Annotated in this window: 55 protein-coding genes and 1 tRNA gene (2 of these 56 cut by a window edge); 21 read left to right on the top strand and 35 right to left on the bottom strand. The window is 71.6% G+C overall.

The features are described 5' to 3' along the window. Positions 1–293 carry the end of a glutamine amidotransferase gene (locus IFU40_RS09035; RefSeq protein WP_191926113.1) on the top strand. The gene continues 463 nt to the left of window position 1, outside the view, so 293 of the gene's 756 nt are visible here — the last part of the coding sequence; the start codon falls outside the window, past its left edge; its stop codon occupies positions 291–293. Positions 294–438: 145 nt separating this feature from the next. On the opposite strand, the gene IFU40_RS09040 is transcribed toward IFU40_RS09035, so the two are convergent. The 6 genes from IFU40_RS09040 to IFU40_RS09065 all read right to left on the bottom strand — a co-directional run bounded on the left by IFU40_RS09040 (position 439) and on the right by IFU40_RS09065 (position 4,167). Further along, complete coding sequence (locus IFU40_RS09040) at positions 439–1,173, bottom strand: NAD(P)H-hydrate epimerase (RefSeq protein ID WP_191926114.1); 735 nt, start codon at positions 1,171–1,173, stop codon at positions 439–441. Further along, on the bottom strand, positions 1,166–2,251 hold the full coding sequence (locus IFU40_RS09045; protein WP_191926115.1) for a YhjD/YihY/BrkB family envelope integrity protein: 1,086 nt from the start codon (positions 2,249–2,251) through the stop codon (positions 1,166–1,168). The genes IFU40_RS09040 and IFU40_RS09045 overlap by 8 nt, the downstream gene beginning before the upstream one ends. A gap of 138 nt (positions 2,252–2,389) precedes the next feature. Then, positions 2,390–2,851 (bottom strand): prepilin peptidase, encoded by a 462-nt coding sequence (locus tag IFU40_RS09050; protein WP_191926116.1) that lies wholly within the window; start codon positions 2,849–2,851, stop codon positions 2,390–2,392. Between the two features lie 8 nt (positions 2,852–2,859). Further along, positions 2,860–3,156, bottom strand: a complete 297-nt coding sequence (locus IFU40_RS09055; RefSeq protein ID WP_055937323.1) for a DUF1905 domain-containing protein — start codon at positions 3,154–3,156, stop codon at positions 2,860–2,862. 25 nt (positions 3,157–3,181) lie between these two features. After that, on the bottom strand, positions 3,182–3,604 hold the full coding sequence (locus IFU40_RS09060; protein ID WP_191926117.1) for a DUF2809 domain-containing protein: 423 nt from the start codon (positions 3,602–3,604) through the stop codon (positions 3,182–3,184). After that, positions 3,601–4,167 carry a mismatch-specific DNA-glycosylase gene (locus IFU40_RS09065; RefSeq protein WP_191926118.1) on the bottom strand — a complete coding sequence of 189 codons (567 nt, stop codon included), beginning with the start codon at positions 4,165–4,167 and terminating at the stop codon, positions 3,601–3,603. The genes IFU40_RS09060 and IFU40_RS09065 overlap by 4 nt, the downstream gene beginning before the upstream one ends. A gap of 56 nt (positions 4,168–4,223) precedes the next feature. On the opposite strand from IFU40_RS09065, the gene IFU40_RS09070 reads away from it, so the two are divergent. After that, positions 4,224–5,021, top strand: a complete 798-nt coding sequence (locus IFU40_RS09070; RefSeq protein WP_055835433.1) for an alpha/beta fold hydrolase — start codon at positions 4,224–4,226, stop codon at positions 5,019–5,021. A gap of 44 nt (positions 5,022–5,065) precedes the next feature. Here IFU40_RS09070 and IFU40_RS09075 read toward each other — a convergent pair whose 3' ends face one another. Further along, positions 5,066–6,745, bottom strand: coding sequence for a cellulase family glycosylhydrolase (locus IFU40_RS09075; protein WP_191926445.1), 1,680 nt, complete (start codon positions 6,743–6,745; stop codon positions 5,066–5,068). A gap of 179 nt (positions 6,746–6,924) precedes the next feature. Between IFU40_RS09075 and IFU40_RS09080 the strand changes: the two genes are divergently transcribed. The 3 genes from IFU40_RS09080 (at position 6,925) to IFU40_RS09090 (ending at position 10,347) form a co-directional block, all read left to right on the top strand. Beyond that, on the top strand, positions 6,925–7,395 hold the full coding sequence (locus tag IFU40_RS09080) for an Lrp/AsnC family transcriptional regulator (RefSeq protein ID WP_055835427.1): 471 nt from the start codon (positions 6,925–6,927) through the stop codon (positions 7,393–7,395). Beyond that, positions 7,392–8,786 carry an aspartate aminotransferase family protein gene (locus IFU40_RS09085; RefSeq protein ID WP_191926119.1) on the top strand — a complete coding sequence of 465 codons (1,395 nt, stop codon included), beginning with the start codon at positions 7,392–7,394 and terminating at the stop codon, positions 8,784–8,786. Before IFU40_RS09080 ends, IFU40_RS09085 begins: the two co-directional genes overlap by 4 nt. A 133-nt stretch (positions 8,787–8,919) precedes the next feature. Next, a complete protein-coding gene (locus tag IFU40_RS09090; protein WP_191926120.1) occupies positions 8,920–10,347 on the top strand; it encodes an APC family permease in 1,428 nt (475 codons plus the stop codon). A gap of 195 nt (positions 10,348–10,542) precedes the next feature. Here the strand turns inward: IFU40_RS09090 and IFU40_RS09095 are convergent, their stop codons facing one another. Genes IFU40_RS09095 through IFU40_RS09115 form a run of 5 tightly spaced genes read right to left on the bottom strand, consistent with a single transcriptional unit; the run spans position 10,543 to position 16,315 of the window. Further along, positions 10,543–11,136 (bottom strand): helix-turn-helix domain-containing protein, encoded by a 594-nt coding sequence (locus tag IFU40_RS09095; protein WP_055835421.1) that lies wholly within the window; start codon positions 11,134–11,136, stop codon positions 10,543–10,545. Between the two features lie 21 nt (positions 11,137–11,157). Then, positions 11,158–12,783 (bottom strand): dipeptide ABC transporter ATP-binding protein, encoded by a 1,626-nt coding sequence (locus IFU40_RS09100; RefSeq protein ID WP_191926121.1) that lies wholly within the window; start codon positions 12,781–12,783, stop codon positions 11,158–11,160. Next, entirely contained in the window at positions 12,780–13,766 is a 987-nt protein-coding gene (locus IFU40_RS09105) for an ABC transporter permease (RefSeq protein WP_082509347.1), read from the bottom strand. Before IFU40_RS09105 ends, IFU40_RS09100 begins: the two co-directional genes overlap by 4 nt. Continuing rightward, positions 13,763–14,728, bottom strand: a complete 966-nt coding sequence (locus IFU40_RS09110) for an ABC transporter permease (protein WP_191926122.1) — start codon at positions 14,726–14,728, stop codon at positions 13,763–13,765. Before IFU40_RS09110 ends, IFU40_RS09105 begins: the two co-directional genes overlap by 4 nt. A gap of 57 nt (positions 14,729–14,785) precedes the next feature. Beyond that, positions 14,786–16,315 (bottom strand): ABC transporter substrate-binding protein, encoded by a 1,530-nt coding sequence (locus tag IFU40_RS09115; RefSeq protein WP_191926123.1) that lies wholly within the window; start codon positions 16,313–16,315, stop codon positions 14,786–14,788. Positions 16,316–16,475: 160 nt separating this feature from the next. Here IFU40_RS09115 and IFU40_RS09120 point away from each other — a divergent pair, with 160 nt between their 5' ends. Continuing rightward, on the top strand, positions 16,476–17,105 hold the full coding sequence (locus tag IFU40_RS09120) for a DUF1028 domain-containing protein (protein WP_191926124.1): 630 nt from the start codon (positions 16,476–16,478) through the stop codon (positions 17,103–17,105). A 6-nt stretch (positions 17,106–17,111) separates the two neighbouring features. On the opposite strand, the gene IFU40_RS09125 is transcribed toward IFU40_RS09120, so the two are convergent. Both IFU40_RS09125 and IFU40_RS09130 read right to left on the bottom strand, forming a co-directional pair. Further along, a complete protein-coding gene (locus IFU40_RS09125) occupies positions 17,112–18,674 on the bottom strand; it encodes a S8 family serine peptidase (RefSeq protein ID WP_191926125.1) in 1,563 nt (520 codons plus the stop codon). Positions 18,675–18,697: 23 nt separating this feature from the next. Then, positions 18,698–20,062, bottom strand: coding sequence for a hypothetical protein (locus IFU40_RS09130; protein WP_191926126.1), 1,365 nt, complete (start codon positions 20,060–20,062; stop codon positions 18,698–18,700). 267 nt (positions 20,063–20,329) lie between these two features. On the opposite strand from IFU40_RS09130, the gene IFU40_RS09135 reads away from it, so the two are divergent. The 3 genes from IFU40_RS09135 to IFU40_RS09145 are packed head-to-tail and all read left to right on the top strand — an operon-like array spanning position 20,330 to position 26,062. Next, a complete protein-coding gene (locus IFU40_RS09135; RefSeq protein WP_191926127.1) occupies positions 20,330–21,805 on the top strand; it encodes a DUF3375 family protein in 1,476 nt (491 codons plus the stop codon). After that, positions 21,798–22,712 (top strand): DUF4194 domain-containing protein, encoded by a 915-nt coding sequence (locus IFU40_RS09140; protein WP_446724823.1) that lies wholly within the window; start codon positions 21,798–21,800, stop codon positions 22,710–22,712. Before IFU40_RS09135 ends, IFU40_RS09140 begins: the two co-directional genes overlap by 8 nt. Further along, the gene (locus tag IFU40_RS09145; RefSeq protein WP_191926128.1) at positions 22,709–26,062 is read left to right on the top strand and encodes an ATP-binding protein; all 3,354 of its coding nucleotides are present in this window, start codon (positions 22,709–22,711) and stop codon (positions 26,060–26,062) included. The genes IFU40_RS09140 and IFU40_RS09145 overlap by 4 nt, the downstream gene beginning before the upstream one ends. A gap of 222 nt (positions 26,063–26,284) precedes the next feature. Here IFU40_RS09145 and IFU40_RS09150 read toward each other — a convergent pair whose 3' ends face one another. The 3 genes from IFU40_RS09150 to IFU40_RS09160 all read right to left on the bottom strand — a co-directional run bounded on the left by IFU40_RS09150 (position 26,285) and on the right by IFU40_RS09160 (position 29,240). Continuing rightward, a complete protein-coding gene (locus tag IFU40_RS09150) occupies positions 26,285–26,734 on the bottom strand; it encodes an SMI1/KNR4 family protein (protein ID WP_191926129.1) in 450 nt (149 codons plus the stop codon). A gap of 107 nt (positions 26,735–26,841) precedes the next feature. Continuing rightward, positions 26,842–28,707, bottom strand: coding sequence for an HNH endonuclease signature motif containing protein (locus tag IFU40_RS09155; protein WP_342343508.1), 1,866 nt, complete (start codon positions 28,705–28,707; stop codon positions 26,842–26,844). 182 nt (positions 28,708–28,889) lie between these two features. After that, complete coding sequence (locus IFU40_RS09160) at positions 28,890–29,240, bottom strand: hypothetical protein (protein ID WP_191926131.1); 351 nt, start codon at positions 29,238–29,240, stop codon at positions 28,890–28,892. 19 nt (positions 29,241–29,259) lie between these two features. Here IFU40_RS09160 and IFU40_RS09165 point away from each other — a divergent pair, with 19 nt between their 5' ends. The 4 genes from IFU40_RS09165 to IFU40_RS09180 all read left to right on the top strand — a co-directional run bounded on the left by IFU40_RS09165 (position 29,260) and on the right by IFU40_RS09180 (position 34,729). Beyond that, entirely contained in the window at positions 29,260–30,708 is a 1,449-nt protein-coding gene (locus IFU40_RS09165) for an aminotransferase-like domain-containing protein (RefSeq protein ID WP_191926132.1), read from the top strand. A gap of 107 nt (positions 30,709–30,815) precedes the next feature. Further along, a complete protein-coding gene (locus IFU40_RS09170; protein WP_191926133.1) occupies positions 30,816–31,571 on the top strand; it encodes a helix-turn-helix domain-containing protein in 756 nt (251 codons plus the stop codon). Continuing rightward, positions 31,568–32,830 carry an MFS transporter gene (locus tag IFU40_RS09175; RefSeq protein ID WP_191926134.1) on the top strand — a complete coding sequence of 421 codons (1,263 nt, stop codon included), beginning with the start codon at positions 31,568–31,570 and terminating at the stop codon, positions 32,828–32,830. The genes IFU40_RS09170 and IFU40_RS09175 overlap by 4 nt, the downstream gene beginning before the upstream one ends. 63 nt (positions 32,831–32,893) lie before the next feature. Beyond that, positions 32,894–34,729: a Na+/H+ antiporter gene (locus tag IFU40_RS09180; RefSeq protein ID WP_191926135.1), complete on the top strand. Its 1,836-nt coding sequence runs from the start codon at positions 32,894–32,896 to the stop codon at positions 34,727–34,729. Between the two features lie 128 nt (positions 34,730–34,857). Here the strand turns inward: IFU40_RS09180 and IFU40_RS09185 are convergent, their stop codons facing one another. Next, positions 34,858–35,253 carry a hypothetical protein gene (locus tag IFU40_RS09185; RefSeq protein ID WP_055835373.1) on the bottom strand — a complete coding sequence of 132 codons (396 nt, stop codon included), beginning with the start codon at positions 35,251–35,253 and terminating at the stop codon, positions 34,858–34,860. A gap of 298 nt (positions 35,254–35,551) precedes the next feature. Then, the gene (locus IFU40_RS09190) at positions 35,552–35,896 is read right to left on the bottom strand and encodes a YnfA family protein (RefSeq protein WP_191926136.1); all 345 of its coding nucleotides are present in this window, start codon (positions 35,894–35,896) and stop codon (positions 35,552–35,554) included. Between the two features lie 142 nt (positions 35,897–36,038). Here IFU40_RS09190 and IFU40_RS09195 point away from each other — a divergent pair, with 142 nt between their 5' ends. Continuing rightward, on the top strand, positions 36,039–36,251 hold the full coding sequence (locus tag IFU40_RS09195; protein WP_083285677.1) for a hypothetical protein: 213 nt from the start codon (positions 36,039–36,041) through the stop codon (positions 36,249–36,251). A 17-nt stretch (positions 36,252–36,268) separates the two neighbouring features. Here IFU40_RS09195 and IFU40_RS09200 read toward each other — a convergent pair whose 3' ends face one another. Further along, complete coding sequence (locus IFU40_RS09200; RefSeq protein ID WP_191926137.1) at positions 36,269–36,934, bottom strand: response regulator; 666 nt, start codon at positions 36,932–36,934, stop codon at positions 36,269–36,271. Beyond that, complete coding sequence (locus IFU40_RS09205; protein ID WP_191926138.1) at positions 36,931–38,139, bottom strand: histidine kinase; 1,209 nt, start codon at positions 38,137–38,139, stop codon at positions 36,931–36,933. Before IFU40_RS09205 ends, IFU40_RS09200 begins: the two co-directional genes overlap by 4 nt. Before the next feature lie 131 nt (positions 38,140–38,270). Between IFU40_RS09205 and IFU40_RS09210 the strand changes: the two genes are divergently transcribed. The 3 genes from IFU40_RS09210 (at position 38,271) to IFU40_RS09220 (ending at position 41,411) form a co-directional block, all read left to right on the top strand. Further along, positions 38,271–38,978 (top strand): ABC transporter ATP-binding protein, encoded by a 708-nt coding sequence (locus IFU40_RS09210; RefSeq protein WP_191926139.1) that lies wholly within the window; start codon positions 38,271–38,273, stop codon positions 38,976–38,978. Continuing rightward, on the top strand, positions 38,975–40,273 hold the full coding sequence (locus IFU40_RS09215; protein ID WP_191926140.1) for an ABC transporter permease: 1,299 nt from the start codon (positions 38,975–38,977) through the stop codon (positions 40,271–40,273). Before IFU40_RS09210 ends, IFU40_RS09215 begins: the two co-directional genes overlap by 4 nt. Before the next feature lie 148 nt (positions 40,274–40,421). Next, positions 40,422–41,411 (top strand): putative zinc-binding metallopeptidase, encoded by a 990-nt coding sequence (locus IFU40_RS09220; protein WP_191926141.1) that lies wholly within the window; start codon positions 40,422–40,424, stop codon positions 41,409–41,411. A gap of 13 nt (positions 41,412–41,424) precedes the next feature. On the opposite strand, the gene IFU40_RS09225 is transcribed toward IFU40_RS09220, so the two are convergent. Then, the gene (locus tag IFU40_RS09225) at positions 41,425–42,204 is read right to left on the bottom strand and encodes a helix-turn-helix transcriptional regulator (RefSeq protein WP_191916801.1); all 780 of its coding nucleotides are present in this window, start codon (positions 42,202–42,204) and stop codon (positions 41,425–41,427) included. Positions 42,205–42,252: 48 nt separating this feature from the next. Here IFU40_RS09225 and IFU40_RS09230 point away from each other — a divergent pair, with 48 nt between their 5' ends. Then, on the top strand, positions 42,253–42,693 hold the full coding sequence (locus IFU40_RS09230) for a DUF2000 domain-containing protein (RefSeq protein ID WP_191926142.1): 441 nt from the start codon (positions 42,253–42,255) through the stop codon (positions 42,691–42,693). 70 nt (positions 42,694–42,763) lie between these two features. Here the strand turns inward: IFU40_RS09230 and IFU40_RS09235 are convergent, their stop codons facing one another. Together IFU40_RS09235 and IFU40_RS09240 are read right to left on the bottom strand one after the other, a co-directional pair. Further along, on the bottom strand, positions 42,764–43,192 hold the full coding sequence (locus IFU40_RS09235; RefSeq protein WP_191926143.1) for a MarR family winged helix-turn-helix transcriptional regulator: 429 nt from the start codon (positions 43,190–43,192) through the stop codon (positions 42,764–42,766). A 213-nt stretch (positions 43,193–43,405) separates the two neighbouring features. Beyond that, on the bottom strand, positions 43,406–44,356 hold the full coding sequence (locus IFU40_RS09240; protein ID WP_191926144.1) for a manganese catalase family protein: 951 nt from the start codon (positions 44,354–44,356) through the stop codon (positions 43,406–43,408). Positions 44,357–44,581: 225 nt separating this feature from the next. On the opposite strand from IFU40_RS09240, the gene IFU40_RS17190 reads away from it, so the two are divergent. Next, positions 44,582–45,133 carry an AAA family ATPase gene (locus tag IFU40_RS17190; RefSeq protein WP_191926145.1) on the top strand — a complete coding sequence of 184 codons (552 nt, stop codon included), beginning with the start codon at positions 44,582–44,584 and terminating at the stop codon, positions 45,131–45,133. Positions 45,134–45,375: 242 nt separating this feature from the next. On the opposite strand, the gene IFU40_RS09250 is transcribed toward IFU40_RS17190, so the two are convergent. Then, a tRNA-Pro gene (locus IFU40_RS09250) sits at positions 45,376–45,449 on the bottom strand. 145 nt (positions 45,450–45,594) lie between these two features. Here IFU40_RS09250 and IFU40_RS09255 point away from each other — a divergent pair. Together IFU40_RS09255 and IFU40_RS09260 are read left to right on the top strand one after the other, a co-directional pair. Continuing rightward, a complete protein-coding gene (locus IFU40_RS09255; protein WP_191915375.1) occupies positions 45,595–46,173 on the top strand; it encodes a GNAT family N-acetyltransferase in 579 nt (192 codons plus the stop codon). A gap of 176 nt (positions 46,174–46,349) precedes the next feature. Further along, positions 46,350–46,733, top strand: coding sequence for an RNA-binding S4 domain-containing protein (locus IFU40_RS09260; protein WP_070408197.1), 384 nt, complete (start codon positions 46,350–46,352; stop codon positions 46,731–46,733). Between the two features lie 181 nt (positions 46,734–46,914). Here IFU40_RS09260 and IFU40_RS09265 read toward each other — a convergent pair whose 3' ends face one another. The 10 genes from IFU40_RS09265 to IFU40_RS09310 form a co-directional block, all read right to left on the bottom strand. Further along, the gene (locus IFU40_RS09265; protein WP_191926146.1) at positions 46,915–47,817 is read right to left on the bottom strand and encodes an NUDIX domain-containing protein; all 903 of its coding nucleotides are present in this window, start codon (positions 47,815–47,817) and stop codon (positions 46,915–46,917) included. 134 nt (positions 47,818–47,951) lie between these two features. After that, positions 47,952–48,398, bottom strand: coding sequence for a DUF805 domain-containing protein (locus IFU40_RS09270; protein WP_055937187.1), 447 nt, complete (start codon positions 48,396–48,398; stop codon positions 47,952–47,954). Between the two features lie 196 nt (positions 48,399–48,594). Beyond that, a complete protein-coding gene (gene der / locus IFU40_RS09275) occupies positions 48,595–50,118 on the bottom strand; it encodes a ribosome biogenesis GTPase Der (protein ID WP_055835296.1) in 1,524 nt (507 codons plus the stop codon). Next, positions 50,108–50,833, bottom strand: a complete 726-nt coding sequence (gene cmk, locus IFU40_RS09280) for a (d)CMP kinase (RefSeq protein ID WP_055937184.1) — start codon at positions 50,831–50,833, stop codon at positions 50,108–50,110. Before cmk ends, der begins: the two co-directional genes overlap by 11 nt. Continuing rightward, a complete protein-coding gene (locus IFU40_RS09285; RefSeq protein ID WP_191926147.1) occupies positions 50,826–51,959 on the bottom strand; it encodes a prephenate dehydrogenase in 1,134 nt (377 codons plus the stop codon). The genes cmk and IFU40_RS09285 overlap by 8 nt, the downstream gene beginning before the upstream one ends. A gap of 55 nt (positions 51,960–52,014) precedes the next feature. Next, entirely contained in the window at positions 52,015–52,821 is an 807-nt protein-coding gene (locus IFU40_RS09290) for a pseudouridine synthase (protein ID WP_191926148.1), read from the bottom strand. Continuing rightward, positions 52,818–53,483 (bottom strand): SMC-Scp complex subunit ScpB, encoded by a 666-nt coding sequence (scpB, locus tag IFU40_RS09295; RefSeq protein ID WP_249404161.1) that lies wholly within the window; start codon positions 53,481–53,483, stop codon positions 52,818–52,820. The genes IFU40_RS09290 and scpB overlap by 4 nt, the downstream gene beginning before the upstream one ends. Next, positions 53,473–54,330 carry a segregation/condensation protein A gene (locus IFU40_RS09300; RefSeq protein WP_191926447.1) on the bottom strand — a complete coding sequence of 286 codons (858 nt, stop codon included), beginning with the start codon at positions 54,328–54,330 and terminating at the stop codon, positions 53,473–53,475. Before IFU40_RS09300 ends, scpB begins: the two co-directional genes overlap by 11 nt. A gap of 112 nt (positions 54,331–54,442) precedes the next feature. Then, positions 54,443–55,345 (bottom strand): ParA family protein, encoded by a 903-nt coding sequence (locus tag IFU40_RS09305; protein ID WP_082509317.1) that lies wholly within the window; start codon positions 55,343–55,345, stop codon positions 54,443–54,445. A 272-nt stretch (positions 55,346–55,617) separates the two neighbouring features. After that, a protein-coding gene (locus IFU40_RS09310) for a DUF4184 family protein (protein WP_191926149.1) crosses the window boundary here: on the bottom strand, positions 55,618–55,778 show its end. Its footprint extends 628 nt past the window's final position; 161 of the gene's 789 nt are visible here — the last part of the coding sequence; the start codon falls outside the window, past its right edge; the stop codon is at positions 55,618–55,620.

Genomic DNA, 55,778 nt, shown 5'->3' on the forward strand with positions numbered 1-55,778 from the left:
CCGCCTTCGTCGGCCACAAAGAAGCGATCAGCGAGCTCCCCTCGGGCGCCGTACTGCTGGCCTCGTCTCCCACGTGCCCGGTGCAGATGTTCCGGCTGGGGCAGAACGTCTACGCGACGCAGTTCCACCCCGAGCTCGACCTCGACGGGATCGTCACGCGGATCCACGCCTATGCGGCCTTCGGTTACTTCGCCGCCGACGAGCTCGACCTCACGCTCGCCGCGGTGCGACGAGCGCCCGTCGAGGCACCCTCGCTCCTGCTGCGGACGTTCGTCGAGCGCTACGCGCGCTGACGCCGCACGCGCCTTTCGGGGCCGTGCGCGTCCGCGAGCGCTCCCCCGCGGCGCCTCTGCGGAGCCCTCGTGCGAATCGCGAGGGGCTCGGCGTGCCCGGGGACGCGACTGTCGCTCCGGAGCGAGACCGCGACGCCGCGACCGCTCAGGCGCGCTGCGGCGGCGTGACCCGCACGACGTCGAGCGCCGCGGTGACGGCCGGGTGCGCGCGGCGCAGGAACGGGTCGAGGCCGAGATCGACGAGGTGCACGCGTCCGGCGAGCTCGGGTCCGCGCCCGCGGACGAGTCCCGCCTTGAGCGCACCGAACGTGACAGTGAGGTCGGCGGGGAGGACGGCGACATCCGCGGTGCCGTCGTCGGGGTCGAGCCCGCTCGGTACATCGACGGCGATCACCCGCGGTCGCCCCGAGGGGAGCGCGAGGATGCACTCGACGATCGCCCGGGACCCCCCGCGCAACCGCCGGTCGGTCAGGCGCCCGATCCCCAGGATGCCGTCGAGCACCAGCGCGTAGTCGCCGACCCGCGCGCAGACCTCCGACGCCGGCAGCACGCGCGCGCCCGCGGCGACGGCCGCGTCGAAGGCGGCGCGGTGCACGCGGTCGCGCACCAGCACGACGTCGACGCGCTCGGGCCCCCGGGCCAGCTCGGCCGCGGCGTAGAGCGCATCGCCGCCGTTGTCGCCGGCGCCGACGAGCACGAGCACGGGGCCGGGCGCCCGCGCCGACTCGGCCGCGGCGATCTCGGCGAGGGCCGACGCCGCCCAACGCATGAGCGGGTGCCCCTCGGCCAGCCGCGGGGCTTCGGCGGCCCGCACCGCGTCGGCCGTGTAGGCGGCGACGCGTTCGCCGGTGGCCAGCACGGCCGATCGCGGGTCAGACATCGGTCCGGGAGCCGGCCTTCGCCCCGGCGTTCGACTCGGCCTCGCTCTCGCGCGCGGCGGCGGTGGGATCGGCGGTGGCGAGCGTCTCGCGTTCCTTCGTTTCGGCCTCGCGCGCGGCCGTCAACTCGCCGGTCGCCGCCTGGACGGCCTTCTCGGCGCGGCGGACGCGGAACTGGATCATCGTCGACGCGCCGAACTTGGCGCGGACGCGGTCATGGTCTTCTTCGGTCGCCACGGTGATGTACGCCCCGGCGATCAGGATCACCTGGCTCGACAGGTTGAGCCAGAGCAGAAGGGCGATCAGCGAGGCGAACGTCGCCAGCAGCGGGTTGTTGCTCGCGCCGCCGATGAACAGTCCCGACAGCTGCTGGAGCACCACCAGGCCGAAGCCGCCGAGGAGGGCCCCGCGCAGGAGAGTGCTGCGGCGGGTGCGCACCCCGGACAGCGCCGCGAACGCCACCGCGATGGCGGCCGAGTCGAGCGCCAGCACGATGATGGTCGACACGAGCCACGTGAAGAACGCGGTCACCCACGAGTCGGCGGACACGCCGATGAGCTCGCGCACGAAGGTCAGTCCGGCGGTGGCGACGAACGTCACGAGCGCGGCGGCGACGAGCGCGACGCCGATGCCGAGGGCCACGCCGAGGTTGCGCAGCAGCACCCACACGATCAGCGTGTCGTCGGTGGTCACCCCGGCGATCTGACGGAGCGCGGAGCGCAGCGAGCCGATGGCGCCGATCGCGGCGCCCAGAAGACCGAGGGTTCCGAGGATGCCGCCCAGCGTGAAGCCCGCCGGGGCATCGATGCTGCTCACGTCGAGCAGCCCGTCGGGGCCGACGAGACCGGGGACCACGCTGTTCACCGAGCTCGTGAGGGCGCTCAACCCGGCGGGGTTCCCCGCGAGCCAGAGCGCGGCGAACGAGAAGCCCAGCAGCACCGCGGCGAACAGGCTGAACAGGGTGCGGTAGGTCACGCTGTCGGCCAGCATGGGGCCACGCGCCCCCGAGTAGACGAGGAAGGCGCGCACGACACGGAGCGACAGGGCCCACGCGGTGACACGACGAATGAGGGCGGGCATGGGGTCAGCGTATCCACGCCGAGACGACCGGCCAGCGGGGTTGACCGATCGGACCGCGCGCGACAGCCGAACGGGCCGCGCGCCTCTCGACGCTCTCGCACCCGAGGCGTGACGTTCCGGGGGCGCCGGCCGCTGAACTCACCACGGGCCGGAGAGCACCCGCCACCACGTTCCGGCGAGAAGGAAGGGTCCGAAGGCGAGCGCGGCGCCGCGCTCCCCCGCCGCGATCGTTCCCGCCGCCGCGACGCCTCCGGCGACGAAGCCGGCCGCCAGACCCGACACCGCGGCCTCGACGCCGCACCATCCGAGGACCGCGCCGCAGACCGCGGCGAGCTTGACGTCGCCCCCGCCGAACGCCGCCGGGCGGGCGAGATGCACCGCGAGGCAGCCGACGAACGCCAGCGCCGCTCCCCCGACGACGCCACCCACGCGTTCGGGTTCACCGATGTTCAGCGCCGAGCCGACCAGCAGCACCAGGATCGTCGCCCCGCCCGGCAGCACGAGCGCATCGGGGAGGCGGTGCGTTCGCACGTCGATGACCGCCAGCGCGAGGCCCAGCACCGCGAACACCGCCAGAGCGGGGGCGAGAGCCCATGGCATCCGGAACCTCAGGCGTCGAGAACGGCGAGGTCGACCAGCACCACCGCATCGGGGGCGATGCCCTCGGCGTCGCGCACCGCGCGCTTCAGCGGCAGCACGTACACGCCACCGGTCTGCGGGAAGATCGACGTGCGCCAGGTCGACCCGCCGATGGTCGCCTCGACGCGCACGCCGCCGAACCCGCGACGATACGTCTGCACCTCGCGGATCTCGGTGCTGAGCTCGACCGGGACCGCCACGAAATACCAGTCGCTGTCGCTGCGGGCCTCCCACCGGAAGACCTCGCCCTCGAACCGTACGAACATGGGTCCTCCTGTCATCGCGGTCACCCTACTCGGAGGCTCCGACGTCGGTGCGCGCCCGTCGCCTGGGGAGAAACCGTGCCGACACGACGGCGTCGACGCCGAGGGCGACCGCCACCGCCGACGCGTACACGACGAGGTCACGGGCGTCGAAGCCGGTGCCGAGCACGAGCGCGAGCGGGGGGAACCCCTCGGCCAGCACCAGCGGGATCCCCGTCAGCTGCAGCAGCTCGACGCCCACGCACCACAGCGCGGCGCCGAGCGCGAGCAGCGCGCGCGACGCGCGCGGGAAGAGCATCACGAGACCGGTGTACGCGGCGACGGCGTACAGCGCGTCGCCCGCGACGTCGGTGGCCTCCGAGCCGGGCAGCCCGCGGGCGACGACGAGGCCGGCCCCCACGACGACGATCAGCGCCCCCAGTGCGGCCACGCGACGACGACCGGCGGTCACGCGAGCACTCCCGCCGCCCGCGCGGGGTCCGCGTACGCGCGGGCGAGAGTCGCGACGGTGTCGTGGGCGTTCAGACCGCTGGGGTTGGGGAGCACCCACGTGGGAACACCGGCGATCGCCTCGTCCTGCCGCCCCGCGGCGGCTCTCGAACGCGCGAAGCCCTGGCGGTAGGCGGTGAGCCCCACCACCGCGACCGCGCGGGGCCGCAGCGCGTCGACGCGCTCGACGAGCGCCGCCGCACCGGCGCGCAGCTCGTCGCGCGAGAGCTCGTCGGCCCGCGCCGTCGCCCGCGCGACGAGGTTGGTGACCCCGATCCCCGCGTCGAAGATCATGCGGCGATCCTCGTCGCCGAGGGGCGCCGCATGGGCGGGCAGCCGCGGGAGGATCCCCGCCTGCACGAGCGCGGGCCAGAAGCGGTTGCCGGGGCGGGCGAAGGGAGTGCCGGTCGCCGCCGTCCACAGCCCCGGGTTGATGCCGACGAAGAGCAATCGCACACCGGTCTCGACGAGGTCGGGCCGCGTGGCATCCCGGTACGACTCGAGCTCGGCGCGCGTGTATCCCATGAGACCACTATGACCACTACCCGGACGCACCCCGCGCGTCTGCCAGGATCGGAGGAATGGATGCCGTACCCGCGCTCACCGAGATACCCACGCCGCAGTTCGTCATCGTCGGCGACAACGTGCGCCTGGCGACCTACACGTGGGGCGACCCCGACGCCGATCCGGTGCTGTGCGTGCACGGGTTCGGGTCGAGCACGCGCGACAACTGGGTGAACACCGGGTGGGTGCGCGACCTGCTGCGGGCGGGCTTCCGCGTCGTCGCCGTCGACCAGCGCGGCCACGGGGCGAGCGACAAGCCGCACGAGGCCTCGGCGTACACGATGCCGACGCTCGTGGGCGACCTCGTCGCCGTGCTCGACACCTACCTGCTCGACCAGGTGCGCTACCTCGGGTACTCCCTCGGCGGACGCGTGGGATGGCAGCTCGCCGTCGACGCCCCCGAGCACGTCGAGCGCGCAGTGCTCGGCGGCATCCCCGACGGGCGCCCCCTCGCGCGGCTGCAGGTGGACCAGGCGCGGGCGTTCCTCGACCACGGCACCCCGGTCGAAGACGCCACCACCCAGCGCTACGTCTCGCTCGCCGAGCGCGTGCCCGGCAACGACCTGCGGGCCCTGGTCGCGATCGCCGAGGGGATGCGCCTGGGCGAGACCGACCCCGACCCGGCGTCGCCGCCGCAGCAACCCGTGCTCATCGCGACGGGCACCGAGGATCCGATCCACGACCAGTCGCAGCACCTGGCGGGGCTCCTCCCCCGCGGCGAGTTCGCCGATATCCCCGGGCGCCACCACGTGAACGCCCCCGGCGCGCGGACGTTCCGCGAGGCGGGCCTGGAGTTCCTCTCGCGCGACGCCTGACGCACCGGCAGCAACGGCCCGCCCGACGACGAGCCCAGGTCGGGTCAGGATGCCGCGACGGTGAGTTTCGGAGACGTCGGCGCGCGCGTGGCCGCCGCTTGCAGCCCCACGCGCACGGTCTGGCCGGGGCTGAGCACGGCGCCGTACCCGTCGCCGTGACAGGTGACTCTCGAGCCCGTCACGCTGCACGTCATGCCCCAGGCGCTGGTGATGGCCGTGGTTCCGGGGGCGTCGAAGGTCACGGTCCAGGCTTTCACCGACCCGGTGGCTGTCAGCGCCAGCTCGGCGACGTAGCCCTCGCCCCACGCGCTCTGCGGAATCCACTCCGCGCGGAGGGCCGCCGACGAGGAGGGCTTCGGCGACGACGACGGGCTCGACGTGGGCTTCGGGCTCGACGTGGGCTTCGGGCTCGACGTGGGCTTCGGGCTCGATGACGGCTTCGGGCTCGACGTGGGCTTGGGGCTGGTCGACGGCAGCGGAACCGTCGTCGGCTTGACGCTCACCGAGGGCTTCGGCGACGAGGACGGCTTCGGGCTCGTCGTGGGCTTGGGCGTCGCCACCGGCGTGAGGATGGGCGCGAGGGCCGCGAGCTTCGCCTTCTGCGGGGTCCTCCAGTCGTCGGCGACGAGGCCGCCGGTGTCACCGCTGTTGGGGTTGAACGACCAGTACGCGTAGCTCGTCTTCGTCTTGGCGAGATAGGCGACGAGCGTCTTCAGCCAGGCCCGATCGCTGTCGGTCTCGAGCTTGGTGCCGAACTCGCCGAGCAGCACGGGGGCGATGTTCTGGCGCACCAGGTAGCCCCAGTTGGCATCCCAGATCCCCTCGAGGTTCGCCGGATAGTTCGGTGCCGAGAACCACTCCTGGGCGTGGACGGTCGCGGGGTACTCGTGCGGGGAGTAGACGACGCGGTTCTTCACCGAGAGGGTGACGGGCGCCGACCGCACGTCCTTCAAGCCGCCGCCCCACCACGTGTTCGTGCCGTCGTTCTGACGCTCGACGCCCTCGACCACGATCAGCAGCTTCGGGTTGACCGACAGCACGGCGTTGCCGGCGCGGGTGGCCGCCGCGCGCCAGTCGCGCGCGGGGTCGCCGCAGTTCCAGCAGGCGGGGCCGTGGGGCTCGTTGTGCAGGTCGACGCCGATGACCGCCGGCTCGTTCTTGTATCGGGCGGCGAGCATCTTCCAGTCGTCGATCCAGCGCTTCTCGCTGTACTGCGCGGTGTACCACAGCTCGCTCTGCGCGCCCGAGTCGGGCCTGTGCCGGTCGAGGATCACCGAGATCCCGCGGGCCTTCGCGCGCGCGATGACGGTGTCCATCAGCCTCAGCGGTGTGAGGGCGACGAGGTCGGCGTTGACCGAACCGTTGATCGAGTTGGAGGTCTTGGCCGCGAGGCACTCGTTCGAGAACGGGAGGCGGATGGCGTTGAACCCCATGCCGGCGATGGCGTCGAGTCCCGCGTCGAGCGAGATCGACCACAGGCCGTGCGGGGCGCAGTTCGAGGTCTCCATGCCGAACCAGGCGACCGCCTTGATGGTGAAGGGAGTGCCCGACGCCGTGACGATCGTCGAGCCGCGGGTCGACAACCAGCCCGGAAGCGAGGGCGCCGCAGACGCCGCCGGGGCGGCCACGGCACCGGATGCCAGCAGCGTCGCGGCCGCGGCGATCGCGGCCCCGCGCACGACCGCGCGACGCGTCGACCGCCATCGTTCCCGCCACCCGGACATGCGCACCCCCGCGGTCATCGTAACGGGGCGCGACGCGCCCGGGATACGCGGGCTCGTCCCGAAGACGCCCACCGCGAGGTTCCGCACTGCACGTTCGACGGTTTCCGCGTTGTTACGCCCCGGTAAATGCCGAAAACATCATTGATAAAGGTCGCTCAGCGCTGATACCGTCGCCGATCATGGCTCCCCTCACTGATCGCACCGCCGTCCTCGACCGAGTGTCGAAGGCGATCGTCGAGCAGCTGCAGGAGGACGGGCGGCGCTCCTACTCCGAGATCGGCAAAGCCGTCGGTCTCAGTGAGACCGCCACCCGCCAGCGCGTGCAGAAGCTCCAGGATGCCGGCATCCTGCAGATCGTGGCGGTGACCGACCCGTTGCAGCTCGGCTTCGCGCGCCAGGCCATGATCGGCGTGCGCGTCTCGGGCGACACCCGGGTCGCCGCGGCCGCGATGACCGAGCTGCCCGGCGTGACCTACGTGGTCTCCACGGCCGGGTCGTTCGACCTGCTCGTCGAGGTCGTCTGCGAGAGCGACGACGACCTGATCGACCTGCTCAACGACCGCATCCGGTCGCTGCCCGACATCGTCTCGACCGAGACGTTCGTCTATCTGAAGCTCCACCGACAGCTCTACAACTGGGGAACGCGATGACCCTTCTCGACACCGATCTGCACACCGACCTCCAGGCCAAGGCCCGCGACCACCTGTGGATGCACTTCTCCCGCCAGTCGACGATGACCGACGGCCCGGGTGTTCCCATCATCGTCAAGGGCGAAGGCCACCACATCTTCGACGCCACCGGCAAGAAGTACATCGACGGCCTCGCCGGTCTCTTCGTCGTCAACGCCGGTCACGGCCGTCGGCGCATCGCCCAGGCCGCGGCGAAGCAGGCTGAGGAACTGGCGTTCTTCCCCCTGTGGTCCTACGCGCACCCCGCCGCGATCCAGCTCGCCGAACGCCTCGCGCACCTCGCCCCCGGCGACCTGAACCACGTCTTCTTCTCCACCGGCGGCGGTGAGGCGGTCGAGACCGCCTTCAAGCTCGCCAAGCAGTACTGGAAGACGCAGGGCAAGCCCACCAAGCACAAGGTCATCTCGCGCGCGATCGCCTACCACGGCACGACGCAGGGCGCCCTGGCGATCACCGGCCTGCCGGTCATGAAGCACATGTTCGAACCCGTCACCCCCGGCGGCTTCCGGGTGCCGAACACCAACTACTACCGCGCCGAGGAGTCGGGCTTCGGGGGCGGGACGCCCGAGGAGTTCGGCCTGTGGGCCGCCGACCGCATCGAGCAGATGATCCAGTTCGAGGGCCCCGAGACGGTGGCCGCGGTGTTCCTGGAGCCGGTTCAGAACGCGGGCGGCTGCTTCCCCGCCCCGGCCGGGTACTTCCAGCGCGTGCGGGAGATCTGCGACAAGTACGACGTGCTCCTCGTCTCCGACGAGGTGATCTGCGCGTTCGGCCGACTCGGCCACTACTTCGGCGCGGCCGCCTACGACTACCAGCCCGACATGATCACGTTCGCCAAGGCGGTCACCAGCGGATACTCCCCCCTCGGCGGCACGATCATCAGCGACCGCATCTACGAGCCGTTCGCCCACGGCGACGCGACCTTCCCGCACGGCTACACCTTCGGCGGACACCCCGTCTCGGCGGCGGTCGCACTCGAGAACCTCGACGTGTTCGAAGAGGAGGGCCTGCTCGAGAACGTGCGCACGAACTCCCCGATCTTCCGCTCGACCCTCGAGCGGCTGAACGACCTGCCGATCGTCGGCGACGTGCGCGGCGACGGGTACTTCTTCGGCATCGAGCTCGTCAAGGACAAGGCGACCAAAGAGACCTTCGACGACGACGAGTCCGAGCGCCTGCTGCGCGGCTTCCTGTCGAAGGCCCTCTTCGACGCCGGCCTGTACTGCCGTGCCGACGACCGGGGCGACCCCGTGATCCAACTCGCGCCGCCCCTCACCATCGGTCCCGCCGAGTTCGACGAGATCGAGCAGATCCTGCGTTCCGTCCTCACCGAGGCCTGGACCCGCCTCTGACCCCCGGGATGCCGGCCCGACCGATGCCGGCATCCCTCTCCCGCTCCCACCCCTGAGCGGTGCTCCTGATGCTGTACCCGACACCATCCCGCTTCGCGCCGAGCGCGCGCGGCCGCACCCTCTTGGAGGAGCCATGAACGACAACACCCGCGCCGCCACGGCCGCGCACACGAACTCGGGCGCGAAACTGGCCCGCACCCTGGGACTCTGGTCGATCGTCGGCCTGGGCCTGGGGTACATGACCCCCACCGTCGTCTTCGACACCTTCGGCCTCGTCGCCGAGAAGACCAACAACGTCGTGCCCGCCGCCTACGCGGTCGCCCTCGTCGTGCTCGTGTTCACCGCCATCAGCTACGGCAAGATGGTCCGCGTCATCCCGAGCGCGGGCTCCGCGTACACGTACGCCCGCGAGGCCATCCACCCGGGCGTCGGCTTCGTCGTCGGCTGGACCGCGCTGATCGACTACATGCTGCTGCCGATGGTGAATGCCCTCATCCTGCGCAGCTACATGGAGGCGCTCTTCCCCGACATCCCCGGCTGGATCTGGGTCGTCGTCTTCACCGCGGGCGTGACCCTCGTGATCTACCTGACCATGCGGGGCACCTCGAACGTCAACATGATCCTGCTGGTGTTCTCGATCCTCGTCATGACCGTCTTCGTCGTGATGGTCGTCGTGCAGCTCGTGGGCGGTGCGGGCGCGGGAACCGCCGTGTCGCTCGCCCCCTTCGCCCACAGCGAGGTGCAGTTCGGCGCCGTCCTGGCCGGAGCCACCGTCGTGTGCTTCTCGTTCATCGGCTTCGACGCGGTGTCGATGTACTCCGAAGAGGCGAAGACCCCCAAGATCATGCCGCGGGCGATCCTGCTCACCCTCGTCGTCGGAGGCCTGATCTTCCTCGTCGCCTCGTACGTGACGCAGCTGCGCTTCCCCGACTCGACCGCGTTCCCTCCCGAGGCCATCGAGGACAGCACGCTTCCCGAGATCGGAGTGCAGGTCGGCGGCCCGGTGCTGCAGGCCGTGCTCACGGCGGCGGGCTTCGCCGCGACCCTCGCGTCGTGGCTCGCCTCGCACGCCTCGGTCTCTCGCATGCTCATGGTGATGGGACGCAACAACGTGCTTCCGCGCCGGATCTTCGGCTTCATCAACCCGAAGACGCACACCCCCACGTTCTCGATCGTGATCGTCGGCGTCGTGAGCCTGCTCGCGATCCAGTTCACCCTCGAGCAGATCGCCGCGTACATCAACTACGGCGCACTCGTGGCGTTCTCGTTCGTCAACATCTCGGTCATCGCCTGGTTCGCGATCCGCCGGGGACTGCGCAAGACCCCCGGCGACATCGTGCGGTACATCGTCATGCCCACCATCGGCCTGCTGCTGACCGCCCTGCTGTGGGTCAATCTCGACGGGCACGCCCTGATCGGCGGTCTCATCTGGACGACGCTCGGGGTGGTCTACCTCGTGATCCTGACCCGCGGCTTCCGGCGGCCCATCGCCTCGTTCGACGAGAACCAGCCGGTGACGGGCGTGAACAAGACCGTCTCCGGTCCGCGCTCCGAGATCTGAGTCCCGGCATCACGGCCGCGGCCTCCCTTTGTTCCGGGATGCCGCGGCCGTGACGGTGCCGCCGCCGACCGGGGAGCGTGCCGAACTCCTGAGTCATCGCGGTCACACGCGGGCCATGAGCGAGAAAGCGGCTCGAACGGCCGGTTCATCCGGAGTCCGGCACGCTTCGCCAACGGCGTCAGCGCTCGAACGGGGTCAGCGCTCGAACGGGGTGACCGCTCCGAGCACGACGGTCTCGCCGTCGTGGCCGTTCGCCCACCAGTGCGGGGCCGAGCAGCCGTAGGTCACGGTGTCGCCGGCGTGCAGCTCGACGCGCCGGTCGGCCTGGCAGACGACGAGGACGCCCGCCTCGACCGTCACCGTCTCGGTGCCGATGTGGCGGAACGGGCTGGCCTCGTTCGTAAACCCCGCCGGCAGGGTCGAGCGGATGAGCTGCAGCATCGACTCGCCCCGCGGCGTGAGCAGCTCGCGGACGGCACGCTGGTGGGCCGGGGCGTCGGCGGCGGTGGGCATGACGTGACGCTTGGCGCGGGTCACCACGGCCAGCGGCACGGCGGGTTCGTCCAAGAGCTGTCCGACCGGGATGCCGAGCGCCCCGGCCAGACGCTGAAGGGACTGCAGCGAGGGGTTGCCGAGGCCGCGCTCGAGCTGGCTGACCAGCCCGAAGCTCACCCCGGCCTTCTCGGACAGGGCGTGCACGCTGAGGCCGAGGCGCTTGCGGGCATCGCGTACCGCGGCCCCGAGGGTCTCGACGGCGCGCTGCTCGTCGGCATCCGTGGCTCGAGTCATGACCGTGTCAGCGTATCGCCGTCACGCCCGTACGCGCGGACCGTCGGGTGGCACCGCCGCCAGCAGGGCGCGCGTGTAGTCCTCGCGGGGATGGGCGAACAGCTCGGCCGCGGGCGCTGCCTCGACCACCCTGCCGCCCCGGAGCACGACGACGTCGTGGCTCATCTGCTGCACGATCGCGAGGTCGTGGGCGATGAACAGGTACGTCAGCCCCTGCTCGAGCTGCAGGCGCCGGAGCAACTGCAGGACCCGCGCCTGCACCGAGACGTCGAGCGAGGCCGTGGCCTCGTCGAGGATCATCAGTTCGGGCTCGAGGGCCAGGGCGCGGGCGATCGAGACCCGCTGACGCTGGCCACCCGACAGCTCGTGCGGGTAGCGGCGCGCGAACTCCGGGTCGAGGTCGACGAGGGTGAGCAGCTCCGCGACGCGGGCCGAGCGCGCGGTGGTCGTCGCCCCGACGAGCCGGTGCACGCGGAGCGGTTCGGCGATCGCATCCGCGACGGTGCGGCGGGGGTCGATCGAGGCGAAGGGGTCCTGAAAGACCATCGCCACGCGTCGACGCTCGCGCCGCCGCGCGCGCAGCACGTCGCGCACCTCCGGTCCCTGCGCATCGGCGAGGGTCGCGGTGCCCGCGTGCGGGGCGATCAGACCCGTGAGGGCGTTCGCGATGGTCGACTTGCCCGACCCCGACTCCCCCACCAGGGCCAGGGTCGTTCCGCGGCGCACCGTGAACGAAACGTCGTCGACGGCGTGCACCGTGCGGCGCCCCGCGGGCGTCTGTACGGCGAAGCGCACGTCCAGCCCCGCTACGCGCAGCAGCGGGGCCGCCGCGGGCGCGGGCGCGGGACCGGCTCCGGCCACGACCCGGGGACGCGCCGCGAGCAGCTCCTTCGTGTAGGCGTGGCGAGGGTCGGCGTACACCTCGGCGAGCGCGCGCTGCTCGACGGCCTCGCCGCCGCGGAGCACGAGCACGTCGTCGGCGACCTGCCCGATGACGCCGAGATCGTGGCTGATCCACACCACCGCGGTCCCGCGATCGCGCTGCAGCTCGCGCACGAGGTCGAGGATCTGCGCCTGGGTCGTCACGTCGAGGGCGGTGGTCGGTTCATCGGCCACGAGCAGGGCCGGGTCGCACGCCAGGGCGATCGCGATCATCACGCGCTGCTTCTGCCCGCCCGAGAACTGGTGCGGGTAGGCCTCGACGCGCTCCTGGGGGTCCGGGATGCCGACGGCCTCGAGCAGCTCGACGGCTCGGGTGTGCGCCGCCCGGCGGGACAGTCCCCGGTGCACCTCGAGGGATTCCGCGATCTGTCGCCCCACAGTGAGGAACGGGTTGAGAGAGGTGGAGGGGTCTTGGAAGACGAAGCCCACCGAGTCGCCGTGCACCGAGCGGAGCGCGGCCTCCGACGCTCCGACGAGTTCGAGGCCCGCGGCATCCGGGCTCGTCCGCAGCACGCTGGAGCCGCTCACCCGTCGCCCCGGGGCGTCGATGAGCCCGGTGGCGGCGAGCACCGTGAGCGACTTGCCGGAACCCGACTCCCCCACGATGCCGAGGGTCTGGCCCCGCTCCACCGAGAAGTCCAGGCCCCGCACGATCGCGGTCTCGCCGATCGCGACGCGCAGATCGCGCACTTCGAGAACGTTCATCGTGTGCTCTTTCCGTCACGGTGCGTCGGAGTCGACCTGCGCGAGAGGGCGGCGGCGACGCGCTCTCTCCGGCGCTGACCCTGGCGCGCTTCGATGATGGTGCGCTGGCGGGGGTCGAGTCCGTCGCGCAGACCATCGCCCAGCAGGTTGAACGCGAGGGCGGTGACGAAGATCGCCGCTCCCGGGAACACGCTCATCCACCACGCCTGGGCGAGGAAGCCCTGCGCGGTGAACAGCATCCCGCCCCACGACGGCGCGGGCGGCTGGATCCCGAGGCCGAGGAACGACAGCGCCGCCTCGGAGAGGATCGCGAACGCGAGCGAGAGCGAGGTCTGCACCACCACCGGACCGCCGATGTTCGGCAGCACGTGGCGCACGAGGATCATCGGGGCGGGCGTGCCCATGCTGCGCGAGACCTGCACGAACGGCGACGTCCGCAGCGACAACGTGCTGGCCCGGGCGACGCGGGCGAAGATCGGCGTGTAGACGACGCCGATGGCGATGGTCGTGGTGAGCATGCCCGGCTCGAAGATCGCGATGATGGCGAGCGCCAGCAGCAGGACGGGGAAGGCGAACATCACGTCGACCACGCGCATCAGGGTCGCATCGACCGCGCCGCCCGCGTAGCCGGCGACCACGCCCAGCAGCAGGCCCAGCACCAGGGCGAGGGCGACGGCGATCACGGCGATCGTGAGCGAGGTGGATGCCGCCCGCAGCACGCGCGAGAACACGTCGCGGCCGAGCTCGTCGGTGCCGAACCAGTGGGCCGGGCTCGGCGCGGTGAGCGCTCGGGAGACGTCGATCTCGTTCACGCCGTAGGGCGCGATCCAGGGGGCGAGGAGCGCGGCGACCACGATGATCGCGAGCACGACGGCGGCGGCCACGGTGAGGGGGTTCGCGGCGAGCAGGCGCCACGATGCCACGCGGGCGGGAGTCGCGGGCGCAGCCGCGGCGGGGACGAGGGCGGGGTCGGTGGCACTCATGCGGCTCGGATCCTCGGGTCGACGACGGCGTAGAGCACGTCGACGATCAGGTTGACGACGATGAACATGACGGCCACCAGCAGCACGGCCCCCTGGATGAGGGGGTAGTCGCGCGCCGCGACGGCGTCGTAGACCAGGCGGCCGAGGCCCGGCCAGGCGAAGACCACCTCGACGACGATCACCCCGCCGAGGATGGTGGCGAGCTGGATGCCGGCGATCGTCAGCACCGGCACCAGTGCTCCGCGCACGATGTGCCGCGACACGACGATGCGCCGCGGCAGCCCCTTCGACACCGCGGTGCGCACGTATCCGGCCGAGGCCACGTCGATGACCGCCGCGCGGATGTAGCGCGTCATGATGGCGCCCGCGACGAGACCCACGGTGAGTCCGGGCAGCGCGACCTGTCGCAGCCACCCCGCCGGGTCGTCGGTCAGGGCGACGTACCCGCTGGCGGGGAGCCATCCGAGGGTCACGGAGAAGAGGGAGATCAGCAGCATCCCGAGCCAGAAGTCGGGGATCGAGACGCCGAACTGGCTGCTCAGCCGCACGATGACGTCGCTCACGCGTCCCTCGCGGAGGGCGGAGTACACCCCGGCGGGGAGCGAGATGAGCAGGGCGACGACGAGGCCCACGACGGCGAGGGACACCGTGGCGGGCAGGCGCTGGAGGAGGGTCGTGGTGATCGGCTGACCGTTTCGGAAGCTGACGCCGAAGTCGCCGGTGACGGCGTGCAGGACGTACGAGACGAACTGCTCGGGCAGGGGGCGGTCGAGACCGGATGCCGTGCGCAGCGCCTCGTACGCCTCGGGGGTGTACCGGGTGCCGAGGGCCAGACGCACCGGGTCACCGGGCACGAGGTGCACCAGGGCGAACACGACGATCAGCACGCCGAGCAGCACCACGGCCGACGACAGCACGCGCGTGCCGATGAATCGGAGCACCTGTGCGGGGGCGATCCTCATGGGTCCCTCCTCTGTTCGAGCCGTGGGGGCGCCGACCCGGCGCCCCCACGGCGGGGATCACTTGTCGAGGCTGGTGCCGGCGAAGCGGATCGCGCGGTCGGCCCGGGTCTCGTACCCCGTCACGGCCGGCGACCACACCTGGGTCACCGAGGGGTTGTAGAGGTAGATGTAGCTGGCCTTGTCGGCGATGATCGTCGCGGCGTCCGCGTACAGCTTCTTACGGGCGTCGGCGTCGGTCTCGACCCGACCGGCGTCGAGCAGGCGGTCGACGTCGGGGTCCGAGAACTTCTGCGCGTTGCTCGCACCGTCGGTGTGGTGCTGCGAGTAGTAGAAGTCGTCGGGGTCGATGTTGCCGAGCCATCCCATCATCAGCATGTCGAAGTTGCCGGAGTTCTGCTCGTCGAGCCAGGTGGAGAAGTCGGGCTGACGGATCTGCACCTGGATGCCGAGGGGTTCGAGGTTGGCGGCGATGATCTGGGCCGCGGTCACGGTCTCGGGGTAGTCGCTCGTGGCGAGCAGATCGAGCGTCCCGCCGGTGTACCCGGCCTCGGCGAGCAGCTGCTTCGCCCTGTCGACGTCGGTGGAGTACTGGTCGTACTCGGTGTACCACACGCTCTGTGTCGGGATGGCGAGCTGGTTCTTCTCGGCGGTGCCGTAGCTGACGGCCTGCACGATGGCATCCCGATCGATGGCGTACGCGATCGCCTGGCGGACGCGCACGTCGCTCCACGGTTGCTTGGCCTCGTTGAGCGCGAGGTACCAGTAGTCGCTGGAGGGGGTGAGGCCGAGGGTCACCGCGCTGTCGTTCCCGAGTTGCTCGACCTGCTGGGCGGGCACCACGTCGGTCCAGTCGATGTCGCCGGCTTTGAGCGAGGCGAGGGCGGTCGCCGGCTCCGAGATGAAGCGGTACTCCACGCCGCCCAGCGACGGTGCGCCACCCCAATAGTCGGGGTTGGCGGTGAGGGTGATGTGATCGCCGGCGGTGTAGTCGCTGAGCGAGAAGGGGCCGGTGCCGACGGGCGCGGTGGTGATGTCGCCCGATTCGACGTTGGCCTTCTCGACGATCGCCATGCCCTTGAAGCCGCCGAGGTTCGACAGCAGGTTGGGGGTGGGCTGGGTGACGGTGATGACGACGGTGGCGTCGTCGGGGGCGGCGACGTCGGCGACGGTGGCGAACTTCCACGCGTTGGAGAGCTCTTCGTCGATGATGCGGCGGTAGGAGTAGACGACGTCTTCGCTGGTGAAGGCGGAACCGTCGTGGAACGTGACGCCGTCTCGCAGGTGGAAGGTCCACGTGAGCTGGTCGTCGCTGGTCTCCCAGCTCTCGGCGAGCGCGGGCTGCATCTCGAGTGCCGCGTCGGGCGCGACGAGGGTGTCGTAGACGTTCTCGAGCACCTCGAACGCGAAGTACGACGTCGTCTTCTGCGGGTCGAGCTGGTCGGGCTCACCGCCGATCGCGGCGACGAGGGTCTGGCCGGAGGCGGTGCCGGAGTCGCCGAGGTCCACGCCCTGACCGGCCGAGCAGCCGGCGAGGGCGAGGGTCGCGGCGAGCGCGCCGGCGATGCCGAGTGTGATGCGCGTGTTCATGTGGATGCCAATCGGGTGAGCGAATCATCATTTAGATGATGTTTCGATCAGTATGTGCAAGCATGGGGACGGACACAAGCCCCGGCCGGCACCGAAACACGATCTTCACAAACCGCCGTCGTCCCCCCGGGCGCCCCTCGCCGACCCCTCGGGAGCATCCATGACCTTCACCGTCCTCGGCCGCGACCCTCTGCGCGGGCGGATCGGCGCCGCCACCGCGAGCAGATCGCTCGCCGTCGGCGCCTCGGTGCTCGCGGTCGCCCCGGCGGTGGGCGTCGTGGCGAGTCAGGCGTGGACCAACCGCTCGTTGCGTGCGCTGCTGCTCGACGAGATGCGGGCGGGATCCGACGCGGCCGCGGCGGTCGCGCGCGTCCCCGACTGGGACGACGGGTCGCGCCTGCGGCAGGTCGCCGTGCTCGGCTGGGCCGGCGACGGTGCGGCGCGCTCCGGCGCCGACATCACCGCCTGGGCGGGCCACCGGGTGGGGCCGGATGCCGTCTTCGTCGGCAACCTGCTCGTCGGCGGCGAGGTGCTCGAGGCGATGGCCGAGACCTGGACGGCGACGGCCGGAATCGATCTGGCGGAGCGACTGCTGGCGACGCTCGCCGCGGGCGACGGGGCCGGGGGCGATGCGCGGGGCCGCCAGAGCGCCGCGCTGCTGGTGGCCTCCCGCACAGACACCCTGCTCGATCTGCGCGTCGACGACCACACCGACCCTGTTCCGGAGCTGGCGCGCCTCCGCCGCCTCGCGGGGCAGGATGCCGAGGCACCCGCCCGCGCCCGGTGGTGAGGGGCGCTACGGCGCGGTGTACTCGGTGGTGACCGTCTCGGTCGTCGACGCCGTTCCCGCCGGCATCCGCACCGTGCCCGTGACGCTCACGCTGTAGGTGCGACCGGATGCCACCTCGGTGAAGACGGTCGATCCGCGAAGACCCGCGATGACCACGGGATAGGCGCGACCGGTCGAGGTGTCGGTCACCGTCACCGAGAAGGCGGTGGGCGTGCCGATGTCGTTGGTGGTCCAGGCCAACGCGACACCCGCGGGGTCGGCGGTGGCCGTCAGCGCGGTGATGCGGGGAACAGCGGGGAGGGCGGCCAGCAGGTTCGGCGTCCCGGCCGGGAGATCGGCCACGTGGCCAGTCGCCGCCGCCGTCGTCAGCGCGGCCTGCACCTCGGCCGGGCCCCAGGCGGGGTGCAGCTGACGCAGACGGGCCGCGAGGCCGGCGACGTGCGGCGTGGCCATCGACGTCCCGTCGAACACCGCAGTCGAGGAGTCGAGGTAGGTCGAGGTGATCCCCGAGCCGGGGGCGAGGATGTCGACGCACGGACCGTAGTTGCTGTACCACGCGAGGGTGCGGCTCGAGTCGATCGCTCCGACGGTCAGCAGATCGGGAGCGCCTGCGGGCGAGACGTTGCACGCGTCCTGCGTCTCGTTGCCGGCGGCGACGACGATCACGAAACCGAGCTCGATCCCGTCGTCGATGATGTCGTCGACGAAGGCGTTGCGCGGCAGACCCAGGCTCATGTTGATGACCGCGTTCGCCCCGTCGTGGTTGTCGTAGATCCAGAACATGGCGTACAGCAGGGCGAGGCCCGAGCCCTCCCGACCACAGCCGAGCACGCGAACGGGCACGATTCGCACGTCTTTGGCGACGCCGTATGTGGTGCTGCCGACCGTGCCCGCCACGTGGGTTCCGTGACCGTTGCAGTCCTCGGTGCCCCGACCGTCGTCGACCTCGCTGTGACCGTTGGCGGCGTCGACGCGCCCCCCGAAGTCGGGATGCGAGGACTGCACGCCGCTGTCGACGATGAACGCCGTGACGCCCGCTCCGGTGGAGTCGTACAGGTAGTGGTCGTCGGTGAGGGCGGCGGTGTTGTCGACGGCATCCAGACCCCACGAGGGGGTGGGGGTCTGATCCGCCGACGCCGTCACGATCTCGTTGGGCAGGAAGCGGGCCTCGGGGATGACCGCCAGGATCGCCGGCACCTCGGTGGCGGGCACGGCGACGTAGACCGTGTCGCCGCGCGTGACGGGGCTCACCTCCGCGACGTCCGGCAGGGCGCGCAGCTGGTCGTAGCGCGCGGTCGGCACGGCGACGAGGTCGTACGACAGCTCGATCCGCAGCCGCTCCTCTTCGGTGGCGTCCGCGGGGATGCCGATCGCCTCCGACCACGACGGGGTCGCCGCCGCGACCGCGGGCGCCGGCGGCGGGGAGGCCGCGGCCTCCGGCGTCGCGGGGGCGGAGGGCCACACACCGACCACGCCCGCCGTGGTCAGCAGGACCCCGACGATGCCGACCGTCCACCAGCGACGAGCACCGGACGGGCGACGCCCGGGCGGGCGAGGAGTGGGGGTCACGGGTTCTCCTTCGTGCGGACGGCTCAACATGAGGGCGCCACGGATGCGAGGGGGATGACGATCTGCGACGACCCCGACGCCGCGGGCACGGGGTACCCGACCGCGGCCACGCCGGTGGCGACCACGCCGTCGCCGTCGCGGTGGATGCTCTCGCCGAGCAGGAACAGGTCGGCACCGATCGGGGTCGCGCCGTTCGGGACGGCCGTGGCTTCACGCACGGTGTTGCCCGACACCATGAACACAGCCGGCGCGCCCGCCGCGGTGACGACGGGCAGCACTCGCTCGCCGAGGTACGACGGGTTTGGGGTGAGGGTCCCCCACGACGCGATCCCCGTGGCCACGACACCGGCGCCGTACGGGCAGTCGCCGTCCCAACTCACCCGGTAGATCGAGCCGTCGGCGGCGAATAGGTCGCCGGCGATCGGCGTCGCCCCCGTCGGCGGCCCCGCGGGACTGCCGAACTCGAAGGCGGCGCGCGTCTCGTCGAGCGGGGTGCGCAGCAGTCGCGGCGTCCCGTCCAGGGCGCGGTAGGGCAGCTCGAACTGTCCGGTGCCGCCCGCGCCCTGCTCGTGCTCGAGCAGTTGGCCGTAGGCGGCGACATCGGTGGCGATCGCGACGCCGGCGCGGTAGACGGTGGTGCCCGCCAGGAACAGATCGGCCGCCACGGGCGTCGCCCCGGAGGGGATGCCGACGACGGGGACGACCGTCCCGGCCTGCGTGTCGTATACCGCGGCGGAGCCGTCTTCGAGACGCAGGGGCAGCAGGAAGGCCTCGTTCTTCGCGGGCGCCTCGGCGAGGGCGCCCGCGGCTGCCACCCCGGTGTACACGACCCCGACACCGGCGCGGTAGAGCGCGGCGTCGTGCAGGAAGAGGTCGTGGGCGAGGGGCACCGCCCCCGCGGGGACCAGCGAGACCGCCGACAGCGTCCCCGGCGTCATCAGCAGCCGTCCGCTGAACGCGGTGAGGGTGGCCGAGGCGCTCGTCGCGCCACTCGCCGAGGCGGCCAGGGTGCCGGTCGCGCCGCTGCCCGGAACGTGGATGGTCCCGCACGGGGCCGTGCCGTCGGCGTCGGTGACGACGGTGGCGGTGACGGCGGCCGCATCGAAGGTGTAGCCGTCGGAGAGCTGGAGCACCACGCTCACCCCCGCCTGGGGGACGCCGCCCGTGGCCGCGTGGACGACGGCGTCGGTGATGTCCTCGCACGGCACTCCCGCGTAGGAGCCGGACGAGAACGACAACGTCACCCCCGACACCGCGAAGGCCGGGCTCGTGACCACGAGCGCGAGGGCGGGAACCGCCCACGTGCCCGCCACCACCACGGCGCGCCGACTCGGGGCGGCACCGGACAGGTCGATCCGAGCCCGGGGGCCGTCGAGGTTGTGACGCACCGGTCATCCTTCCCGTCGTCGGCCGCGGGGCGACCGGCGCCGTGGCACACGGCGTTCTCGCGACGATGCCCGGGGTGAGGGGCGGGTCCGGCGAGCGGCCGCGGGGGCCGGAGCGGGTGAGCAGCGCCGAGGACGCGGCATCCGGCTGCCGTTCCCGACGCGCGGCGGGCGCCCGGAGACGGCAGGGCTCACCCGGAACATCACCCGTCGGGGCGCACGACCTCGCCGATCCGGCGGCGCGGGCGGGGCGCCGGTAGACTCGAGCCAGTGAGCAGCACCCGAACCGAAGCCGCGTACCTGCGCTCGGTGACGGCGTTCAAGAACCCCACGCTGGACCTGCTGCACGGGCGCTTCGCCCCCTTCGTCGTGGCCGTGCTCTCGGTGGTCTTCACCCCCGACCGCGCGGCGGTCACCGTCGCCGACGCGCACGTCGAGGTGGCCGAGGCCATCGACGAGCTGCGCGCGGCGGGCTACGACACCGACGACGACCGCCGCATCCCCGCGGGGTCGGCGCGCGAGATCTGTCGCGGCTGGGTGCGCGTGGGCTGGCTCGGCCTGCAGATCGAGGACGACGTCGAGGTGTACCGCCTCTCGGCGCACGCCGTGGGCGCTCTCGAGATCGCCGGTCGGGCCGGCGGCGGCCGCGCCCGTGTCTCCCGCTCGCGCGTGCGCACGCTTCTCGACGCGGTCGAGCGCCTCGCCCGCGACGCCGAGAGCGACCCCGCCCGACGCCGCGAGGCACTTCTCGAGGAGCGGGCGGCCCTCGATGCCGAGATCGCCGCGCTGGAGGAGGGCGTCGTCGAGCCCCTCGACGACGACCACCTGCTCGAAGAGGCCGAGAACGTCATCCACCTCGCGCGCGAGTTGCCCGCGGACTTCTCGCGCGTGGCGGAGTCGATCGCCGCGATGCAGCGCGACGTCGTCGCCGAGCTCCGCCGCGACGTGCGTCCCACCGGCGAGGTGCTGCGCGAGTATCTCGAGCGCGGGCGTCAGGTGATGCAGGCCACCCCCGAGGGTCGAGCCTTCCAGGGCGCGCTGCGTCTGATCGGCGACCCCGAGAACATCGACGACCTCACCGACCAGCTGCACGCCGTGCTCACCCAGCCCTTCTCGCGGCTGATGACCCCCGACCAGCGGGCCGAGCTCGACGCCATCGCCCGGCGCGTCGAAGCCGGCGTGCAAGAGGTGCTCACCGCCCAGCGGCGGGCCTCGCACGTCATCACCGCGCAGGTGCGCACGCACGATCCCATCCGCGATCGCCAGGTCGACGACCTGCTGCGCGGCGTGATGGCGGGGCTCCACCGCTGGAGCCAGACCAAGACCCCCGGTCGCGTCGAGCCCGTGCGCACGCTCCCGCTCGCCGACATCGGGCACCTGCGCCAGTCGCTCAGCGACGTGCGTCCGGCCGGGGCGCCGGCGCCGTTGGCATCGGCAGACGTCGAGGCCGAGTTCGTCGACGCCGACACCCGCGCCTGGGGCGGCCCGCACTACGCCGAGCTCGAGGCGTACGTCGCCACGCTCGGCGACGGATTCGATCTGGCGACCGCCTTCTCGGGCGGCTCCGCCGACACCCGCCGCCCGGTAGACCTGGTCGGTCTGCTCGAGATCGTGCATCGCGGGGGGCTCACCGAGACCGACGACGTCTCGATCGTCGAGGCCGTACGCCCCGACGGCACCACCCGGCGCTTCGCCTTCGGGGCGGTCAGAGCGAACAGCTTGCGAGAAAGGGATGCCGATGACTGACGAGGACGTGTTCGCACCCTCCCGCGCGCGCCACGGCGCCGACGCCGCCGCTTCCTCGACGACGGCACCATCGCCGGATGCCGAGGTCTCCCCCGGCGGCACCGAGTCCTCCGCCTTCATCGCCCCGGTCGCGATGGAGAACGACCCCGACGCGCTGTTCCCGGGCGATCGCGGCATCCTGGACTCCGAGGTGCGGCGCGTGCTCGTGCGCATCCTGCAGCGCCGGTTCCTGAGCGCCGAGAACTCCCCCGCCGAGTGGAAGCTGCTGCTCGAGCACCAGCAGATGATCGAGTCGCGTCTGAACGATCTGTTCGTGCGGCTCGTCGTCGACCACGCGCGGGGCGTCGCGTACAAGGAGCAGGTGCGCAGCGACGAGATCGACGTGCCCATCCTGCTGAAGGACGAGGCGTACTCGCGCGCCGAGACGCTCGTGCTCGTGTACCTGCGGACGGTGTTCCAGCGCGAGACGACCGCCGGCACCGCGTCGGCGCGCGTCGACGTCGAAGAGGTCGAGCAGACCGTGCTGACGTATTTCGCCGAGACCGACGGCACGCGCGCCAGTCAGCAGCGGGCCGTGCGCACCGCGATCGCGCGACTGGACCGCGAGGGAATCATCGAGGAGGAGTCCGAGGGGCGGTACCGCATCGGACCGCTCATCGAGGTCGTGCTCAGCGCCGAGACGCTCCGCGAGCTGCAGCTCTGGTTGGAGGAGCAGACGCGGGATGCCGACAGCTCACGCGAGGGCGGGGTCGTGACATCGGCTTCCGACGAGCACACACAGGATGCCGGGAGCTCACACGAGGGCGGCGTCTTGGCATCCGCCCTCGACGAGCACACACAGGATGCCGAGGCTGCCGGTGACCGCGAGGTCGCGGCATCCGGAACGTTCGAGGGAGACCCCCGATGACCATGCTCGAGACCCTGTTCGGCCTGATTCCCGCCGCCTCGCGCGGACAGCAGTGGGTGGCCGAAGACCTGCAGCTCGTCAACTGGGGCGGCTACGACGGGACGCATCGCGTGCGCTTCGCCCCCACCGCGACGCTGCTCTGCGGCGGGTCGGGTTCGGGCAAGTCGACGCTGATGGACGCGTACGTCGCGCTCATGATGCCGCACACCACCCCGTTCAACGGCGCCTCCAACGGAGCGGTGGTGGGGCGCCCGCGCGGGCAGGAGCAGCGCAACATCCTCTCGTACGGCCGCGGCAAGCTCGATGAGTCGCGCACCGACGAGGGCACGAAGATCCGGGTGCTGCGCGGCGACGGCGTCGACACGTGGACCGCGATCGCGATGACCTGGGCCGACCACGACGGCGCCCGCTTCACCGCGGTGCGCGCCTGGTACATCCCCGCCGCCGCCCGCACGCTCGACGACGCCGTCAAGGTGCGCGCCACCGTGCACGGCGCGTTCGACCTGCGCGACCTGGAGCGGGCGGCGCAGCAGCACCTGTCCGACGCGGCGGTGCGGGCGACCGGACTCGACACCCTCGCCACCGACCGCGAGTTCTCGGCCCGGCTGCACGGCGTGCTCGGCATCGGCGCGGCGGGGGCGGGCACGAAGGCGATGAGCCTGCTCGCGCGCATCCAAGCCGGGCAGCAGATCACCACCGTCGACGACCTCTACAAGCGCATGGTGCTCGAAGAGCCCGAGACCCTCACCGTCGCCGACGCCGTCGTGTCGCACTTCGACGGGCTCGAGTCGACGCGCACGCGCATGCTCGAGGCGCGCCAACAGGTGCGGGCGCTGCAGCCCATCCGCGCGATGAAGACGCGCATCGACGAGGCCGCCGAACGTCTGCGGCTGATCGACGCGCTCGGACGCTTCACCGACCCCGACTCGCGCGCCTCGCTCTGGCGGGCGCAGCGCCGGGTCGATCTGCTCGGCGCGGTCGAAGCGGAGCTGCGCGACCGCACGCACGCCACCGACGCGCTCGTGCGCGAACGCCAGGCCCTCGCCGACGCCGCCGAAGCCGAGCGCGAAGGCCTCGGCGACGTGCTGCGCGCGGCCGGGGGCGATCGGCTCGACGCCGCCCAGCGCGAGCTCCGCACTCTCGAGCGGCGCCTGGCCGGCATGCAGCGCGACCGGGAGCGCTTCGACGCGGCGCTCGCGGTGCTGCAGACCGAGGTGTCGGCCGAGAAGCAGTTCGCCGCCCTCGCGGACGACGCGCGCCGCACCCTCGGTGACGCGGATGCCAAGACGGCCGTGCGCGACGCGTTCGTCGCCGCCAGCAGCACCCACACCGACCTACGCCAGCAGCTCGCCGCCCTCGAGGCCGAGCACCGCCGCACGCAGACCCGCGACGACAACATCCCGCCCCGTCTGCACGAGGCCCGCGAGGCCCTGGCCGAGGCCGCCGGTCTGACCGCCGCCGAGCTGCCCTTCGTCGCCGAGCTCGTGGACGTGCGCACCGAGTACGAGCCGTGGCGCGGGGCCTTCACCCTCGCCCTCGGGGGGTTCGCGACGACCCTTCTCGTGGATGCCGCGCACCTGGCATCGTTCCGCGCGGCGATCGACGGCGTCCGGCTGTCGGAGCGTCTACGGTTCGAGGGCGTGTCGACCGGGCTCCCCGAACGCGGCGGGTTGGATCCGGCGACCCTTCCCGGGCGTCTGGAATTCCGCGCCTCGCCCTTCACCGGGTGGCTGCAGGACCGGCTCGAGCAGCAGTTCGCGTTCGTCTGCGTGGATGCCGCGTCGGAGTTGTCGCGGCACCGCCTGGCGCTCACCATCTCGGGGCAGACGAGCCAGGGTGCACGCGGCGCGCACGGGGGGTCGATCCGTCAGAGCGTGCTCGGGTTCTCGTCGCGCGTGCGGTTGACCGAGCTCGGCGAGCAGATCGTCACCGCGCGCCGCGCCCTCACGGCCGCCAAAGCCACGGTCGACGAGGCCTCCACCGCCCTCGACGCGTTCGACGAGCGGCGCAGCGCCCTCGAGAAGATCGCCGACCTGTCGTGGGACCAGGTGGACGTGGCATCCGTTCAGCGCGATCTGGACCGCTGGAACGAGACGATCGCCGAGATCACCGCCGGCAATCCCCGCATCGCCGAGCTGCAGGAGCAGATCTCGGGCACCCGTGCCCGGGCCGGCCGCCTGCGCGAAGAGATCGGCGGGGCCAAGACCGAACAGCAGGCGATGGCCGCGCGCTGGGCCGAGATCACCGACGACGTCGACGCGGCGCAGATGCTCATCGAACGCGCGGAGGATTCCGAGACCGCCCTCTCGCCCGACGAGGTCGACTACCTCGACGCGCTGTTCGTGGCACCGGGAGCGTCGGACGCGACGCCGTCGCAGCTCCTGGCGAGCTTCGATGCCGCCCTCGAATCCGCCTCCCGACGGTTGCTCGAGGAACAGCGGTCGGCGCAGGAGACGTGGGGCGACCAGCGCGAGAGCCTGCGGCGCACGCTCATCGCGTTCACCGACCGGTGGCCGAGTCCGAACCTGCTCGCCGACCCCGACGAGTCGCTCGGCGACTTCGAGCGGATCCTCGCCGACCTCGAAGCGAGTGGCCTGCACGAGCTGGAAGCGGAGTGGCGCGACAGCCTGCTGCGCCTGTCGGGCAACGACCTGACGAGCCTCGACTCGGCGCTGACGCGGGCACTGCGCGACATCCGGGAGCGGATCGCACCGATCAACGACATCATGCAGGACCTGCCGTTCTACGACGACGAGCACCGCCTGCAGATCGTGCCGCGCGAGGGGCAGTCCGAGGTGCGTCGCCGTTTCCGTCGCGAGCTGCGCGACGTGCGTGCGGCGATCGACGCGGCCTCGTCCGACGAGGAACGCGAAGCGGTGTACACCCGCATGGCGCGCCTCATCAACCGCATCCGCTCGACCGCCCCCGACTTCGCCGACCTCGTCGACGTGCGCAACCACGTGCGGGTGAGCGCCGAGCGCTTCCGCGCCGACACCGGCGAGCACGTCGCTCTCTACGACCACATCGGTGAGAAATCCGGCGGGGAGTCGCAGGAGCTCATCGCGTTCATCGTCGGAGCGGCGCTGCGGTACCAGCTCGGGGATGCTGGGGCCGAGCGCCCCCGCTACGCCCCGGTGTTCCTCGACGAGGCGCTGATCAAGGCCGACGCGCACTTCACCAAGCGCGCGATCGGCGCGTGGCGCGGCCTCGGATTCCAGCTCGTCATCGGCGCCCCGAACGACAAGTACAGCGCGATCGAGCCGCACGTCGACGTCGAGTACGACATCTTGAAGGACACGCGGGGGCGGTCGTGGGCGAAGGCGAAGGTGGGGGTCGCGGCGGAGGGGTGAGTTCGCGTTGCGGGCTGAGTGGGCCGGGTGGGCCGTCGCTGCGGAGGGGTGCTTCCGCGCTGCGGGCTCGGCGGGCGGGGTGAGCCGTCGCTGCGGAGACGCGGGGGCCGAGATTCCGGGGCCGAGACTGCGGGGCCGAGACTCCGGGGGCGAGACTGCGGGGCCGAGACACCGGGTCGTGAACGGCCCGGGCGCGTGGGCAAGGGCTTTCTCGGGTGTTCGTCAGCCGTCCCGAGGCACCGCACGCAGCAGCTGTTCGAAAGAGTCCGCAGCTGGCATCCACCGGTCTTCGCCGCCGAGGTAGACCCGCACGGCTCCCGTGGATTCGCGGCCGACGTGGAGCAAGAACAGGTTGCCCCCGGGATCGTGTGCGAACGGCATCCACTCGTCGAACGCGTCGCCGCCGCCTTGGCGAAGGTCCGCCCACAGCCGTTCAATCGGGAGCGCTCCGTGCTTGACCGCCGTGAAGCCGTGCAACATACCGGACTCAGCGAGAGGCCACCCGCCGTTGTGCCGCAGATAGAACGCGCGGAATGCCCGTGGCAACGCGCATCCGACGAGTTGCTCCAGCTCGTCGAGATCCTCCGCCCCCACCGGCAAGGCGGAGCCCTCCCAGTCTTCCGAGAACCACGGGAGGTCGGCCCAGGTTGGCAGATCGTCCACGCCGCTCACGCGGAGAATCATGTCACAGGCCAACCACGACGGGAGGGCCGACGGCTTCGATCCTGCCCCGGCGTTGCCTCGTCGACCTCGGCGACGGCGTACCCGCTTCGACACGGCTAGAACGGCGGCGGGTCCTCGGCGATCTGGGCGCCGAGCGGCGACGTCCAGCGCAGGTCGCCGGTGTCGGGGTCGCGCGAGGGATTCCACCGAGTCTCGTGACGGATGCGGTGATGATGTCGGCACTCGGGTGCGAGGTTGTCGTCATCGGTGACACCGCCGGCGCTCCACGCGGCCAGGTGATCGAGGTCGCACTCGCGTGCGGGTCGTCCGCATCCCGGGAAGACACAGGTCGGCGAGGTCACGCCCAACCATCGACGCAACGCGGTCGGCACGCGGTAGGTCGACCGATCGAGGGCGAGGGGCACGCCCGTCAGCGGATGCGTGAGGATCCGCACCCACGAGGTGGCCTCGCCGGCGAGACGCCGAGCCGTGTCGAGGTCGATCGGGCCGTACCCGTCGAGACGAGCGGGCTCGTCGCCTGCTCCGAGAAGCGTGAGTGCGGGGACCGTGATGACGATCGACGCGCGACGATCCGGGGGCGCGGAGGGCGTCGGCGGTGACGCTGCGGTCGGCGTGGTGGCAGTCGGCGCGGCGGCAGTAGACACGGCGGCAGTCGGCGGGGCAGCGGCCGGCGGGGCGGCGGCCGGTACCACGGCAGCCGGCACGGCGGCATTCGGCACGGCGGTATTCGGCACGGCGGTATTCGGCGCGGCGGCAGTCGGCACGGCGGTATTCGGCACGGCGAAGGGAGCGCCGTCGCCGGTACGATCACCCGCACTCGCTGGGCGTTCCTCGGCGCGATGGATCGAACCCGACCCCGCGCGGGACCCGGCCCCGCCCGCGGACCGCGTGAGCAAATCCGCGAAAGCATCGGCCCGCAGCTGCGCGAGCGTTCGCTCCTCATCGGGGGCCACCCGCAGGTGACGGGCCGCGCGATCGACGTGCGCGAGGGCATCGTGCGCACGATCCGCGGGGAGCAGAGCGGTCAGCGTGGCCATGCCGTCGAGTTCGGCCGCGAGCCAGACGCCGCGGTCGCGAGCCGCCCGCCGGTGCCGCGTCTGGAGGGACTCGCGGTGCACGCGCTCGCGGAGAGCGCGCGCCGAGACGGAGAACCGCGCGGGCGGAAGCCGGAGAGCGCGGTCGAGGGCACCCTCGTCGAACGCCCGCCAGGATTCATGCTCGCCGGAGGCCGGAGCCGGCCCGCCAGAGGCCGGAGCCTGCTCACCCGAAGCCAGAGCCGGTTCGTCGGCGAGCGTTGCCGTGTCGTCCAGAAGCACGTCGGGGAGCAGCGTCGAGTCGTCGGGACCAGGCGCCGGGCCATCTGCCCCGGTCGGTCCGGTCGGCGGCGACTCGGGCTCGTCGGCCGGCGACGACTCGGGCTCGTTGGGAAGAGACGTCGCCAGCCGCGCCGACTCGACGGCGTGACGCTCCGAGATCGTGCCGTCGACGAAGGCGTTCCAGACCTCGGGGCAACGGCTCTGCAACGTCTCGGCATGGGCGGCTCGCGTGCGCACCGTCTGCTCCGACAGCCGCAGGCGCGTCGCGATCTCGGCGATCACCGCCCGTTCGGCCATGTCACGCCGGTCGCGGCGCACCGCCGCCACGGTGCGCCGCCTAGGGTCGGTCCACGCGAGGTCGAGGGTCGGGTCGGGACCCACCCACGGCTCGGGATCGGCCACCGCCTCGTCGAGCAGCAGTCTCAGGAGGCGGTACTCCGCGGCCGTGGCCCGGTGGCGTTCGCGCACGTGGTGCTCGAGCTCACCGAGAAGGTGCGCGGGAGTGGGGGTGAGGAGCCACGCGCCGTCCTCGTCGGCGGCGTCGGTCGCACCGTCACCGAACGGGTGGGGGTCGACCAAACCCACGTCGATCGCCCACGCCGTGGCGGCGTCGGCGGACAGGTCTTCATCGCTGGGCCACGGCACGCCCCACCCCGAAAAAAACAGCTGTGACCGGCCTTTCGAAGGTGCCATGGTGTCCATGCACCCAATCTAGCGAGGGGGTACGACATCGCCGCGAGCGGCACCTAGGGAGCCCGCGAGCCGGCCCACACCCGCCAGTCGCCACGAACCCACCCCTCCCCGCTGCACCACTCCCCACGAACCCGTCACACCGTCACGAGCACACCCCGCGACACCGCCGTCTGCTCCACGACACCCAACACTTCACCCAGGCGCCGAGCACCCTGCGCCGGGTCGGCGACGACCCGCGACGCGACCGAACGCACGAGCGCGACGACCCGCGCCGAGGGGACGACCGCGTGGCTCCCGGGAGCGGTGCGGGCTCCGGCGACCGAACCGTGCGCGAGCGCCTGGTCTACGGCATCCAGGATCTCGAACAGCCGTTCGTCGTGGCAGCGCTCGTCGTCGACACCGATCCACTCGAGCACCGCGGCAATGGTCCACTGGGGAGTGAATGGACTGGGGATGCGATCAGAGGAAGCGAACGAGAGGGTCATTGGACCAGAATCACCAGGTATGACCCTTCTCGACAGAGCCACTTCCGCCCTGGTGGACCAGCGCACGGCTGTCGTCTCGGCGGAACAGCTGGCGTTGCGTCTCGGCCGCTGGGCGACGACCGACGCGACCCTCTCGGCGAGCCTCGCCGACGGCATCGCCCGGCTCGTGCGCGAGGGGGAACTGCGCGGCGGCGACCGGCTGCCCTCGGAACGCACGCTCGCCGCGACCGTCTCGGTGTCGCGGGGCACGGTCGTCAGCGCTTACGCGCGGCTGTACGACGACGGCATCCTCGATCGCCGCCAGGGCAGCGGCACGCGCGTCGCGGGGACGCCCCCGACGGCCGCGCGTCAGACCGCCGGTCGCGCGGAGGCGCTGTACGCCACCCTGCCGTCGAGCATCGACCTGCTGCGCGCGGTCCCCCCGATCTCGCCGCTCGCCGTCGACATCGTGCAGCGCCACCGGCCCGTGCTCGACGCGAGCACCGTCGAGGGCGACCCCGCGGGCCTCCCCGCCCTGCGCTCCCTCATCGCGCAGCTGATGACCGACGACGGCACCGCCACGACGTCGGCGCAGATCCTGGTCACGCACGGGGCGCAGCAGGCGCTCAGCCTGCTCGTCGACGAGCTGGTCTCCCCCGGCGACACCGTGCTCACCGAAGAGGTGGCCTGGCCCGGCTTCACCGATGCCGTGCGTCGTCGCGGAGGCCAGGTGCACGGCATCCGGCTCACGCCCGACGGCGTCGACATCGACGCGCTCGAGATGGCGATCGTGGTGCGCCGACCCGTTCTGATCGCGCTGAACCCGCACAATCACAACCCCACCGGCGTCCAAACGAGTCTCGCCGTGCGCCGGCGCATCGCGGATCTCGCCGCCGAGCACGGCGTGACGGTGATCGAGGATCGCGTGCTCGCGCACGTGTCGTTCGACGGCGTGACCCCTCCCTCACTGGCGAGCCTGCGCCCCGACGCGCCCATCGTCGTGGTCGAGTCGCTGTCGAAATGGGCGTGGGAAGGCCTGCGGGTCGGGTGGTTGCGGGCGGACCCCGTGCTCGTGCGGCGACTGCGCGGCCTGCGTCAGACCACCGACCTGTCGACCAGCGTCCCCTCGCAGCTGCTGGCGGTCGACCTGATCGCGCAGGCTCCGGTCCTGCGCCGCACCGTGGCCACCGTGCACCGCGAAGCGGCCGACGCCGCGGCGAAGCTGCTCGCCGTCCACCTGCCCGACTGGCGGTTCCGGCCGCCGCGCGGGGGGCTGTGGCTCTGGGCGCAGCTGCCGTCGGGCTCAGCGGCCGGCCTCGCGCGCTACGCCGCGGGGCTGGGCGTGTCGGTGGCAGGGTCCGCGCAGTTCATGTCGGATGTGGATGCCGACGACCACATCCGCATCCCCGTCACCCCGACGCCCGCGGTGCTCGAGGCGGGGATCCAGCGTCTCGGTGAGGCGTGGCGGGGATACGTCGGGAGGGGCTGAATGGGACCGGGCCGGGTCCGCTCAGCGCGACGCGACGCGGCACGGTGCGGTCCGGCGCGATCCTGCGCGGTCGAGCGCCGTACCGGCGCGGCGCATAGTATGAAGTCGTGCCTTCACATCTTCCGGAGCGCCGGGTCGTCCCCACCTCGGCCATGCTCGCCGCCCTCGCGGTGCCGTCACGACTCGCGATCCTGTCGCTGCTGCTGTCGGTCGGGCCCCGCACGGCGACCGAATGCGCCGAGGTGGTGGGGGCGACGGCATCCAACTGCTCGTGGCACCTGCGCGAGCTCGCCCGGCTCGGCCTGGTCGAGCGATCGGACGACGACACCGGCGACGCACGCAAGCGGCCCTGGCGTGCGACGATCACGGGCATCGACCTGGACGCCGGCGGCGGGCCCGCCGACGATCTCACCCGCGCCGCGGTGCGCTCGGCGTGGTTCGCCGACACCGACGCGCGCTTCGACGACTTCCTGCGGCACGAGAGCGACCTCCCCGAACCCTGGCGCGAAGCGGCGGTGATCAGCGACTACGCCGTGCTGCTCACCGCCGACGAACTCGCCGACGTCGGCGCACGCATCGACGCGATCGTGCGCCCCTACGTGCGTGCGACCCGGGCCGACGCCCCCGCGGGCAGCGCCGTCGCCTCGATCTCGGTGCGCGGTGTCGTCGACCCGCGCTTCGTCGACCCGGGCTCGGTCGACGCGGGCTCGAGCGGCCGGCGCGCCCGGAACGCGGACGCGATGGGCCCGCGCGCCCGGGACACCGACGCCGCTGGCCCCGGCCCCACCGACACCGACGCCGCCGACCCGCAGACAGGACCCCCGCGCACACCCGACCTCCCCTCCCCCGACGGCCCGACGTGAGCGGCGGCACCTGGCGGTTCCCCGGCGTCGTACGCCTGATGTCGGGGGGCGCGATCGCCGAAACCGCCGATTGGATGCTGCTGGTCGCCCTGCCCCTCTTCGTGCTCGGCGTGACCGGGTCGCCGCTGATCACCTCGATCGTCTTCGTCCTGCAGGCCGTGCTCACGGTGGCGGCTGCCCCGCTCGCGGGCCTGCTCATCGACCGCACAGACCCTTGGCACCTGATGGGCGGGACCGCGGCGCTGCAGGTGATCGCCGTGCTCCCCCTGCTGTTCGTCGACTCGGCCGCCGACCTGTGGATCGTGTCCCTCGTCGCGGTCGTGCAATCGGTGCTCGGGGCGATCATCGAACCCGCGCGGCCGAGCGTGGCCGCCGCTCTCGTGCCCTCGGACCACGTCGCACCCGTGAACCAGCTGCTCGGCATCGGCTCCGGTCTCGCCCGCCTGGTCGGGGCACCGCTCGGCGGTCTGGCGCTGGGGCTCGGCGGAGTCGACGCCCTCGTCGTCGCCACCGCGGGTGCCTACGCCGTGGCATCCGTCGTGCTCTTCGCGCGCGCGAGACGGCGACCGGATGCCGCCTCCCCGGTGAGCGACGACACCGCGGCGCTGCGCACACTCGAGGTCGACGCCGCGGGCGCCCCCGCGCGGGCCACGTTCTTCAGCGAGCTCGGGTCGGGACTCGCGATCGTGGCCGGCGACCGCGTGCTCCGACGTCTCATGCTCGTGGCGGTGCTCATGTCGCTCGCGCAGGGCCTGTTCTCGATCCTCTTCGTGCTCTTCGTCCCCCAGGTGCTGGGCGGCGGTGACGTCGAGATCGGCGTGCTGCGCGGCATCCAGGCGATCGGTGCTCTCGTGGCGGGCGTCGGACTGCTCGGCGTCGTCGGACGCGTCGCACCCGCGCGCCTGGCCACCGCCTCGATCCTCGGATTCGGCGTGCTGTCGCTCCTGATTTGGAACCTGCCGGCGCTGACGACGTGGTTCCCGCTGTACGTCGCCCTGTTCGCGCTGGTCGGGGCCCCGGGCCTGCTCGCCATGACCGCGATGCTGACGATCGTCGACCGCGAGACGCCCGCCGGTCATCGCGGGCGGGTCACCAGCCTGCTGTTCGCCGCGCTGACCGCGCTGCAGGCGGTGGGCACCCTGGTCGGCGGGTTCATCGGCACGGGACCGGCGTTCACCGTCTCGCTGCAGGTGCAGGGGGCGCTGTATCTGGTGGCCGGCCTCGTCGCGCTGACGTTGGGGCGACACGGATCCGCCTGACCCTCGGGAATGTCCGGGCCCCTCTCTACGCTGTGTGGTGAGGGCGCAGGGAAGGCGGTTGGCATGCAGGGACTCGAAGTCACGGTTCTGCTCGGACTCGCGATGCTGGTGGGCACGGTGCTCGCGCCGCGGCTGCGGGTGGCGACGCCGCTCGTGCTGCTGGTGATCGGCCTGGCGCTGGGCTTCATCCCCGAGCTCCGCGCGATCGAGCTGCCGCCCGAGACGGTGCTGCTGCTGTTCCTTCCGGTCATGCTCTTCCGCGAGGCGTGGACCACGTCGCTGCGCTCTGTCCGCCGGTCGCTGCGCTACATCATCCCGATGAGCACGCTCCTCGTCGTCGCCTCGGCGTTCGCCGTCGCCGGTGTCGCGACCTGGATGGGCGTGCCGTGGGAGGCCGCCCTCGTCATCGGAGCCGCCGTCGCCCCGCCCGACGCCACCGCGGTCGCCGCCCTCGGTCGACTGCTGCCCGCCAAGACCTTCATGAAGCTCAAGGCCGAGAGTCTCACCAACGACGGCACGGCGCTCGTGCTCTACGCCATCGCGGTGTCGCTGCTGCTCGGCGGGCAGGTCACGCCGTGGTCGATCACGGGCATGGTGCTGCTGTCGTACGTGGGAGGTGCGGCCGCGGGCATCGCGGTGGCCGCGCTCGCGTACGTCGCCCTGCGTCGCATGCAGTCGACGCTCACGATCAACCTCACCCTGCTGCTCGTGCCGTTCCTCGCCTTCCTCATCGCCGAACTGATCGAGGCGTCGGGCGTGCTCGCCGTCGTGTTCGCGGGGTTGATCGTGGCCTGGGTCTCGCCGCGCATCACCACGGCGATGTCGCGAAGAGCAGCCGACGCCACCTGGCCCTTCGGCGTGTACCTGCTGAACGGGGCGTTGTTCGTGCTCATCGGCCTCGAGGTACAGCTCGTACTGCACGAGATCTCGCCGTCCGAGATCGGGATGCTGCTGCTGATCACGGTGGCCGCGTGGGTGGTGCTGTTCGTCGTGCGCTACCTGTTCCAGTGGCTCTTCTCGCCGTTCTCGCGGCCGCCCGCGGGGTCGTCGCGGTCGCTCCGGCACCGCTCCCGGGTGGTGAGCACGGTCGCCGGGTTCCGCGGCGCCGTCTCGCTCGCCATCGCCCTGTCGGTGCCGATCACGACCGCGAGCGGCGAGCCCGTCGCCGGCCGCGACGCCGTGGTCTTCGTCACCGCGGGCGTCATCGTGCTCACGCTGCTCGTGCAGGGGCCGCTGCTGCCGGCCGTCATCCGCTGGGCGAAGCTCCCCAACGACGACGCCGCGATCGAAGAGTACGAACTCGCCGAACGCGCGATCTCGGGCGCCGCGCTGGCGGCACTCGACGACCTCGCCGTCGAACACGGCATCAGCGACCGGGTGCGCGACCGTGCCCGACGCGAGGGCTACGAGCGCCTCGAACTCGCCAACGCACGCGCCGTGGCCCGCCAACGCGCGATCGAGGAACGCGACCTGGCCGAGCTCGACGCTTCGCTCGACGACGACGCCGGCGAGTCCTCGACGATGGGCCCCGTCCCGCCCGAGGCGACGGACGAGGGCCGCCCGCGACGCCGGCTTCCCGCGCCCCCCGACGGCACCAACGGCGGCACGGGCGGAGCCGACGCCGCCGGAATGGACACCGGCGACGCCGCCGCGCGGCTCGCCGCCGGCCCGCTCGAGATGATCGCCGTCAGCGACGACATCGACGTGACGCAGCGTTCCCCGCTGCTGCGCCACAAAGAGGCCGTGCGACTGCGTCTGGCGGTGCTCGACCGCAAGCGCGAGGTGCTGCTGCGGCTGCGCCGCGAGGGGACGATCGACGACCTCGTCGCGCGCAAGATCCTCGCCGGGCTCGACCTCGACGAGATCCGCGCGCGCGGAATCGAGAAGTCGAACGACTGAGCGGGCGGCACCCGACGGCTCGACCGGGCTCTCCGCCACGCGGTGACGCGGAAGCCTGTGGTCGGGCACGGATTCTCACGCGTGCGCCGGCGCGATGACGCCTCCCGCGCCAGGCGGACGATTCCGCGTCAGGCCAGCACGAGTTCGATGTTCTCGTGATCGGCGAACACGCGCAGCACGAGGTCGAAGTACGTCTCGCCCGCTCCCGCGTCGAGGGCGTCGAGCGCTCTCTGCGCCGGTCCCGCGGCGTACACCTCGGGCCTCTCGAGCTTCGCGCGGTAGTACGCCCGAGTCGCCTCGACCCCCAGCGCCGCGCGGGACGCGGCGTGGTCGACCCAGGTCACGCGGGCCGGGGCCGCCCCGTCGAGCACACCGAACCCGCCGTACAGCAGGTCGTCGAGCGCGTCGAGGCTCTCCCCCAGCGTCCACGGCTCGTCGGGCATGAGCACGCGACCCAGTTCGCGGTAGAGCGAGGCGATGCCGTCGACGCGCGATCCCTCGAGGCGCAAGGTGAGCGGGCTCATGGCGTCTTCCTCTTCTTGATTCTCACGACGAAGGGCCGGAGCCTGACGGCATCCGACCCTCTCGCGACGAGCCCGAGGCCCGCACGTGGACGACCTCAGTTGCCGCCGTTGATGACCGACAGGTAGGCGCCGAAGGGGCGCGAGGCGTCGGTGGTGGCGAAGTCGTCGGCAAGGCCCTCGTGGGGCGTGTTCTCGTTGTGCATTCCCCGAGTGTGACCGACCGGACCCCGAGATCGACGTCGGTTGACATTCGGCTTTACTTCATCTAGCTAAATACTCGCCTACCAAGTATTCAGCCTCAGTCCGCCGCCGCCGCCGTCGGCCCGAGCATGATGATGCCCGCCCCCACGAGCGCCACCGCCGAACCGATGTAGTCCCACGAGGTGGGGCGGAACCCGTCGACGACGATCCCCCACGCGAGCGAGCCGGCCACGAACACCCCGCCATAGGCGGCCAGCACCCGTCCGAAGTGCGCGTCGGGCTGCAGAGCCGCGACGAAGCCGTAGGCGCCGAGGGCCAGGATGCCGAGAAGCGCGAGCCACCACCCGCGATTCTCGCGCACCGCCTGCCAGATGAGCCAGGCCCCGCCGATCTCGGCGACCGCGGCGAGGGCGAAGAGAACGACGATACGCGCGGTGGTCATGCGTCCCAGTTTCTCCTCCGAGGCTCGTTTTCCGAACGAACAGCGCCCGAAAAGACTTCATTGCGAACCCTTACGTTACGGAGAGGGAACATCTCGGTAGTACCGGAGAAAGAGGACTACCGTTCCCCGCAAGGGGGTGAGCATGACTCGACCACGCACCGTGACCCACACTTACACGCTCGACGGCGGATGGCGCAGAGCCCACCACGAACCGCTGACCGTCGACCACGCCGACGACCTGCGCCACCAGGGGGTGACGATGGTACGAGCGCGACGCGGGATGTTCGACAGCCGCGAGCTCTCGCTCCGCGAGTATCCGCCCCGCGCATCGACCCGGCCGCCCACGCCGGCCTGACCGGACGACGGCGCGCCTCACCGCCCGGGTGCCAGCAAGCCGCTCTCGTACGCCGCGATCACCAGCTGCGCCCGATCGTGCGCGCCGAGCTTGATCATCGTGTTCTTCACGTGCGTCTTCGCCGTGTGCGGCGAGATGTACAACACCGCCGCGATCTCGTCGTTCGAGCGACCACGGGCCACGTGCAGCAGCACCTCGCGCTCGCGATCGGTGAGCGCGTCGAGCGAGGCGGGCGCCGGCACGTCGGCGGCGCCCGTGGCCCGCACGTACCGCTCGATGAGCGCGCGGGTCGCGGCGGGAGAGAGCAGCGCGCCGCCCTCGTGCACCGACAGCACGGCCCGCACGATGTCGTCGGGTTCGGCGCCCTTTCCGATGAAACCGCTCGCCCCGGCGCGCAGGGCCGCTACGACGTAATCGTCCTCCTCGAAGGTCGTCAGGATCAGCACGCGCGTGTCGGCCAGCGCGGGATCGGCGCAGATCGCCGCGGTCGCCTCGATGCCGTCCATGCGCGGCATGCGGATGTCCGACACCACGACGTCGGGGCGGAGCCTGCGGGCGAGCGCGACGCCCGCCTCACCGTCGGCGGCCTCGCCCACCACCGAGATCCCGTCGGCGGCGTCGAGGAGGTCGCGCACGGCCGAGCGGATCAGCGACTGGTCGTCGACGACGATCGCGGTGGTCACGAGCCCGACTCCCCCGCACGCGCGGGCAGGGGCAGGCGAGCGGCCAGGCGGTAACCGCCGGGGGCGAGACCGGCCGCGAGGTCGCCGCGCACCGCGTCGACGCGCTCCCGCAGCCCCACCAGACCGAAGCCCGACGACGGCAGTGCCGACTCGGCGGGCTCGGGCACGCGCTCGATCGGATTGGTCACGACCACCTCCAGGTCATCACCGTCGCGACGCAGCAGCACGTGGGCGCGGCGGGTGCTGCCGTGCTTGAGGGCGTTCGTCAGCCCCTCCTGCACGACGCGGTAGGCCACGATGTCGATCCCCCACGGGATGCCGGCGGCTTCGGCATCCGTTCCGATCTCGTCGCGCACCACGACGTCCCAGCCGGCGACCCGCACCGACTCGACGACCTCGGGCACGCGCGCGAGCCCGGGCTGGACGCGGGCGGCGGCGTCGTCGGGCGCGCGGAGCAGGCTCATCATGGTGCCGATCTCGCCGAGCACGTCGCGCGAGGCGGTGCGGATGGTGGCGAGGGCCTCGCGCGCGCGGTCGGGGCGGTTCTCGAGCGTCGACGACGCGACCCCGGCGTTCAGGCTGATCACCGAGATGCGGTGGGCGACGGCATCGTGCAGGTCGCGCGCGATGCGCAGGCGTTCCTCGGTGACGCGTCGGCTTGCCTCGGCCTCGCGCGTCTGCTCGGCGCGACGGGCGCGCTCGACCACCGCCTCGAGGTAGGCACGACGCGAGCGGGCGGCGTCGCCGACGGCTCCCGCGAGCGCGAGCGAGAGGGCCACCTGCAGCACACGGGTGTCCATGCCGGTGACGAGGGCGACGATCACCCCCGCCGACACCACGGCCCCCACGGCGGCAAGGGTCGCCGGCACCGACGTGCGCCGCTGCGCGCGGTGGGCGATGCCGTAGGTGGCGACGACCATCGCGATCGCCCCGCCCGGCGAGAGCGTGCCGAGGGCGAGGGCGACGATCCAGACGGCAACACTCACGGCCAGCACGACCCGCGGCGCCCGGCGACGGAACGGCAGCGCCAGGGCGGGCAGCAGCACGAGCACGAGCACGAACGGGTGCGACGGCCGCATCTCGGCGAAGGGCACGGGCGCGAGGGCTGGGACCGCGACGAGCACGATCAGCACCACGTCGATCATCCAGGGCCGACCGGCCCACGGCGAGCGCGGCGCCGGCTCATTCGTCTCGTCGGGCCTCACGGCTCCAGTCTCCCGCGTCCTGCGGCCCCCGGCCATCGCCTGGCGGGGGCACTCGCGAATCCCCCACCGGGGGTAGACGACCGACCCGGCGGTGGGACGCGCGTGGCTCCGCCGCGAACGAGGCTGAGGTCATGGCATCCGACCCTCCTCCCCCACTGTTCTCGATCACCGATCTGCACAAGTCGTACGGTCGCGGCTCCGCCCGCTTCGACGCCCTGCGCGGGGTGAACCTCGACATCCATCGCGGCGAGAGCATCGCGATCATCGGCAAGAGCGGCTCGGGCAAGTCGACGCTCATGCATCTGCTCGCCCTGATGGACGCCCCGACCCGGGGCACGGTGCGCCTCGACGGGGTGGATGCCACGACCCTCCGCGGACGTCAGCTCAACCGCACCCGCAATCAGACGTTCGGCTTCGTGTTCCAGCAGTTCTTCCTCACGCCCAACGCCTCGGTGTTCGACAACGTCGTGCTGCCGCTGAAGATCGCGGGCGTCGGCCGCGCCGAGCGGAGTCGACGCGGGCGGGCCGCTCTCGCCGAGCTCGACATGGACGACAAGGCGCGCAACAAGGCCACCGCGCTCTCGGGGGGACAGAAGCAGCGCGCGGTGATCGCGCGGGCCCTGGTGAACGACCCGCAGGTGATCTTCGCCGACGAGCCCACCGGCAACCTCGACACGGCCACCGGGGCCGTCGTCGAAGACATCCTGTTCCGGCTCAATCGTGAGCACGGGATCACCCTGATCGTCGTCACCCACGACGAAGACCTCGCCGCGCGCTGCGACCGGCGCGTGCAGATCCGCGACGGTCTCATCGTCGCCGACGAACGGAACGCCGCATGAGAACCGTCGATCTCGTCTCGACCGCCGTCGCGAACACCTTCCGCTCCAAGACGCGCACGATCCTCACCGTGCTGGCGATCTTCGTGGGTGCCTTCACCCTGACCATCACGAACGGCCTCGGTACGGGCATCAACGCGTTCATCGACAAGACGGTCGCCTCGATGGGGGCCTCCGACGTGCTCACGGTGACCAAGACGACGTCGGCGACCTCGACCGGGCCGCAGAAGTACGATCCGGATGCCGTCGCCTCGGCGCAGCAGACCGGCGGCCGCCCCGGCGCCACGGGTGAGGTGACGGCGCTCACCGATCAGGACATCGCGACCGTCTCGCAGCTCCCCGGGGTGGAGAAGGTCGTACCGGTGACGTCGGTGTCGATCGACTACGTCGAGGCCCCCGGCGGGGACCCCTACACGGCGCAGGTGGGCAGTCTCGTCGCCGGTCAGACGCCGCAGATCGCCGACGGGGCGACGCCCGACGACGCCTCTGACGCGCTGCAGGTCGCGCTCCCCGACGCGCTGGTCGCCCCCCTGGGGTTCGCCGACGCGAGCGACGCGGTGGGCGCGACCGTGACGATCGCCGTCACCGATCCGGTGCGCACGCAGCACCTGGTCGAGGCGACCGTGAGCGGGGTGACCGAAGCGGCCTTCGGCGGGACGACCTCGCTCACGACCAACGCGACGCTCGAGAAGACCCTGTTCACCCTCCAGAACACCGGCGTGCCCGCCGACCAGCTCGACCGCTACGCCTCGGCGAGCGCGACCGTGTCGTCGTCGGCGACGACCGCGCAGATCGACGAGGTCAAGGCCGCACTGACCGACGCGGGGTACACGGGAACCACCGTCGCCGATCAGCTCGGCACGTTCGAGTCGGTGATCGACGGCATCGTGCTGGTGCTCAACGCGTTCGCGGTCATCGCCCTCCTGGCGGCGAGCTTCGGCATCGTCAACACCCTGCTCATGTCGGTGCAAGAGCGCACCCGCGAGATCGGTCTGATGAAGGCCATGGGAATGGGCAGCGGCCGTGTCTTCACCCTGTTCAGCCTCGAGGCGATCTTCATCGGTCTGCTGGGCAGCGCTCTCGGCGCCGTCATCGCGATCGGTGTCGGCACCGCCGTCAGCGCGCAGCTCGCGGCGAACCTTTTCAGCGATCTGCCCGGTCTGCAGCTGATCGCCTTCGACCCGGTGTCGATTCTGTTGACCGTGCTCGCGGTGATGGGGATCGCGTTCCTCGCGGGGACGCTCCCGGCGGCACGCGCCGCGCGGGCCGACCCGGTGGAGTCGCTGCGGTACGAATGACGGCCATGCGCCCAGCGGCGGGCCGGGGCGACGGCGGATCACGCCGATGCCCCGGCCCGCCAGGCGGGCGCGGCGATCTCGCTACGACCCCCGCGCCGCCGCGCGCAACCCCGACGGCGGTGGAGTGCTCGTCTGTCATGCTCGCGAAGTGAAGTCGTTCCGTTGCCGCGTCTGCGGAAACCCCCTGTTCTTCGAGAACTCGGTCTGCCTCTCGTGCAGTACCGGCCTCGGGTACTCGCGCGAAGAGGCTGAGATCGTGCCGGTCGATGCGCGGGGCCGGTACATCGACGCCGCCGGACTCATCTGGCACGTCTGCCGCAACCTCAACCTGTCGGGCTGCACGTGGCTCTCGCGCTTCGAGGGTGGCCAGTGCTCGGCCTGCGAGCTGACCCGCGTGCGCCCGAACGACGCCGACGCCCGGGGTCTGTCGCAATACCCGGTTGCCGAACGCGCCAAGCGGTGGCTGCTCGTCGACCTCGACCGCCTCGGCATCCCGATCGCGAGCAAGGCCGAAGACCCCGACCGCGGCCTCTGCTTCGACCTGCTGTCGAGCGTGGCCGAGAACGTCACCATCGGTCACGCCGACGGCGTGATCACGATCGATCTGGCCGAGAGCGACGACGCGCACCGCGTGCGCGTGCAGAGGCAGCTCGGTGAGCCCTATCGCACGATGCTCGGCCACTTCCGCCACGAGGTCGGGCACTACGTCGAGTGGGTCTTCGTCGAGGGCACCGACCGCATCGTCGAGGCGCGCGCGCTGTTCGGCGACGAGACCGCCGACTACCAGGCCGAGATCGACCGCCACTACTCCGAGGGCCCGCCGAGCGACTGGGCGGAGCGGTACATCTCGACCTACGCGAGCATGCACCCCTACGAGGACTTCGCCGAGACGTGGGCGCACGTCCTGCACATCACCGACACGATCGAGACGGCCTCCACCTTCGGGCTGACGAACGTGTCGGGCCCCGGGGAAGTCCCGCGCTTCCGCGAGTTCGTCACCGAGGTGTGGATGCCGCTGTCCGTGGCCCTCAACATGGTCAACCGATCCATGGGCAAGAACGACCTCTACCCGTTCGCCCTCCCCGACCGCGTGCTCGACAAGCTCGACTTCGTCGCGTCGCTGCTGTCCACGCGCTGAGCGGGCTCGGGTCTCACGACCGCGTCGCGAACGCGCCGGGCGTCACACCCCAGACGCGGCGGAAGTGCCGGGTCAGGTGCGCCTGATCGTGGAAGCCCGTCTGCGCGGCGGCGTCGGCCGGACGGCATCCGTTCCCCAACAGCCGCCGCGCGGCGTCGACCCGTCGCCCCACGAGGTACCGGTGCGGGGCGATGCCGTACGTCTCGGAGAACACCCGCACCGCGTGGCTCGGGTGGGCGCCGAGCTCGGCGGCGGCCGCCGCGATCGTGAACGACTCGGTGTAGCGGGAGTCGAGAAGCACGCGAAGCCGACGCGCGAGGGGCACGTCGCGCGTCGCCGGGCGGGCCGTTCCGGCGTGGCGGTACACGGCATCGCGCACGGCCAGCAACCAGTGCTCGGCCGCCATCTCGTCACCCGGGTGCGCCAGGGCCGCGTGCACCCTCCGTGCGGCCGCGTGCGCGGGCGGCGCGGTGACGGTGGGCCGGTGCGCGATCCGGCCCGTCAGCTCATCGGGGAGCCAGTCGCGGCGAAGGTAGAGCACCTGCTTGCGGTACCCCGACCCGGTGACGGCCGGGCGCCCGTCGTGGGCGACGCCCGGGGGCAGCAGGGTCACCGCGGCGGGCGATGCCCGGTGCTCCGCGCGGTCGAGGGCGTAGGTCACCGCGCCGCGGTCGACGAGCATGACGGCCCAGTCCTCGTGGGTGTGCATCGGATAGCTGTGCGCGAAGCTCGCGTGGTAGACCTCGCGCAGCATCGGCACGTCCGGGTGCCACGCGCGCACCCGGTTCTCCATGCAAGAAACGTACAAGACGCCGCGGTACACGGTCGCGATGCTGGAGGGATGACCGACGACATCGCCTCCCCCGCCCCGCAGTTCGACACGAAGGTGGTCGTGGTGCTCGCCGACGACCTCTCGGCCTGGCAGGAGCTCAACGTCACCGCGTTCCTCGCTTCGGGTATCGCCACCAGCGCGCCCGACCTCGTCGGCGAGCCCTACCGCGACGCCGACGGCACCGACTACCTGCCGATGCTCCGCCAGCCCGTGATGGTGCTCACCGCCGACGCGGCTCTCCTCGGCCGCGCCCGGGCGAAAGCGGCCGCGCGCGACGACATCGCCCTGGCGATCTACACGCGCGAACTGTTCACGACCTCGCACGACGCCGCCAATCGGGCCGCCGTCGCCGGCGTCGGTGCCGCCGACCTCGACCTGGTGGGCATCGCCGTGCGCGGTCCGCGCAACGTCGTGGACCGCATCGTCAAGGGCGCCGTGTTCCACGCCTGAGTTCCGCGAACGGGGGCGATGCGGTGCAGCCGCGCACCTCGGCGAGGCCGAAGGGGCCGCGGCATCCGTTCTAGTCGAGCGCCGCAGCCGCGGTCGCCGCGTCCAGCAGCGATGCCACGGCTTCCTGCTCCTTCGCGGCGACCCCTGTGAGGGCGGCCGAGAAGGCGTCGTCGAAACGGGTGAGGCAGTCCCACGGTTCGACGCTCAAATCGACCTGGGCGAAGATGTGGTTCGCACGCCGGTCGTCGAGGTCGACCTCTCGGCGCAGGATGTCCCGGCGCACGAGGCGGTCGACGATGGTGGTCACTCCCGCCGACGTGACGCCGAGGTGCTGCCGCAGTTCCGAGGGGCGGATGCCGGGATTCCGGGTGATGTGCAGCACGGCGACGACATCGACCTCGTTCAAGCCCAGAATGCGGCGGGCCTCGGCGAGACAGCGCGCCCGTTCCACGAGATACCGGTTCAGCGCGGCAACGACAGGGGAGGATTCGTTCGTCATATCGATTCAGTTCGTTTCGCGGCTCTTCTGCGCGTGTATACCTCACGGTACCCGGCGGGGCGTCGGCACCCGCCGCGGCGCGGGGCACTTGACATCGCGACCGTTGTGGTGGGGGTGCCTCCACGTCGCACTTCGTCGACGATGCCATCGACATGTGCAGACGCGAAGCGCCGCACCCCCATGATCCGGGATGCGGCGCTTCGGCGGGACGCCTTACTTCATGCGTCCGAAGGTCGCATCGATGTCGGCCATATCCATCGCGGCCGTCGCCTCGATCAGCTCGCGCAGTTCGGCATCCGCTCCGGGAGAGAACTCCTCGAGACGTTCGGGCGCCAGGGTGATCGGGGTGCCGACGGGTGCCTGCTCGCTGGCGTCGAGCTGCGTCCCGTCGTGAGACGGCGAAGCACCCTGGAAGATCTTGCCCGCCTCGGACTGGTTGCCGAGGTCGAAGGAGTACTGCTTGCTCTGCAGGCCGAGGTCGAGCAGCCGCTTGACCTCGGGGAACTGCTCGGCGTTCGTCTTCGGAATCGGCAGCGAGGTGCGCCAGTTCACCCCGAGCGTTTCGAGAGCTTTGGCGTACGCGTTCTCATGGGCCTGGTCGCGCACGATCAAGTACGCGATGGTGCTGCGCGCCATCTTGTTGTCGGTCATCTCGTACAGCCGGCACTTCTGCAGGCGCCCGGTCGATTCGAGCATGAGGTTGTACAGCAAATCGAGCACGAGGTTGCCGGAGTTGTAGACGTAGCTTCCCGACCACGGGTTGCCCGCCGCATCCACGGGCAGCGCACCCTGAGCACCGACGAGGTAGTGGTGGATGTTGCTGTGGTCCACCGCGATGCTCAGCGGAGTTGCGCCGCCGGCTCCCGGCTGATCCACCGAGTCGCTCGGCTTGCCCTGATACGCGGGAGAGCCGTCCAACAGGCGGGAGATGGTGGTGCCGATGAGTTCGACGTGGCTGATCTCTTCGGTTCCGATGCCCTGAATCAGATCCTTATACGCCTTACCGGACGGGCCGCGGAAGTTGATGCTCTGGAACAGGTACTGCATCATCGTGCGCATCTCGCCGAATTGACCGCCCAGACCCTCTTGAAGGGCATTGGCCGCCGCCGGATCGGGCTCGTCCTGAGCGATTTCATTGATGAATTCCTGCAGGTGGAAATACATGGTGCCTCCGAGGGGGAATGGTCCTCGCAGTGTCCGCAGCATCGGGAAGCGCCGCTCCCCCCTCGCTATCGCGGGCGACGGCGGGTACGCTTCCCGGGCTGTTGCGCCGGAGGTTTAGTGGCACGCAGACGGGGCGTCGGGCACCACACCTGCGACCGCCCCGCCCGCGGCATCGTGAGGCCTCGGCAGCTCGCATCACGGTGGCCCGGCGGTATCGTCATCACCGTGCGCATCGTCGTATCCGGAACCCACGCCAGCGGTAAGAGCACCCTCATCTCGGACTTCGCGTCCCGGCATCCGGAGTTCACCGTGTTGCCCGATCCGTTCGAACTCGTCGATGAGGACGATGCGGTGGGCGCAGCGCTTTTCGCGGCGCAGCTCCGCATCGCCGCTGACCGGCTCACCGACGAACCGGGTCGCGCGCACGTCATCGCAGAACGCGGACCGCTGGATTTCCTCGCCTACCTCCTCGCCCTGGCAGACCTGGGCAGCGCCGAGCTCGACGAGGAGTTCCGCGAGCGGGCGGTGGCCAGGACAGCGGGCGCACTCCGCACCGTCGATCTGCTCATCGTCCTCCCCGTGACGGACCGCGACCCGATCCACGTCAGCGCCGACGAGCACCTCGAGCTACGCGCCGCCATGAACGACGCGCTGCTCGACCTCCTCGACGACCCGGACCTCATCGGAGGGCACCTCACGGTCGTCGAGCTCGCCGGGACTCCCCTGGAACGACTCACCGCGCTCGAGACACTCACCGGAGTCACTGGGCCGGTCTGACGTCATGGAGACGTGTGGCCCACGCACCCCGAGATCTTCACGAGGCGGCAGCCGCTCGCGTGTTCGTCGATCCGGTGCGCATCTCTCGCGTGAAGGGTGTGAATGTCACCATGACGTCCGAGGTGTACACGACCTCGACCGACCGCCGGTGGCGCCCATTCTGCCGCGGGCTCAGACCAGTCAGACCGTGTCCAGAAACGACGAAGCCCTGGTGAGAGTTACCTCTCACCAGGGCTTATCTGTCGGGATGACAGGATTTGAACCTGCGACCCCTTGACCCCCAGTCAAGTGCGCTACCAAGCTGCGCCACATCCCGTTACCCGCGAGCGGGCAACTCCCCTATATTAGCCCCTCCCCGACCCCGCCGCGAACCAGCGCACGCCCCGGGCGTGTGGGGCTCGGCGGCCCGTTCTTGCGCGCGGAGGATTGTCGATGTCGGAGCCCCTCGCTACCGTCGCGTCATGACCATCGAGATCCTCCCCGCGACCGGCGACCGTTTCGACGACGCCGAGACGGCACTCGACAGCGGTGACGGCCCCGAGTGCCAATGCCAGTGGTGGCTGCTGCCGAACGGCCCCTGGAAAGAGGCCTCCGTCGATCAGCGCACCGACCTGTTTCGCGCCGAGCTCGACGGTCCCCGTCCGCCGGGCCTCATCGCCTACGTCGACGGCGAGCCCGCGGGATGGGTGCGCGTCGGCCCCCGTGTCGCGCAGCCCCGTCTGCTGCGCACGCGCGACGTGACCTCGTCGACCGCCGAGAGCCTCGACGCCGATGATGTCTGGGCGGTCTCGTGCTTCGTCGTGCGCACGCAGCACCGCGGGCGGGGCCTCGCGGCGAAGCTGCTGGATGCCGCGATCTCCACCGCCCGAGAAGCCGGCGCCCGGGTGGTCGAGGGGTATCCCCTCGACCCGAAGGCGGCGAAGCGCTCGTCGAACCAGCTCTTCCGCGGCACGGTGTCGGTGTTCGAAGACGCGGGGTTCACCATCGTCGACCGGCCGAAGCCCGACCGCGCGCTCGTCTCGCTCACCCTGCGGGACTGACCCGCGCGCGCCCGCGCCCATGCCCGTGCCCGTGCCCGTGCCCGTGCCCGTGCCCGTGCCCGTATGAGCCCCCGCGCTGTACGCCAGCAGCACCGGCCCGTGTCGGTAACGGCGCCCGAGACGCCCACCCGCAGCACCCCACTTACGATGGGAGTTCCCCCGACGAAAGACCTGACATGACCGACGCCCCCACCAGCGCCCGCGTCGACGCGTGGCTGTGGGCGGTGCGCGTCTACAAGACCCGGTCGGCCGCGACGACCGCATGCCGCGCGGGTCACGTGCGCGTCAACGGCGACCGGGCCAAGGCGGCTCAGCCGGTGCGTCCGGGCGACGAGTTGCGGGTGCGCGTTCAGGGCTTCGACCGCATCCTGGTGGTGAAGAAGACCATCGCCAAGCGCGTGGGAGCAGCCCTCGTCGCCGAGTCGGTCGACGACCGCACTCCCCCACCGCCCCCGCGCGAGAGCGTGCCCTTCGTTCCCGTCCGCGACCGCGGAGCCGGTCGGCCGACCAAGCGTGATCGTCGCGACATCGAGAAGCTGCGCGGCCGAGACGGCGAGTGAGGCACCGGCCGCCACGACCCGGCGGTCGCAACCCCGCGCACAACCTCCGCGATGCGCACAACTTCAGCCACCCACGCCTGAATCGAACGGAGGTTGCGCTCATCGCTGAGCCTGCCCCGCGCCACGGCACCAGCGACAACCCCGCAGCGCCGGCGAACGAGCCCGACGTACGCGCGTGCGCTCAGTCCAACTGCTCCAGCAGCCACCGCGTGCCCTGCGCGATGGCGCCGAGCTCCTGCACCCGCGCGGCGAGGCCCCGGTCGCTCGTCACGACGATCACCGGGCTGTGCAGCGCGACCAGCTCGTGTGTGACGGCGACGATCTCATCGTCTCCGGAACCCTCGGCGATGCGCACCGAGACGCCGGCCCCGTCGACGGCGGCAGAGCGCGCCTGGCCCTCCAGCACCGCGGTGACCGGCGGAAACCAGCGCGTCGCCGAGAGGCCGAGGGTGTCGGCATCCATTCCCGCCACAGCCCTCGCCGAGACACGCGCGAGCAGTCGCGATGCTGCTCCGGCGCGATCCTTCCACCAGCCGTCGGGCACCGACCCGACGACGTTGGCGACGTCGACGACCACCGCGGGTCGCGTCGACAGCGCGGTGCGCAGCGCGGGCCACGCCGAGGCGAAGCCCGGATGCAGGGGCAGAGAGTCGACCCGGTCGACGGCGACCCACTCGAGGGCCACGCTCTCGGGGTCGCTGATCACGGGCTCGAACGGCACCGTGACGTCGGCGACGAGGGTCGAGTACGACCAGATCCCGAGGTCGAGGACGCTCTCGAAACGTGCCCGCACGGCATCCGCCGGCACTCCGGCCTCTTCGCCCGACTCGCGCAGGGCGCCGTCGAGGGCCGATTCGTTCTCGTGGCGCGCACCCCCGGGCAGAGCCCAGGTGTCGCCGAAGTGACTCCACGAGACCCGGTGCTGCAGCAGCACGCCCCGCCGCGGATCGAGTGCGAGCAGACCCGCTGCGCCGAAACGACCCCAGTACTTCTCGCCCGTCGGCGCGACCACCCAGGCGTCGCCGGGGTCGCGGGGCCCGTGCGGGCGCCGCGGTTCGCCCGGGGCGGGAGGCTGGATCGTCATCCTCCCCAGCCTGGCACACCCCGGCCGCGCGTGGATCGTCGGGCGTCACACGGCGCCGTGATCGGCCGGCGTTCCTCCGCAAACGCCACGCGCCCCGGCTCCACGAGGAAACCGGGGCGCGATGAAAGCGAGGATCAGCGGTCGAAACGCGCACCCTCGGGCTTCGGGCCCATCAGCATGAACACCAAGAGCACGATGCCACCGACCAACGGGACCAGACCGATGAAGATCCAGAAGCCGCTCTTGTCGGAGTCGTGCAGGCGACGCACGACCAGGGCCAGGTACGGCACGATCGTCGCGAGCGACCAGATGATGTAGACGATGTAGAAGACGAGGCCGACGCCCGAGGGAGTGGCCATCATTCCGTACTCGTCGACCGTGCCGGCGCCGCCGGTGGCCGCGGCGAGCACGTTCAGGACGCCGCCGACGATGAACATGACCAGCACCCACCACCAGAACTCGCTGCGGCTGGCGCGGCCCGAGAAGGTGGCGTACTTCTTGAAGAAGCGCTTGACGGCGGCGCCGATCGGCGCGCCGTAGTACGGCTGAGCCAGAGGCGGCTCGATCGTGGAATTGCTCATGGTTCCCCCAGGCTGAAGTTTCGATCACGACGGTGCGGGCGGGTATTGCACCGCCGCGAATGAACCTTATCGAACCTGAGTGTTGGCTGTGCACACGACGCATGTGTGCTGTACGCCGGTCCCCTTCGCCAGGACCACGCCCGCAGACGCCGAATGCCCCGATCCCTCGCGGGGACCGGGGCATTCGAGACACGCGTCAGCGCTGGCGCTTCTCGCGGATGCGCATGTTGAGCACGATCGGGGTGCCGTCGAAGCCGTAGATCTCGCGCAGGCGACGCTGGATGAAGCGGCGGTAGCCCGGGTCGAGGAATCCGGTCGTGAACAGCACGAATGTCGGCGGACGCGTCGCCGCCTGGGTGCCGAACAGGATGCGGGGCTGCTTGCCGCCGCGCAGCGGGTGCGGGTGCTCGGCCACGAGCTCCGACAGGAACGCGTTGAACTTGCCGGTCGGAATGCGGGTGTCCCACGACTCCAGGGCCGTCTCGAGCGCCGGCACCAGCTTGTCGAGGTGGCGGCCGGTGCGGGCCGAGATGTTCACGCGCGGGGCCCACGCGACGTGCGCGAGGTCCTGCTCGATCTCACGCTCGAGGTACCGACGACGGTCCTGGTTCTCCATGTCGTCGTCGTTCAGGCGGTCCCACTTGTTGAACGCCAGCACGAGCGCGCGGCCCGATTCGAGCACCAGGTCGATGATGTTCAGGTCCTGCACGCTGATCGGCTGCGAGACGTCGATCACGACGACCGCGACCTCCGACTTCTCCAGCGCCGTCGAGGTGCGCAGCGACGCGTAGAAGTCGGCACCCTGCTGAAGGTGCACGCGACGACGGATGCCGGCGGTGTCGACCAGCGTCCAGAGCTTGCCGCCGAGCTCGACGACCTCGTCGACGGGGTCGCGGGTGGTGCCGGCCAGCTCGTTGACGACGACGCGCTCTTCGCCCGCCGCCTTGTTGAGCAGCGACGACTTGCCGACGTTGGGGCGTCCGAGGATCGCGACGCGACGCGGGCCGCCGATCTCGTACCGTGCCACGGCCGAGACCTCGGGAAGCACCTTCATGATCTCGTCGAGCAGGTCGGCCACGCCGCGGCCGTGAATGGCCGAGACGGGGTGCGGCTCGCCCAGGCCGAGGTTCCACAGGGCGGCAGCCTCGGGCTCGTGGCGGGCGTCGTCGACCTTGTTCGCGATGAGGAACACCGGCTTGCCGCTCTTGCGCAGCAGCTTCACGACGTGCTCGTCGGTCGAGGTCGCCCCCACCGTGGCATCCACCACGAACAGCACGATGTCGGCGAGGTCGATCGCGACCTCGGCTTGCGCTGCCACCGAACGGTCGATACCGCGCGCGTCGGGCTCCCAGCCGCCGGTGTCGACGAGCGAGAACCGCCGGTCGAGCCACTCGGCCTTGTAGGTGACGCGGTCGCGGGTGACACCGGGGGTGTCCTCGACGACCGCCTCACGGCGCCCGAGGATGCGGTTCACCAACGCCGACTTGCCGACGTTCGGCCGGCCGACGATCGCGACGACCGGCAGCGCCGGCAGGAACTCGATGGCTCCTTCGCCCGACGCGAGGCCCGCGAGCAGCGCGGCATCCTCTTCGTCGAGGTCGAAGTCCTCGAGTCCCGCGCGCAACGCTTCGGCCCGCTGTTCGGCGAGCACCTCGTCGAGCTGCTCCATCTTTTCGGCGAGCTGGTCGGGCCCGCCTTCGTACTCGTCTTCAACGCCCATCGCGGGCTCCCATCGTGGAGTCGACGACGCTCAGCACGGCGTCGACGGTCTGTTCGAAATCGAGGTGGGTCGAATCGACGACCTGCACGCCGGGGGCGGCGGTGAGGAAGTCGACGACCGTGGAATCTGCGGCGTCGCGCTGGTGCAGAGCTGCGGCGACCTTGGCGGCGTCGTGCCCTGTCAGCTCGGCGCTGCGACGCGCGGCGCGCACCTCGGGCGCCGCGGTCAGAAGAATGCGCACGGGCGCGTCGGGGAACACGACCGTGGTGATGTCGCGGCCTTCGACGACGACGCCGCGAAGACCCGCGGATGCCACGAGCCGGCGGAACAGCTCGTTCACCGCGTGCCGCACGGTGGCCACCCGCGCGACGCCGCTGACGGCGTCGGTCACGCGGGGTTCGCGGATCGCGGCGGTCACGTCGGTGCCACCGACGCGCACCCAGCGGTCGGACGCGTCGAGCGAGATCGCGTAGTCGAAGTCGCCGAACACCTCGACCACGGCCGTGGCGTCGGAGGTGTCGATCCCGTGCTGCAGCGCGTGCCAGGCGAGCGCGCGGTAGGCGGCGCCGGTGTCGAGGAAGCCGTACCCGAGGCGGGTCGCGGCGGCCTTCGACACGCTCGACTTCCCGCTGCCGGCCGGGCCGTCGACGGCCACGACGACGGGAGCCGCTGCTCCCGCGGGCGTCGTGGTCAGCGAGGGGGTGGAGTCAGTCATGGGTGGTGCTCGCAATCCGCCATCCGCGCTGCTGGAGTCCGTCGACGGCCCGGCGGACCGCGTCGGGGACGACGCTGATCTCGGCCAAGCCGAAGGGGGCACCGGGCGAGTGCTCGAGGCGTAGGTCTTCGACGTTGACGTCGAGGTCACCGAGTTCGCCGAACAGGCGACCCAGCTGGCCGGAGGTGTCGTCGACCATGACGACGAAAGTATCGAAACGGCGGTTCTGGCCGTGCTTGCCGGGCAGGCGTTCGACGCCCTCGTTGCCCCGGCGGATCGTGTCGGCGACCGTGCGGCGGGCTCCCGGCACGTCGGGGTCGCGCAGGGCGTCGGCGACGTCGCCGAGGTCGGCGGCGAGCTGGTCGAGCACCTCGACCACGGGGGCCGCGTTCGCGCCCAGGATCTGCACCCACAGCTCGGGGGCCGACGCCGCGATGCGCGTCGTGTCGCGCACGCCCTGGCCCGCGAGCCGCAGCGAGCCGTCGGGGGCCTCGATGAAGCGCCCGGCGAGCAGGCTCGCCACCAGCTGCGGCACGTGCGACATGAGCGCGACGGACTCGTCGTGCTCTTCGGGCGTCATCTCGATGAGCGTCGCACCGAGGTCGAGCGCGAGCCCTTCGACGAGCGACAGGTCGTGGGCCGAGGTCTCGCCGTCGCGGCAGACCACCCACGGACGCCCCACGAAGATGTCGGCGCGGGCCGAGATGGCTCCCCCGCGCTCGCGCCCGGCCATGGGGTGCGAGCCGATGTAGTGCGTGAGGTCGACGCCGCGCTCGCGCAGGGTGCGCAGCGGCTCGAGCTTCACGCTCGCGACGTCGGTGATCACGGCAGCGGGGAACGCCGCGAGCTCGCGCTGCACGACGTCGGCGACGACGTCGGGAGGCGTGGCGACGACGATGAGCGAGGGCGCGTCATCAGGTTGCTCGGCGCGGCCGGCGCCGTAATCGATGGCCAGACGCAGCTGCGACGGAGACGCGTCGACGAGCACGACGTCGACGCCGCGGGCCGTGAGCGCGTGACCGATGCTCGCGCCGAGGAGTCCGGAGCCGACGATGCGGACAGTGCCGCTCGTGCGGGTCGCCAAAGGCCCGGCCGCGCGCGCGGACGTTTCCTTCGGTTCGGTCATCGGGTCTCCTGCTGCCCTGGGCGGCGCCGCTCGCGCCGCGAGACGCGCCGCCGAGTCACTCGGCCGGATCGGCCGGGGTGTCACCGTCTCGACGAGACAGCGTGAGAAGGGCGCCTCGTTCTACTGTAGTCAACTCGCGTGCCTTGCCCACCGGGAGAGTTCCCAGGTGGAGGGGACCGAACTGCCGCCGCACGAGTTCGATGACCGGGTGTCCGACCTCGTCCATCATGCGTCGGACGATGCGGTTCTTGCCCGAGTGCAGCGTGAGCTCGACCAGGCTCTCGCCCCGCGACGCGTCGAGCAGGCGTGCCTTGTCGGCGGCGATCCGCCCGTCCTCGAGGTCGACGCCCCGGGTCAGCTTCGCGATGGTCTGCGGCGTGACGAGCCCCTCGACCTTGGCGATGTACACCTTCGTCACCCCGAACGAGGGGTGGGCGAGCACGTGGGCGAGGTCGCCGTCGTTGGTCAGCACGAGCAGGCCGCTCGTGTCGGCATCCAGTCGTCCGACGTTGTAGAGGCGTTCCTCCCACTCGTCGGCCCACTCCCGCAGGTCGGGGCGACCGCGGTCGTCGTTCATCGAGCTGACGACACCGGTCGGCTTGTTCAGCACCACGTAGCGCTTGGACTCGTCGAGCTGGATGGCGACGCCGTCGACGTCGACGAGGTCGGTCTCGGGGTGGATGCGCGAGCCCAGCTCGGTGACGGTCTCGCCGTTCACGCGCACGCGGCCCTCGACGATCATGTTCTCGGCCACGCGCCGCGAGGCCACGCCCGCATTGGCGAGCACCTTCTGCAGGCGGATGCCCTCGTCGCTCGCGGAGCCTGCGCCCCCGGTCGCTGCGCCTGTCGAAGCGTCGCTCATTTCAGTACCTCTCCGTCGAATCCGTCGGCGCCGTCGTCGAGCAACGGCGAGATGTGCGGCAGCTCGTCGAGCGAGTTGATGCCGAGGTTGACCAGCAGCTGGTCGGTGGTCCCGTAGTGGATGGCGCCCGTGTCGGGGTCGGTGAAGGCCTCGGCGATCAGCCCCCGCGACAGCAGCGTGCGAACGACCGAGTCGACGTTCACCGCGCGGATGGATGCCACCTGCCCGCGCGTGACGGGCTGCTTGTACGCGATGACGGCCAGGGTCTCGAGCGCCGCCTGCGACAGGCGCGAGGGTGCCTGGGTGTTGACGAACTCGCCGACGACGTCGTCGTACTCCTCGCGCACGTACAACCGCCATCCCCCGCCGACCTCGCGCAGTTCGAAGCCGCGCACGGGTCCGCCGGTCTGTCCGTCGTAGTCGGCGACGAGGCCCGCGACGGCCTGGCGCACCGCGGGCACGGGGGCGGCGACCGCGGCGGCGAGACTCACGAGGCTCTGCGGCTCGTCGAGCACGAGCAGGATCGCCTCGAGGCGTCGGGCGACGGATGTCGGATCGGTCGGGCGGGCGACGGGCGCGGTAACAGGGTGCTCCGCGGGTGCGACGGCGTCGACGGGGGTCGCCGCGGCGTCGACGGCGACGGCGGGGGGATCAGCGGTCATAGTCGGCTCCGAGGGCGGCGAGGTTCTCTTCCGACCACCGTTCGGCGGTCCAGCGCAGCGTCAATTCTCCCAGGGGTTCGAGCTGCTCGAACGACAGGGCGGCGTGGCGGTACAGCTCGAGGATCGACAGGAAGCGTGCCACGACGACCCCGGTCTCGGTGACTCCGGCCACGAGGTCGCGGAAGTTCAGGGTACCGGCGGAGCGCAGCAGGGTCACGACGATGGCGGCCTGCTCGCGGATGCTCACGAGCGGGGCGTGCAGGTGATCGAGGCCGACGGTGGGGATCTGCTTCGGGGCGAGCGCCACGACCGCCAGCGCCGCGAAGTCCGCGGCGTTCAGCGTCCATTTCAGCTCCGGCACGGCGCTGCGGTACTTCTCGTCGAGGCGCACGGCACGCGTATGGCGGCGGTCCTCGCGCTGCAGGCAGCGGGCGAACCACGCCGACACCTCTTTGAACGCCCGGTACTGCAGCAGGCGGGCGAACAGCAGGTCGCGTGCCTCCAGCAGCGCCACGGACTCGGCATCCACCAGCTCGCCCTGCGGCAGCAGACCCGCGATCTTCATGTCGAGCAGGGTCGCGGCGACCACCAGGAACTCCGACGCCTCATCGAGATCGCCGTCGGGCCCCATCGCGCGCAGGTAGGCGATGAACTCGTCGGTCACGCGGCTGAGGGCGACCTCGGTGATGTCGAGCTCGGCCCGCGAGATGAGCGTGAGCAGCAGGTCGAAGGGACCGTCGAAATCGGGAAGGGTGACGCGGAAGCCCGCGGGCTCGGGGGCCGAGGCGGGCTCGGTCACCGGCGCGGGCTCGGGCGCTGGCTCGGGCGCTGGCTCGGGCTCGGTCACCGGCGCGGGCTCGGTCGCCGGCTCGGGCACCGACGCCGGCCGGGAGTCCGAGGCCGGAGCATCGAGCGTCGCGGCGGGGGCGCCGTCACGCGGCGCGGCGGAGGCGGTGTCGTCAGGCGACGGCGCCACGGGCGACCAGCTCCCGCGCCAACCGCAGGTAGGCCTGGGCTGCGGCGTGCTCGGGCGCGAACTCCGTGATCGGCATGCCCGACACCGAGGCGTCGGGGAACTTGACCGTGCGGCCGATGACCGTCTCGAGCACATCGTTGCCGAACGCCTCGACCACGCGCTCGAGCACCTCGCGCGAGTGCAGCGTGCGGGGGTCGTACATCGTCGCCAGCACACCGTCGAGCTCGATCGCCGGGTTGAGGCGGTCGCGCACCTTGTCGATCGTCTCGACCAGCAGTGCGACGCCGCGCAGGGCGAAGAACTCGCACTCGAGCGGGATCAGCACGCCGTGCGCCGCGGTCAGCGCGTTGACGGTCAGCAGGCCGAGCGAGGGCTGGCAGTCGATGAGGATGACGTCGTAGTCGGCCGCGACCTTGCGCAGCACGCGCGCCAGGATCGTCTCGCGGGCGACCTCGTTGACGAGGTGCACCTCGGCCGCCGACAGGTCGATGTTGGCCGGCAGGATGTCGAGGCCCTCGACGCGCGTCGCCACGATGACCTCGCGCGGGTCGCGCTTGGTGTCGAGCAGCAGGTCGTAGATGGTCGGCACGTCGTGGGTCTGGATGCCGAGACCCGCCGACAGCGCACCCTGGGGGTCGAAGTCGATGGCGAGCACGCGGCGCCCGTACCCCGCGAGGGCGGCGGCCAGGTTGATGGTGGTGGTCGTCTTACCGACGCCACCCTTCTGGTTGCACAGCGCGATGATGCGCGCCGGACCGTGGCTGTCGAGGGCGGCCGGGGTGGGGAACCCTTGGTAGGGGCGACCGGTGGGTCCGAGGATGACCTCGTCCGCGACCGTCTTCTTGCCCTTCGTGCTCGCCGACACCGAGTCTCCCGCCTTCGTCATAACGCCCCCGAGTCTAACCGCCGCCCGCTCCCCCGCCCGGTGCACGCGCCGGACGCCGGCCCGGTCGGTGCCGAGACCGCTCGGAGGCCGCCGGACGGGCCGCAGGGGGCGGCCGTCGGGCGGGGGGCGTGCCGCCGGACGCGGGCGAAGCCGCCGAAGACGCACGCGATTCACGAGGACGCACGGGATGGGCGTCGAAGCCGTGCGGCCTCGGCAATCGCATGCGGTCTCGACGCCGGTCGGTGCCGGGCGGGCGGGCGCGCGGGCGCGGGTCAGCGGCTGCGACGCATCGCGACGCTGCGGGCCTGCACGGCGAGCGCGAGCACCAGCGTCGCCGCTCCCCAGGCGGCGGCGACCTTCACCAGCACACCGTAGATGAGGTGGGTCGGGGTGTAGCCCGCGTCGAAGCCGCCCGCGACAGCGAGCGCAACGA

The sequence above is a fragment of the Microbacterium sp. CFBP 13617 genome (assembly GCF_014839445.1).
In the GTDB taxonomy this organism is placed as follows: domain Bacteria; phylum Actinomycetota; class Actinomycetes; order Actinomycetales; family Microbacteriaceae; genus Microbacterium.

What these genes read in the sequence shown, in the direction of transcription:
- IFU40_RS09040 (WP_191926114.1), bottom strand. Translation starts at nt 1,173, where the DNA reads ATGTCTGACCCGCGATCGGCCGTGCTGGCCACCGGCGAACGCGTCGCC.
- IFU40_RS09045 (WP_191926115.1), bottom strand. Translation starts at nt 2,251, where the DNA reads ATGCCCGCCCTCATTCGTCGTGTCACCGCGTGGGCCCTGTCGCTCCGT.
- IFU40_RS09050 (WP_191926116.1), bottom strand. Translation starts at nt 2,851, where the DNA reads ATGCCATGGGCTCTCGCCCCCGCTCTGGCGGTGTTCGCGGTGCTGGGC.
- IFU40_RS09055 (WP_055937323.1), bottom strand. Translation starts at nt 3,156, where the DNA reads ATGTTCGTACGGTTCGAGGGCGAGGTCTTCCGGTGGGAGGCCCGCAGC.
- IFU40_RS09065 (WP_191926118.1), bottom strand. Translation starts at nt 4,167, where the DNA reads ATGGGATACACGCGCGCCGAGCTCGAGTCGTACCGGGATGCCACGCGG.
- IFU40_RS09070 (WP_055835433.1), top strand. Translation starts at nt 4,224, where the DNA reads ATGGATGCCGTACCCGCGCTCACCGAGATACCCACGCCGCAGTTCGTC.
- IFU40_RS09075 (WP_191926445.1), bottom strand. Translation starts at nt 6,745, where the DNA reads ATGTCCGGGTGGCGGGAACGATGGCGGTCGACGCGTCGCGCGGTCGTG.
- IFU40_RS09080 (WP_055835427.1), top strand. Translation starts at nt 6,925, where the DNA reads ATGGCTCCCCTCACTGATCGCACCGCCGTCCTCGACCGAGTGTCGAAG.
- IFU40_RS09085 (WP_191926119.1), top strand. Translation starts at nt 7,392, where the DNA reads ATGACCCTTCTCGACACCGATCTGCACACCGACCTCCAGGCCAAGGCC.
- IFU40_RS09090 (WP_191926120.1), top strand. Translation starts at nt 8,920, where the DNA reads ATGAACGACAACACCCGCGCCGCCACGGCCGCGCACACGAACTCGGGC.
- IFU40_RS09095 (WP_055835421.1), bottom strand. Translation starts at nt 11,136, where the DNA reads ATGACTCGAGCCACGGATGCCGACGAGCAGCGCGCCGTCGAGACCCTC.
- IFU40_RS09100 (WP_191926121.1), bottom strand. Translation starts at nt 12,783, where the DNA reads ATGAACGTTCTCGAAGTGCGCGATCTGCGCGTCGCGATCGGCGAGACC.
- IFU40_RS09105 (WP_082509347.1), bottom strand. Translation starts at nt 13,766, where the DNA reads ATGAGTGCCACCGACCCCGCCCTCGTCCCCGCCGCGGCTGCGCCCGCG.
- IFU40_RS09110 (WP_191926122.1), bottom strand. Translation starts at nt 14,728, where the DNA reads ATGAGGATCGCCCCCGCACAGGTGCTCCGATTCATCGGCACGCGCGTG.
- IFU40_RS09115 (WP_191926123.1), bottom strand. Translation starts at nt 16,315, where the DNA reads ATGAACACGCGCATCACACTCGGCATCGCCGGCGCGCTCGCCGCGACC.
- IFU40_RS09120 (WP_191926124.1), top strand. Translation starts at nt 16,476, where the DNA reads ATGACCTTCACCGTCCTCGGCCGCGACCCTCTGCGCGGGCGGATCGGC.
- IFU40_RS09140 (WP_446724823.1), top strand. Translation starts at nt 21,798, where the DNA reads ATGACTGACGAGGACGTGTTCGCACCCTCCCGCGCGCGCCACGGCGCC.
- IFU40_RS09145 (WP_191926128.1), top strand. Translation starts at nt 22,709, where the DNA reads ATGACCATGCTCGAGACCCTGTTCGGCCTGATTCCCGCCGCCTCGCGC.
- IFU40_RS09160 (WP_191926131.1), bottom strand. Translation starts at nt 29,240, where the DNA reads ATGACCCTCTCGTTCGCTTCCTCTGATCGCATCCCCAGTCCATTCACT.
- IFU40_RS09165 (WP_191926132.1), top strand. Translation starts at nt 29,260, where the DNA reads ATGACCCTTCTCGACAGAGCCACTTCCGCCCTGGTGGACCAGCGCACG.
- IFU40_RS09180 (WP_191926135.1), top strand. Translation starts at nt 32,894, where the DNA reads ATGCAGGGACTCGAAGTCACGGTTCTGCTCGGACTCGCGATGCTGGTG.
- IFU40_RS09185 (WP_055835373.1), bottom strand. Translation starts at nt 35,253, where the DNA reads ATGAGCCCGCTCACCTTGCGCCTCGAGGGATCGCGCGTCGACGGCATC.
- IFU40_RS09190 (WP_191926136.1), bottom strand. Translation starts at nt 35,896, where the DNA reads ATGACCACCGCGCGTATCGTCGTTCTCTTCGCCCTCGCCGCGGTCGCC.
- IFU40_RS09195 (WP_083285677.1), top strand. Translation starts at nt 36,039, where the DNA reads ATGACTCGACCACGCACCGTGACCCACACTTACACGCTCGACGGCGGA.
- IFU40_RS09210 (WP_191926139.1), top strand. Translation starts at nt 38,271, where the DNA reads ATGGCATCCGACCCTCCTCCCCCACTGTTCTCGATCACCGATCTGCAC.
- IFU40_RS09215 (WP_191926140.1), top strand. Translation starts at nt 38,975, where the DNA reads ATGAGAACCGTCGATCTCGTCTCGACCGCCGTCGCGAACACCTTCCGC.
- IFU40_RS09225 (WP_191916801.1), bottom strand. Translation starts at nt 42,204, where the DNA reads ATGGAGAACCGGGTGCGCGCGTGGCACCCGGACGTGCCGATGCTGCGC.
- IFU40_RS09230 (WP_191926142.1), top strand. Translation starts at nt 42,253, where the DNA reads ATGACCGACGACATCGCCTCCCCCGCCCCGCAGTTCGACACGAAGGTG.
- IFU40_RS09235 (WP_191926143.1), bottom strand. Translation starts at nt 43,192, where the DNA reads ATGACGAACGAATCCTCCCCTGTCGTTGCCGCGCTGAACCGGTATCTC.
- IFU40_RS09240 (WP_191926144.1), bottom strand. Translation starts at nt 44,356, where the DNA reads ATGTATTTCCACCTGCAGGAATTCATCAATGAAATCGCTCAGGACGAG.
- IFU40_RS09255 (WP_191915375.1), top strand. Translation starts at nt 45,595, where the DNA reads ATGACCATCGAGATCCTCCCCGCGACCGGCGACCGTTTCGACGACGCC.
- IFU40_RS09260 (WP_070408197.1), top strand. Translation starts at nt 46,350, where the DNA reads ATGACCGACGCCCCCACCAGCGCCCGCGTCGACGCGTGGCTGTGGGCG.
- IFU40_RS09265 (WP_191926146.1), bottom strand. Translation starts at nt 47,817, where the DNA reads ATGACGATCCAGCCTCCCGCCCCGGGCGAACCGCGGCGCCCGCACGGG.
- IFU40_RS09270 (WP_055937187.1), bottom strand. Translation starts at nt 48,398, where the DNA reads ATGAGCAATTCCACGATCGAGCCGCCTCTGGCTCAGCCGTACTACGGC.
- der (WP_055835296.1), bottom strand. Translation starts at nt 50,118, where the DNA reads ATGGGCGTTGAAGACGAGTACGAAGGCGGGCCCGACCAGCTCGCCGAA.
- cmk (WP_055937184.1), bottom strand. Translation starts at nt 50,833, where the DNA reads ATGACTGACTCCACCCCCTCGCTGACCACGACGCCCGCGGGAGCAGCG.
- IFU40_RS09285 (WP_191926147.1), bottom strand. Translation starts at nt 51,959, where the DNA reads ATGACCGAACCGAAGGAAACGTCCGCGCGCGCGGCCGGGCCTTTGGCG.
- IFU40_RS09290 (WP_191926148.1), bottom strand. Translation starts at nt 52,821, where the DNA reads ATGAGCGACGCTTCGACAGGCGCAGCGACCGGGGGCGCAGGCTCCGCG.
- scpB (WP_249404161.1), bottom strand. Translation starts at nt 53,483, where the DNA reads ATGACCGCTGATCCCCCCGCCGTCGCCGTCGACGCCGCGGCGACCCCC.
- IFU40_RS09305 (WP_082509317.1), bottom strand. Translation starts at nt 55,345, where the DNA reads ATGACGAAGGCGGGAGACTCGGTGTCGGCGAGCACGAAGGGCAAGAAG.